The following is a 42728-nucleotide window of genomic DNA, read 5'->3' as shown; positions in this document are numbered from 1 at the left end:
TGGAGATGAGAAAGCAGTAAGAAAATATGTACAAGAACAGGTTAGAGAGATGGATAGGGAGGAAAAAGCAGCAAGGCAATTAGGATTGTTTAGTGGGGAAAGGTTCTAATCTCGGGGGCTTGCCCCCGAGTAGTTAAACCTCACCTTAAGTGGCAAGAAACTAAGTATTACCCTGCAAGAACCTTACAATTTCATTTTTGAACATGCGAACCGTTCATTATGGCTCCCAGGAGTGGGATCGAACCACCGACCAATCGGTTAACAGCCGACCGCTCTACCGCTGAGCTACCTGGGAATATCAGATTACAAACTAATTGAGAATTGAAAATTGAGAATTAAAAATCAAATAAATTTTATCTCTAATTACCTATTATCAATTGTCAATTAACAGAGTTTATAATACCGCATTTATTTTTTGTAAGCTAGAAGTTTTTACTAAGGTGGTATTGGTATCTATTTTCTAGTAGTGTGCTCAGATTTAGGTGGAACAATTGGTAGATTATGACCTGTTCTGGATTGTGCTTCTCTCATCCAAGGTTCTAATTCTTTTTCTAATTTTGTCCTTTGCTGTCTTGATTCATTTCTGCCAGTTGGTCTTAACTGTAAATAGCCCTTTTCGATAGCTTTTGTGTTTGTCATTGTATCTCCTCTTGATATATTATTAGCTAGAATAAGTTTATTCTATCAAAAAGCAATGAAAAAGATATCTAAACTAAAGCCACCTCAAGTAAAAATCGGCACCGACATCTGTCAAATAAATCGTATTAAGTCGACTTATGAAAAACTAGGCAAGAAATTTTTAGAGAAAATTTTAACAAAAAATGAAATCAAGTACGTTACTTCAAATAAAAAAAATTTTATTCACAAACTTGCTGGTAGATTTGCAGCTAAAGAAGCTACATTAAAAGTTTTAGGCACAGGATTAGATGGGGTTTATTTTAAAGAAATTGAAATTTTAAGAGAAAACTCAGGCTCACCAAAAATTGTTTTGCACAAAAGAGCAAAAGAAGTTGCAAGAAAAAAAAGACTTAGTAATTTCGAAGTTTCTATATCACATGAAAAAGATTTTGCAATAGCTATTGTAATTGGTATGAGGGCTCCGGAATATTAGTCTTTAGTCCTGCAAAAGATGCTAAAACTTTTTTTGCTACAACCTCATTAGAACATGGAATCTTTATTTTTTTTTCATTACTTCTTTCTATAACAATAAAAATTGGTAATAACTTTGACTCTTTAAGTTCTAGATCCTGTATAACACTCATTTTCACACCTACCCTGTGCTAATTGCTCTCTTAATTAGAGTACAAATTAGTAAGGTAAAAAACAATTCTTGACAAGCTGGGAACTTTTTGTATCGCATGAAAAATCTAGGGTTTTCTTGTTTACAAAAAAGTTATGCTCATAAAACTAACATCTTCTTGACATGTGGTTGTTATGAAAGGTTACAATATAGCCTAAGAAATGTCAGAAACAATGATACTAGAAGAATTTATTAACTACTATCACAAAAACAAAGATACAAAAAAACAGATAAAAGAATTACTCTTATCCTGGTTAAAAAAAGAACTTAAGTCAATACCAAGTAAAAATTATCAAAAGGTTTTACATAAAGAACTAACTTTAACTTGTGATGAAAGTATTGTTTCTAAAAATAAGCAAGGTGAAAATTTATTAAACTCATTAATTAGAATTACAGGAATTCTTGAAGAAAAAGAATTTGAAAGTTGGGTTAGTACTGTCAAGCCAAAGGACTTTTTACATGCTTAAGTGCTTAGTAACTGGTTTTGCTGGCTTCATAGGTAGTCACTTAACTGAAAGACTTTTAAGTGAAGGATATTTAGTTGCTGGAGTAGATGACTTTAATGATTATTATGATCCAAAAATAAAAGAAAGAAATATAAGCCACTTTAAAAATGCTCTAGGTTTTATTTTTACTAAGGGTGATATAAGAGATAAAAATTTAATAGATGAAATATTTTCAAAACATAAACCTGATATTATAATTCATTTAGCAGCCAGAGCTGGTGTAAGGCCGTCATTAAAACTGCCGCTCTTATATGAAGAAGTAAATGTAGGTGGAACTTTAAACTTACTAGAAGCAGCAAAAAATAATAATTGTAAGAAATTCATTTTTGGATCAAGTAGTTCAGTTTATGGTGAATGTAAAAATATTCCTTTTAACGAAAGTGAATTAGATCTAAAACCAATTTCACCATATGGAGTAAGCAAGTTAACTGCTGAAAGATATTGTTACACTTACAGCTATTTATACAAAATGCAGATTGTTTGTTGTAGATTTTTTACAGTTTATGGTCCAAGACAAAGACCAGATTTAGCTATTTATAAGTTTACAAAATTAATTGATGAAGGAAAACCAATTCCTGTCTTTGGAGACGGCCAGTACAAAAGAGATTTTACATATATTACTGAAATTATAGATGGAATAACTAGTTCAATGAACTACAACAAAACAAGTTTTGAAATTCTTAATTTAGGTGAATCACATACTACATCGGTTATAGAACTGGTTAAACTTTTAGAAGATGCTCTTAGCAAAAAAGCAGTCATAGACTGGCAACCGGCACAGCCTGGTGATGTGCCACTGACTTATGCTGATGTAAGTAAAGCAGAAAAGTTATTAGGTTATAAACCAAGAACAAAACCAGAAGAAGGAATTAAAAAGTTTGTAGAGTGGTATAAGACACTACAAGAAGACAGCATCAATGTATAATATAATTATTTAGATATGGAAAATGATTATATAGATATTGTAAAAAAAATAGTCCTTGAAAATATTCCAAAAGACAAGTTTAATATTTTTCTTTTTGGGAGTAGAGTTAGAGAAAAACACAGGCAAAGAGCAGATATAGACATTGGTGTAAAAGGAAACACAAAACTAGACAAAAAAATAATTTGGGAAATAAAAGATACAATCGAAGAATCAATTGTACCTTACAAAGTTGATATTATTGATTTTGTAGATGTAAATCCTGAGTTTAAGGAAGAAGCTTTAAAGGACATTAAAATATGGAACAAAGTGGAATCTATAGACATAAATTAAGTTTATTTGAAATTGCTGTAAATGGATTTGAAGAAGTACTTAAAATAAATCTTGATCAGTTTTCAAAAGTAGAACTTGATGCAATAAAAAACGGACAGATTCAAAAGTTTGAATACTGTGCAGAATTAATGTGGAAAGTACTGCAATCTTATATTAATGAAAAAATAGGAGAAGACATCAATGGCCCAAAGCCAGCAATAAAAGCTGCTTTGAACAACAATATTATAAATGACAAAATTTATGAGACTTTATTTGAAATGATTGAAGCCAGAAATAAACTTTCGCATATTTACGATCAAAAACAATTTGAAGAAATTTATAGTAAGCTTCCAGATTTCTTAAAGATACTTAAAAATCTTGTGGAAAAATTAAAAAGCTTGTAGAATCTCGTCATTCGTCATTTTCTTTAAAGTCTTTTGCCCAGCCAGATTCAGTACTTGAATCGATAGCTCCACTATGCTGTGCTCTGAGTTCCTGGATCTTAGTTCTAACTTTTGATTCAATTTCTTTCATCATCTTTTGATTAGATGATAAAGCTTCTACTGCTTTTTCACGTCCTTGTCCAAGCTTGTCAGAATTGTATGTAAACCATGTGCCTGATTTTTGAACTACATCAAGATTACATGCTACATCAAGAAGTGAGCTTTCAAAGCTAATTCCTTTTCCGTACAAAAGATCAAACTCAGCTACTCTAAACGGTGGTGCAACTTTATTTTTTACTACTTTGACTTTAATTCTGTTCCCATATTCAACATTATCTTTTTTTAATGTTTCAATCTTTCTAACATCAAGTCGAAGTGAAGCATAGTATTTAAGAGCATTTCCACCAGTGGTAGTTTCAGTTGGGCCATACATAACACCAATTTTTTGACGCATTTGATTTATAAAAATAATTACACTTTTTGTCTTACTTACAATTCCTGTAAGTTTTCTAAGTGCCTGGGACATAAGTCTTGCTTGAAGTCCCATGTGTGAGTCACCCATTTCACCTTCAATTTCTGCTTTTGGTACAAGTGCAGCAACTGAATCTATTACCACTACATCAATAGCACCAGATCTAACTAGTTGTTCAGTAATTTCAAGTGCTTGTTCGCCAGTGTCAGGTTGGCTAATTAAAAGATCATCTGTATTAACCCCAAGTGCTCTTGCATAATCCGGATCAAGGGCATGTTCTGCATCAACAATTGCTGCAATGCCACCAAGTTTTTGTGCTTGAGCACAAATGTGCATGGCAACAGTTGTTTTACCGCTTGACTCTGGTCCAAAAATTTCAATTACTCTTCCACGAGGAACGCCACCTACTCCAAGAGCTAAATCAAGAGAAATAGCACCAGTTGGAATTGCATCAATTACTCCATAACGTGCTTCCCCAAGACGCATTACAGAGCCTTTGCCAAAATCTTTCTCAATTTTCTCAAGAGTTAAACTAAGAGCTTTAAGTTTTTCACTTCTTTCATCAGGTTTTACCTCTGACTTATCACGACCTTTTTCTTTTACTTCTTCTTTTGTTATTGTCTTCACCATGGCATGTCTCCTTTTTATTTTCCTACACCTAAAAGTCAAGAGGGGTATTTTGCGTAGCAGCTAACTCTAATTGTAACTGCTCATCCAGTTCACTTACTGCCTGTAGACCAGCAAGTTCAATTAATGCATTTTTCTCTGCCCTTACTCCTGCATCAAGTCTCCTAATTTCTCTTTCAACTGCTCTTCTCTGAATGCTTGTTAATACTTGTGTTTCTTGTGAATTGGTTTCATGAGCATCTAAGATATCTTTCTTAGCTTCTTCTAGTTCATTAGTTGCTAGTGATCTTTCCACCATCAATCTTTTATAATTGTGATATCTTTGCCTTAACCTTTCAGCCACTTCATCAATCATCATAAATAAAATAATAGTTTCAGTTTGAGAAAGTTGAATTAAGCTTTTATCTTTTTGCATTTTTCCTTCAATAACACTACCTAAAACTCTTCCACCAACTTGGCTCCCATAATATGCACCAGCATTATTAGTTAAAGCCTGCAAGGCATAAAATGGTAAAAATATAGCAGCACCAAGAGTCCGTGATAAAAATGAACTGGCTTGTTGAGGAGAATTTGCAGGGCTTAATTTTTGGATAATAAATTGAATTGTTTTATTTCTTTCAATTGTTGCTTTCCAGAGATTTAAAAGCTGTTCTTGTTCATTTCTTGAAAAGAATTCATCAATTGCTACTTGTTCTTCAGGTGTTAGTTGTATTGATGGTTGAATAAAATTTAATCCTTGTTCTTCTGCTTTTTGAAGTTCTTTGCGTCTTAATTCAAGTTCAGAAAGTGAACTTTTACTAGTTTCTTTTTCAAGTTTAATTAAATTTTCATTACTGCTTAAAGTAGTTTCTTTTAAGTGATGCTCACTAGGAAGATATTTAGAAAATGATACATAGCCTTTAATAGGTTTGTCTAACTTGTCAAAAATTGGAAGTGTTGGTTTTGTTGTTTCAATCAGCTTATTTAATATTTCTTCTTGCTTCTTAGAAAATTTGTGAAAAGCAAAAGATGGTGCTAAGATCAAAGAAAAAAAATTTAGGATAATTGCTAAAGCCAAGCTACTATTTAAAGTACTATTTTTCATATCAGGTGTTTTTACTTATTCAATATTTTTACCTTACAGCATGTTAAAAATATACTAGCAGGTTTAGATTTGTACTAACGTAACCAAAGGTTACATCCATGAAAAAAATTAGGAATTTGCAGCTCTTCTGGTCTAGATTTAAAATATGCTTTAATAGTAGAGATTTAAAATATGAATAAGAATTTACTCATCTCATTAGCACTAATACTACTAATAGCACCTAGATGTTTTGCAAAAACACAACTCCCTGTTTGTACACAGATAGGTGAGATTCATTGCCCAAAAGGTTTCAAGCCTACTTGTCCAAAACAATATAAGCCATCTTGCGTCTTTGTAGGTAATATGCAGTTACCTGCATGTCTTGCTGATAGCTATGATGATACAGCATTTGACTTTCATCTCGACAAAATTTCGTGTCAAAAAGGTAAATAAAAATTTGAATTTGTTTTTTTTAATTTTGTTTTCAACTTTATTTAATTTGTTTTTTTATTGTAGTTATGCTAGAGCTAACCAGGAGCAATTTTATCTATGCCCACTATGTACCCAAGATGGTTTAATTGTATGTCCCGATGGTTTTGAAGCAGCATGTTCAGACAAAAGTGTAAACAATGCAGAACCTAAATGTATACTTTTAGGTCAGAAATATATTGCAGGATGTTGGGAGTTTATTGGAATTAAAAAAGTTGATCTTAATCTATTTCCTGCAAACATGCCACCATCTCTTATGGTTAACATAATTGGGGGTGGGGAAACTTACACTTTAAATAGGGAAACTATTGGGTGTAAGGAAATTGACAATTAAATTCGGTTTTGAGATATTATATTATTTGAATTGGTTTTTTATTCTAATTCTCTGATTTCTGATCCTCTGATTCTCTGAAACGGCGGCATAGCCAAGCGGTAAGGCCGAGGTCTGCAAAACCTCTATGCGGCGGTTCAAATCCGCCTGCCGCCTTTGGGGATCTACAGATCTGGATCTACACCATTATTCTTCTTCTTATTAGAGTCTAGTGATTGAATGGAATTAGCAATGACAGTAAGTCTATAACGTTTGTTATTGTCTTTGTCTTTCCAGCGATCTGGACGTAACTCACCATGGACAACAACCATCCGCCCTTTTACTAAATAATTTTCAGCAAACTCAGCTTGTTTTCCCCATGCAATAATTCCATCAATAAAATCTGCATCTACTCCATCCTCTCCTCCCTTAAATTTCTTTCTTATATTTCTTATCGCAAGACATAAGTTTACCTTTTTATATTTTTTATCTTTTCCTACCTCATCAACTTCTGGATCCCTTGCTAGACGACCAATTAGAGTAACCTGATTCTGTGCTGACATGATTTTCTCCTTTCATATTTTAATGAAATAGAGGCGAGATAATCTCGCCTCTACAAACATTTATTGTTTTTTTGCTTTTTTGCTTTTCTTTGCTTTTGTTGCCTTCTTTTTCTTTGGTTTTTCATTACCATCTTCACTCAAAACGGCAGCTTGTACCTCTTGAATACCTGTGCTTAATGGCTTTGAAGTTTTTTCTTCTAAAGCAAATGCAAGGTTATTTGAAAGTATGCCCATGCAAAGAACTGCAAGAATTGTTAATTTTATGTTTTTCATTTTGTCTCCTTCCCCAACAAATTTTTAGTTGGAAGAAAGAGTATAAAGATTTAGCTTCCTTAATTTCAATATGCGATCTTGTAAATCCTTTATGTTTTTGTAACCAATGGTTACATGAAATGATAAATTTTTTTTAATGTTCGTGAGAATGTAACCTTTGGTTACATTTATGGGTTTGAAAAATCACAAATAACTCGAAAACCTCTTTCAGATTCTGTTGTAGTTGGTGCAGTACTAATGTTTAAATACAAAGGTGATCTAGAATCAACTCCTGTTGTCCATGAACCTCCACGAACAGTTCCATATTGTGCATTTGTTGAGTTTGTAAGAAACTTCCCGTCATTTACTCCTTCATTTAGATCGCTTTGATTACCATTAGCACCTGTGCGTGGAAGTCCTAACCCTCTAAATTCAATTTCATCTGAGCTTGTTGAATTATTTGTATTCCCTGCAATATCAACAAAACTAAAAAATTTATTGTTGGTTGTAAAAGAAAGTGGAATTCCTGCACCTTGATATCCTGAATCTACAATAAATCCACTTGCACTTTTTGTTATAGTGTAATCAATCCACTCTCTAACATTTCCCACTAAGTCATAAACTTGCAAGTCACCATCAAATGCGTTTGTTGAATTTGTAGCACTGTCTGCTGAAGCTCCTATGGCTGAACCATTGGGATTTGTTGTTGCAGTAGAATCTAGCAAATGGCCCCAACTTTTAAATCCAGTTCCTGTTAAACATCTACCGCTAGCACCACCATTTTCTACAGGATCATCAGTACAAATAAAACCAGCATTATTTCTTCCGTCTTTTCCAGTCCTAGTATTTCCTCTCTCATTCCAACCACCATTTGCTGTAGCACCAAAAATACCATTTTCTTTAGCATATCTTCCAAGTAAATAAAGTGAATACCATTCCCTCATCCCAATTAATTTACAACTTCCAAGTCCGGATATTTGTCTTCCTGTAGCACTTGCATTTAGTTTTGCTGTTGCAAGATTTATACTTGTCCATGGAACAACATTTCTTTTACTTATTGGAACAGTGGATGTGCCTTCAGCTGTTGCTGTTGCATCAGCTCTTGCTGCTTCATATTTATCTATCCAAAATCCACCATACACTACACCGTCGTGTATAAAGAAAGGTATTTTTATCATCCTTGTCATATTGCTTGAGCTAGTTGTAAAATCTTGCTCATCTGATAAAGTAGACCAGTTTGCAATTACTTCTTCTATTGTTCTAAGCTCTGGCCCTTGACAATCAAGAGTATTAAATGAGCCATCCATATTTATGTCTTCATTTGAATTGTTGATTCCATTTCCATTTAAGTCCCAGCAGTTAATTCCATTTGTGCCACTTGCACCAGTAGCGCCTGTAGCTCCTGTAGCACCTGTTGCACCAGTAGCGCCTGTAGCTCCTGTAGCACCTGTTGCACCAGTAGCGCCTGTAGCACCTGTAGCACCTGTAGCACCTGTAGCTCCTGTTATACCCGTTACACCTATTGCACCAGTATTTCCTGTTACTCCATTAAAACCTACTGGAATCCCAAAAGTAAGATTACATAAAACAGGATCAAAAAATGAAGTAGCTTGCCTTCCTGGTGGAAGATTATTTGTAAAGATCATTAGATTATCGTTTGGATTTTCACAAATACTCATGCCATCCATGCCAGCTAATCCATCCATTCCATCCATACCATCTATGCCATCCATCCCAGGAGCAATGTCTATTCCTAAACTATCTGTACTTAGATTTGTTGAACTAATTAGTAAACCATTTACTAAAGTTACAGATCTCCCTAGAAGAGGACTTGAAATAGTTACATCTCTAAATCCTGGTGAAGCATTATCTTTTGTAACTATATTTGCTTTTAAAATATCATCACCAAAACTTAAGATATCTTTTATTTCTATATCTACTTTATTACTTTCTATAAATATCTCTGTTAGTGAGTCAAGTCCCTTACCAATAAGTGTAAGAACTGTCGTAGCTCCTGGATTAACAACAGAGGGAGTTACAGCATCTAATCTAAAATCAGGCTTAGTAAAGATTGTAGTAGTAGTAGTTCTGTCATCATCTACAGTGGCTCTTAAAGTATAAGCACCTGGTAGTATGCCTTTAACATACACTTTAAGCACTTTAAAATCAATTGCTTGTATCAGTAAGTTTTGGTTCTGTATTTTTTTTAAGTTAAAAATAACAAATGAATTGATGCGGAAATTCTGTTTTTTTTCTTTTGAAGGCCTAAGCTCACTTGGTTTAAATATTTTTAACCCCTTCTCTATAAGTGTGTTACTATCAATGCCTAAACCAATACTTTCTGCACCTATTACTTCAACTTTCACGGTTTTTGAATTTGGTTCTAAGATTAAATCTATAGCCAGCTTTTGATTTAGTTCTATATTATTTCTGTCATATCTAAATGTTGGAAGCAATATACTAGATAAGTTTTCTTGTGCTTTTAGACTTTTGCTTTTTGCTGCATGAATATATAATGCAAGTGAATTACCCTGACTCATTAAGAACATAATCAGGATAAGAAAACTTAAATATAATTTTTTCATTTTCTTATTCACTGGTAGATTAAACCTACTAAAACTTCTCTCACTATATAATTAAGAGCCGATTAAGAAAGTTTACTTTTGTTTGTGATTTATGTCACCTTGTAATACTTACCCTAAGGAGAGATGTTTCTTCATATTTTTTTCAAAGTATAACAAATGTTATTAGGGTTAAAACAATTATCTTGTTTTCACATATTGTGTATTATTATTCTTTGGGAGCAAAAGGAACTTAGAGGGAAAAAGAAAACGCTTTCTAACATGTTAAAAAAAATAAGTTTATTTGTTTTACTAATTATTCTTAGTGCATATGTTCAAGATTCAATTGCAAAAGAAAAGTTTCCTCATTCAAAAACTTTAGATAAACAAACTCTAAGAGAAATTTACAAAGTTAATAAATATTATTGGGTAATTTATGACAGTATTTGTCCATATTGTAGAGATGCTAAAAAAAATATCAAGCTCTTGGATTGGGAAAGTAAATTTCAATTTTTATCCTATAGAGATGATACTGTTTATAAACTATTTCCCAATTTAACTAAAGAAGCATGTGAAAGGGATGTTCATATGGTAACTCCTACTGGAGAAGTAATTGTTGGCTATCAAGTGTTTAAAACAATTATTGATAACCTGGCAGCAACAAAGGTTTTAAATCCACTGTTACATAATGATTTTGCTGAAAAGAAGTTAAGAGAGATTTATGAAAAGATGGTTAAAAAGAGAACTTGTTACTATAACAAATCAAATTGTAAGTTAAAAAAGAAGTAGGCGTGGTACAATGTTTACATCCACTGTGTAAAAGTAGGATTAGTTTGTGATCTTGAGAAGAGTGTTGGGTTCTGGTCTTTAGTTTGATCTTTTCCTTAATCCTCTTTCGAAAGTTATCACTGTTAGTAAAAGAAAGAGGATTAAAAATGGCAAAGAAAATTTTTGTTGGCAATTTATCGTTTCAGATTACTGATGTTGAATTAGAAGATCTGTTTAAAGAATATGGAGAAGTAGCATCAGCTAAAGTAATAGTTGATAGAAGAACAGGCCGCTCCAGAGGATTTGGTTTTGTTGAAATGAAGGCAGAATCAAATGCTGAGCAGGCTATAGAAGCATTAAATGGTGCTGATGTAAAAGGCAGACCAATTAATGTTAGTTTTGCAAGAGAACAATCTGAGGGAGAACGAGGTGGATACTCAGGTGGTTATCAAAACAGAAGAAGCTATAACAATAACTACTAAACACAGACTAATTTTTTTTAAATATTTTGTTTACATAATCAATTTCTTGCCAAATTGATTTCATAGTAAATTGTCTTTCTAATACAAGTATAATGCTTGCTATTGGCAAAATTATAACACCTACAATACCGCTTGCTAAAGTAAGTAAGCGTAAATCTTTTGAGATGATTTGATCAAGTGACATAAATAACGTTGTAAGAGCAAAACAGCTTAATGAAGAATAAAACATTGTAAGTGCAGTTTCTAAAAGCCTTATTCTTGGCCCAACTTTTTCAAGCTTGATAAATAATTGTTCAAGTTCATCTTTATTTGTTTCTTTCTTTGCCTTTTCACAGTAGGCTCTACAAATGTCTGTAACCTTAATTAATCGTGTACTTGTTGAAGAAATAAGATTCCCACATGCGGAAATTAAAATAGCCATTGTAATTAGTGAAGTAAATGTTGCTGTTTCATTCACAATTAATATATTTTACCAGGGACATGTCGTGGCATGTCTGAGTAGAGACGCCCAATAGGGCATCTCTACTCAGTATTTAATGTATATCCAACACCTCTTATAGTTTGTAGAAGTATGGGCCTTCTTGGGTTAGGTTCAAATTTTTTTCTTAGATATCCAATGTGAATATCTACTGTTCTTGTTTGCCCAAATTGTTGCCAGCCCCAAACATTGTTTAAAAGTTCATTTCTTGAAAAGACTTTATTTGGACATTGAGCCAGTGCATATAAGAGCTGAAATTCTTTATGGGTAAGATCTTTTACTTCACCTCTGTATTTTACTTTTCTTCTTTCAAGATCAATTTCCAAATCCTTTACAATTATTTTCTTGTCAAAATTTTCAAGCTGATTTTGTTTAAGCTGAACTTCAATGCGCGCAAGAAGTTCATTAGGCTGAAAAGGTTTTCTAATATAATCTTGTGCACCGAGTTCTAGTCCAATTACAGCATCAATTTCAGATGATTTTTTAGTTAGAAATATAATTGGATTTTTAAAACCAAAAGCTCTAAGCGATTTACAAACAGAAAAACCATCCATTTCGGGAAGGATAGTCTCTAGTATGACAAGATTTGGTTTTTCTTTTAGGGCTAATTCAAGTCCTTCTTTGCCATTTTTAGCACTCAGTAGTATCAGCCCATTCTTTGATAAGAAGTTCTGTAATTGTACAAAAGTACTATCGTCTTCATCGACGATAAGGATCTTTGTGCTCATTGCTTTACACTGTTTTTAAATTGCCAGTTCTTTTAGCTTGATGATAATTGTACTACATGTAAAATAAAATTCAAGACAGTAATCAAAATAGTAATTATGTTCTTTAAAAACTATTACTAAATCAATCCTAAGTTTTAACTATTCCCCCAATTTCATACATAGATTAAAAATTTCTTTTAAGTATTGTGAAGCAAAGCTATTGCTACAACTTTTTTACAGTCTTGGTAAGACTAATTTGCATTACTTCCTGTTGGTTGGTAGCTTGATACTTTATCCAAGTATCTTACGCAAAGCGATTGATTTTTTATAACCTTATTGGTTAACATTTTAACTATGCTGCGTTTGATGTCATATTTTCTTATTGCACTTTTTCTTGGAGTTAGTTTTTTTGTTTATCAAAACTCCCAAAGAACCTTTGAAGCAAAATTTAAAAACATTGATGGGCTTCCAAAAGGAGCTCCTGTTACTGCTCTTGGTGTAAAAGTAGGAAAAGTAATAAAAACAAAACCAGTTAAAGATGGAATTATTGTAAAAATAAAAATTACAAACAAATCCTTTCCAATACCACAAGCTGGTTCTGAACTTAAAGTTACTTCATTTAGACCAAATAAAGGCAGGATTCTAGAAATAATTCCACCAAGAGAAGACACTTCAAATGATATAAAAGCATTTATAGTCCAAGAACCAATTACAACTGAAAGCTGGATGCAGGCTTCTTTAGATCTTTTACAAAATCTGAAAAATTTCTCAGAAGTGATTATAAAAAAAATTACACCTGAAAATTTTGAACAAGCTAGACTAACTTTAGCTAATTCAAAAGATGCACTTGATGAAATAGCTGTAAGACTTAGTCAGTATGAGCAAAATTTAAGATTAGTAAAAGATAACTTTAATGAACTTTTATTCAAACTTCAAAAGCCAATATCTTCTTTAAGGGAAATAGTAACTGACAAAGATTTTCCTACTACTTTTAAACCTCAATTTAAAATCTTTTCAGAAAATTTAACAGAAATATCAAACAATGTTTTAAAGCCAGAATTTATTACAAATCTGGATGATTTTAAAACTATGATTTTAGATCATTTAAATCAAATCAATGCTTCTCTAACTCAACTTGATAGCATGGTTAAAACTTTAGAATTAAAACAAAAGATTAAAGATTTTAATGATAATCTAACAAGATTAAATACCAGATATGAGGAATTAAATCAAAAAAATGTTCGGAGAGACGCGATTAACCGTGTCTCTCCAGTGTTAAAAGAAATTGTTCACAAAGCAAGAGAAGCAACAACAAAAGTCAGTGAATCAACTAAACAAAACTAATTCTTTTTTTTAGTTCCTTACTTGATAAAGCCACAGGTCTTTGAGAATTTTTTAGCAATTGTTCACGAATAAGATCATAAAACACCCTGCGATCATTTTTACTTACTACTGCCTGTAAGTGAGCTTCACCCAGAACGATAGGATAACCAAAACCTACCTTGCATTGGAGAGCTAAAACGTTGTGCAATAAATTCATGAGCTTATCATCACTAGCTACATAATAAGGAAGTTCTACCCTTGCAATTTCAGTGCCAGTATTCATATAAAAGAATAAAACCTTTAAATCGTTAGGATAGTAATTTAATATTTTGCTATTTGATTTAAAAGCAACAGTCCGATTCCCTAAGTTACTTTGATTTACTGGTAGAAATTTTTCAACAAGTCTCCTATCTAGAACTGGCTTGTAGTCAGGCATTGGATTACACGGTAAATTTTTTGAATTTATATCCGAGCAATGTTTTTTACAGTCAACTAATTCATAAGGACACTTATAAATCTTAAGCATATTAATTAAATCGTTTGATCTTGAATTACTTAAAAAACTAGCAACAGGAATATTTAATGATTTAAGTTCAAACAAAGCATCTGAAAATCTCTTAATAAAACTTTCAATAAAAGCATTACTAAACTTTTCTAAATGCCAATGAATGAATGTTCCATCTAAAAGAGCAATAACTGGGGTGTCATATGACTTATATTTTTTTACTTGTAAAACCAATTCTTCTATTTCTTTTAAAGTACGTTCATATGAAATAAGATCTTCTTCTTGAACATTTTCTGAATTACTAAATGAATTAATTTCATCTAGTGAATTGTAAATTGTTGGTTCTGAGTTTAAAACCACTGCAATATTCTTATTAAAATAAGGGATACTTACTATTCCTATATTTATTAGTGAAGCACTAGTAAACTCATGTGCAGAAGGAACTATTTGTGAGCCATCAGTAGCTACCACTATATGAGATAATGAAAAATTTTTATCGCATTCATATATATGATCTAGCTTCTTAGATCTAGACTCAGGAACAGCGAAGAAAAAAACAGACTTCTTAGAACTTTGTGTTTCAAGAAGCTTGGAAATCAAGTGTTCTCCACTTTCTAAAGCTGACTGAAAAACCTTAAAGGTGGAATCAAGCCTTTGTTGATTTAAATCCCTTGAGTCTTGTCTTTCAATATTTTTAACTTGAGTTATGAGTTTTTTTAAATCTAATGGCATTTCTTTATTATATTCTATAATTAATAAATACTATGATTAACACTTTAGAAGATGCAATTAAAAAACTTAAAGGTGAAATTGAATCAGACTTAGTAAAAGTTATTGACTCAAAAACCCTTGAATCATTCCGAATTAAATATTTAGGAGAGAAGAGCTTTATTACTACTGAAAGAAAAAATCTTAAAAATATTCCACAAGACGAAAGACCAGGCTATGGAAAACTTTTAAATGATTTAACTGAATATATTAAAAACTTATATGACAACAAAAAACAATTTATTGAAGATAAGGAACTTGAGGAAAAACTTTCAAAACATACGTTTGATATAACTTTACCAGGCATCCCTCATGAAGCAGGACATGAACATCCACTAAGTTTAGTTACAGAGGAAATTATAGACATCTTTCATGGAATGGGATTTAGTACAGTTCAGGGACCAGAAGTAGAAACAGATTTTTATAATTTTACTGCTTTAAATACTCCTCCTGATCACCCTGCAAGAGATGAACAAGATACTTTTTACACAAATGTTGCACCACATGTTCTCTTACGTAGTCACACATCTACTGTTCAAATCAGAACAATGGAAAAAATGAAGCCGCCACTCAGAGTTCTAGCTCATGGAAGAGTTTATAGAAATGAAGAAATTAACGCTAGAAAAATGCCATTTTTTCATCAGCTTGAAATATTAGCAGTAGAAAAAGAACTAACTTTTGGAAATATGAAATGGGTTTTAAATGAGTTTACAAATAAATTTTTTGGAAAAGAAATTAAAACAAGATTTAGGCCTGACTTCTTCCCTTTTACAGAGCCAAGTGCTGAGCTTGATGCAGAGTGTCCATTTTGTGATGGAGCTGGGTGTACTACTTGTGGAAATAGAGGCTTCTTAGAATTGCTTGGCTGTGGAATGGTAGATCCAAATGTTTTACTTGCAGTAGATATTAATCCTAATGAGTGGATTGGATTTGCTGCTGGATTAGGATTAGAAAGATTTACAATGCTAAAGTATAAGATTCCAGACATCAGATACTTCTTTACTGGAGATATAAGGTTTTTAAAACAATTTTAATGTATGATTCAAACATAAAACACGAATTAAAAAAATTAAAACCTGAAATTGAATCTTGGTTAAAACAAAATGTTAGCGAAGATAGATTTAGTCACATCGTTCGAGTTGTAAAAACAGCAAAAAGATATGCTAAGAAACTAGAGCTTGATCGTTACAAAGCAGAATTGTCTGCATGGCTTCATGATATAGCAAAAGAATTGCCAGATGAAAAACTTTTAGAAATTGCTAAGCAAAAAAACATTGATTTAGATGAAGTAGATTATAATATGCCTCACATTTTACATGCAAGAGTTGGAGCAGAAATAGCTAAAGAAAAATTTGGGATTAATGATGAAGATGTACTAAGTGGCATTAGATGTCATACTTTGGCTGAGCCAGATATGGGTAAAATAGGCATGCTTATATATCTTGCAGATGCAACTGAGCCAGGTAGAGAAAAAAAATTTGCTGCACCTGTTAGAAAAATATTTAAGGAGAAAGGATTAAAAGCAGCAATACTGCTAGCTATAGATAAAAAAATATTAGATGTCATTGAAAGAAATAAAAAAGTTCATCCACTTACAATAAAAGCAAGAAATTGGTTATTAAACAACATTTTCTAGAGTGTGATCTTCAACTATTGGAACGTATTGTTTAAATTCTTTAGGTAATTTAACAACAAATACAGAACCTTGATTTGGTTTGCTATTTACTGAAATATGCCCGCCTAAAATTGTTACAAGTTTTTTTGATAAAGCTAGTCCAATTCCCAAGCCACCTTGTGACCTGGTAATTGAATCATCTACTTGCCAAAACTTATCAAAAATGTAAGTAATGTTTGACTTAGAAATACCGATACCTTCATCTTGAATCTTAAATTCAATATACTCACCAGAATATTCCTTTGCTGATACAAGAACTTTGCTCTTTTCACTTGAGAATTTAATGGAATTAGAAATAATATTTAATAATATCTTCTCAATGAATTCCCTGCTGGATTCTAATTGTATGTTCTTGTCTTCTAAAATAAACTTTAAATCTATTTTCTTTTTTAATGCAAGAGGGGTAACTGCTTGAGATAAATAATTAAACACATTTTCAACACTAAATATTTCAACACTTATGTGTATTTTCTCTTGTTCAACAGTTGCAAAATCTAACAACTGGTTTATTAAACTTAATAGCTGAGCTCCACCTTCTCTAACCTGTTTTACCATTAATTTCTGAGGGTAGTTTAATTCTCCTTGTAAGCCTTGCATTAAAATATCCGAGTAACCAAGGATAGCTTGTAAAGGTGTCCTTAATTCATGTGAAACTTTTGAAACAAAATTTGATTTTATCTTGTCTAACTCCTGTAACTTTTTGTTTTCTTTAACAAGCTCAATTGATTTTGCTATTGCATTCTTGAGTCTTAGCATTGCTCTTAAACGGGATTTTAATTCATTTGGCTTTATTGGCATAATAATGAATTCATCTACACCTTGTTCTAAAGCTATAACGTTTACTTCTGGTGCATAAGAGCTCATCATAATGATAGGAATAAAAGGGAGCTTTGAATTTGTTCTGATTTTCTGGCAAACTTCAATACCATCAATTCCTGGAAGATTATAATCAAGCAGAATAATATCTGGAACAAATGCTTCCACAATTTTTAATGCACTTATTCCACATGAAGCATGTAGTATCTCATAGTTTTCACCTTCAAGCCAATAACTAATTGCTGCTCTGTTGTTGCTTGAGTCATCTACAACAAGTAATTTTGTTTTTTTTGTAGTTGGCCGAGATTCTTTCATTGTTGCTTCAATCTCCAGAAATCTCAAAATGAAAGCTCTTAAATTATTTAAAATTTTTCTTTTGAGTTGAGTATAAATCTTTAGGATTCCGAAAGCAAGTCCTTTTTAGTTGATTATTAAATTTAAAAAGTTAAGTTTTAAAAATTTTTAGCTCATTAGCACTAAATTGTAAGAATTTTTATATGAGCCTAATACTTTTACTGTATATCAATTAAAGGAATTTAACCCAAAATATTTTTTCTTATATTATTCTTTTTTGTAAGTAAAATTACAATTTATTGTGTCTTCTTTAATTACAAAAGAAACAAACCTTGAAAAGACTTTAAAGCGATTACAAGCTATTGAAGACATATCTGAAGCTTGTTCAAATTTCTTTACACTCGATCTTTCAGCTGTTGCAAAAGGAGTATTAAAGGCATTTTGTGAACTAACAGAAGCAGACTATGGATTATTTTTCTTGTTGAAAAACACAAAGAACAAGCTCTATGTTGAAGCTGCGTATGGGTTGCCTGATAAATATCAGGAAGTAAGGAATAAAGAAAAAATTCTCACCATAGGATTAAATGGTGTAGATGACAACTGGCCTTCTATAAGATCAATGCTTGAAAAACGAATTGTAGTTATAAAAAATCTAGAAAAGGTAAATATGAGCTTTTCAAAATTTTTTACTGAAATCATAAAACCAAATAAAATTATTTCAGCAGCAGCAGTTCCAATTATTGTTAATGATAAATCTGTTGGAGCAATTGCCAAGTATTATGTAAAACCACATAACTTTGATAATGAAGAAATGTCGTTTATGAAAACTACAGCAAATATGATTAGAAATACTATGGAAAGAAATCATCTTTTAGAACTCTCAAGAAGAACTGAAAGAGAACTTACTAATGCTAACGAGATCTTAAGGCAAGTAAACAAAGAGCTTGATTCATTTGTATATATTGCATCCCATGATTTAAGAGAACCATTAAGAACAATTGAAAGTTTTGTAAGCATTCTCCAGGATAAATTAAAAGAAAATCTTAATGAAGAAAAAGAAAATTATTTCTTGCGAATAGTTTGTGCAACACAAAAGATGAGAAGGCTAATAGAAGATCTAACAAATCTTTCCCAGGCATCAAGAAGCAACAAAGAAAATGAAAAAGTAGATTTAAATCTGCTCCTTACTGAAGTACAGTTTGAATTAACTGCATTTATAAAAAATCAAAATGCTAACGTGTTAGTTGTAGACAGGTTGCCACCAGTAATTGGAAACAAGGAAAAAGTTTCTTCAATATTTAAAAATCTAATTACAAACGGAATTAAATTTAACAAATCAAAAGAGCCACATGTAAAAATATCTCTTGCAGAAGACTTAAATTTTGACCCAGAGAAAGTTTGTATTTGCACTGAAGATAATGGTATTGGAATAGAGAGTGAATATCATAAAAAAATATTTGGGTTGTTTCAAAGATTACATACTCAGGAAGAATATGAAGGGACAGGAGCAGGTCTTGCTATAGTTAAAAAGATTTTAGAAAAATATAATTGTGAAATCTGGTTAGAATCACAAGAAAATAAAGGAAGCAGGTTTTACTTTACCTTAAATAGAGCAACATGAGAAAGATATTACTTGTAGAAGACAATAACGATGACATAGTACTAATTAAACTTGCACTGGAAGATTCAAAGATTAATTCAAATTTATTAGTTGCAAATAATGGCAAAGCTGCATTAGACTTATTAAATAATATCGTAGAATCTCAAAGCAAGTTGCCAGATATTATTCTTATTGACATTAATCTCCCTAAAATGAGTGGTCTTGAAGTTTTAAATAAAATAAAATCTAAAACAATTACATCTCACGTTCCTGTTGTAATTTTTACAAGTTCTGATTCCATCTCTGACATGAAGTATTGTTATCAAAATGGAGCAGATTTATTTATTAGGAAGCCAAATAATATAAAAGACCTAAAAGAAATCATGCTGTATATAAAGGAATATTCCTTTAAATCCTGAAAATCAACCTATTACTAGTACAAATGGTGGATATCACATTAAATCTGTTTAATAAATATTTAGTAAGGGTAAGAAAAGTTTAACCACTTTTAATAAAAAGATAACATTGCCGAGTTAGGAATTTAATATGTGGGAAATAAATTAGGGGGGAATTTAATATATGACAGATGGAGCAATATCAAGAGCATTACCAACGATTAGTGCTGAAAATTTAGAAAGACTAAACAAGCTCAAAGCCTCTGTAATTGAAAACGGAAATAATATAGATAGAACAAAAGCTGAGAAAGAACTCCTTAAAACATTAGATACGAATGGTGATGGTAAATTAAATTTGACTGAAAGCAAAGGAGCAATAGATTTATTTATCAGTGAAATAGGAGAGGATAAGAAAGATATTAAAGAGTTTAGGGATAAGCTTTTTGAACTTTTGAAAACTACTTCTAATGAAGGTTTACGAAGAGCCGCAGAAGTTATTGATGATGAAATTAAAAAATCAACAATTGTAAAAGAGCCAATAAAATTTGTTGAAAATAATTTAAAACCTGAACATAAAACAATTTTAAATGCCCAGACGGCTTGGAGAAAAGCACACAGAGGAAGAACCTTTGATTTCAATAATTCAGCTACTATGGATCTTATAAACAGGCATTTGCCTTCTAGTGAGAAGTTGATTGATAATGGAAAAATAAATGAAGGAGCACTTGATAAGCTTGTTCATAACCTCTGGACAAATGACAATCAAAAATTTCTCAGTGCATTTGAAATCTATGCAGTACAACACTGGGCTGATAAAAATATCCAAGATGGAAATCTTAAAAAAGAGTTTATGAATAAGTTCTATGAAAAGGCTATTAATAAAGGAGTGGAGCTTGGATTTAGTGCAAAGATGATGATGCATCAGTTACTTGCAATTAGAACTTCAACAGACTGGCATACGGATAGTAACAATGAACAATTAACAAATTTCAAGAATAACATTGACCGCTTTGGAATAAGCTTCGCTAAATATTTACTAAAGAATGGTACAGCAGGCGAGGATTATATAAAGCTGGCTAGTGGAAAGATAATTTTAGGTAATTTTGATGACGATGACTTCGGTGCAGCGTTACTCCTTTATGATCCACAAGAGTCTGAAGGGAGGAAAATAGCACATGGTAATGACTATCAGTACAGATATATAGAACATAAAACAGCTCCTGATGTAAAAAAGCTAAGGATTAATTTTGCAAGGGAAGGAGAAACACCTAGAGCAGGGAATATTCCTGGTCGTCAATTACCTGCATTTGGTGGGCAGCACTAATGTTTATGCTTTCTATACAATGGCCAATGGGACCGCAACAAAGCAGGTGGTTTGATCCACATAGTATGGAATATACAGAGCAAATCTCATACTTGCAGGAGACTTTAAAACAACAGGCACAACTAGCAGTAGTTAACCAGCTTATCTCTCAAGGAGTAACAGGTCGTGGCATTAAACTTAATGCAAGTAATCCCCATGGTGTACCAGGAAGAGTATTTTTTGTTTCAGGAGACAAAGATAATTACAGACTTTCATATAATTCGGGTACCGTTTTCTCAAAAGAATTTGGTGGTCCAAGATTAGCACCACAAGGATACTTTAGTAGGGGAAGATTTGTACCGGTAGGAATTCTAGCTTATGATCCAAGCTTATCATTGCCAAAAGGTACAACAGATGAGAATGTTTCAAAGACTCTAACTCAGGCTGCAACTGAACTTGACCTAGAAGCAGCTAACGATGAAATTGCTCAAAGGCTTAAAGATGGAAAAATAAAACCTGGTGATACTTTTACAAGAAAAGGTTACACAGGAACTTACACTGCAAGAAGAGATGGTGGCATTACTTTTGAACCGGAAGGAAATGGTCATATTTCTGGAGCGAGGCTAATAAAACAAGCTTACTATATAAAAGACCATATGTGGCATGAGTGGACACCTGAAGCAAAAGAAGATACAATACCTAAAGCAACGATAACAATTCCTACTCAAAGTCAATCTCCAAAACTAATAAAGGAGCATATTACACAACAGCAGAGTAAACCATCTCGTTTACAAACTGATCAGCTTTACACACTACCGGAAATACAATACAAACCACAGAATCAAGATTAGAGGATTATTTCTTTTTAACTAAAGTCAGATTAACTTACTACAAAAACAAACCTACCAAATTTCTCGTTTGGCACATAATAAGTAAACAGCATCTCACATAAGATTTAAGATCACGTTAAAGTTATCAAATCCTTAAGATTAAATAAATTTTATCTTGTCACTATGTAAATTTCTTTTTCTAGAATTACTTGTATGCTTGTAGGTTTTTTAAGTAAGGAGAATTTAAAAATGTCAAACCCATGGGAAATAAATTATTATAGAAATATACCACCGTTTCCACCTTCCTTTGCTGATAGAAGAAGTCGTGGAACTTTTACGAGTAGAGGTGCTGCATATAACCACAGATTTTATTCACAACAATTAGATGATCAATTTGGAAGACTGATGAATATTGCAGATTTTCAAAGCTCTATTGCTCAAAACATGGCAAGAAACCACTATGAAAGAATGGTTAATCAATCTAATTTTGTAAGTAGTTTATACATTCAACCTATTCCTATGCAAAATGTTATTGGTTCAGATGAGTGGTTTGCTAGTAGACCACCTATAGCATATAGACAGTCTTATACACCCAGAGTTGAAATGGAACAAGGACAAGATATAGATATGCCAAGAATGTCAAACCCACGAAGACCTAGAAACATTGCCTGGGGTTAAAGGAGAAAAGAATGCCAGAGCAAATATCCCCAACAAGGAGTTATAATCCACAACTTCCAGTTAGACGATTTACTTCACAAACTTCTGGGCATGCTTTGCCACCACCTAGAATTAATTGTCTTTCTGGATATGTTCAAATTGGCAAAGAAGAAGATAGATTATTTTTTAAAGAAAGTAGTGTAGAAGCTTTTCACTCAAGTTCTCCTGGTTCAATTTTTAGTGCACAAAATATTAATGGCGACTCTGTAGTGTTCACTGCCATTGCTTTTTATGAAGGAGGTGAAAAAGTTGGTGCAGAACTTTTTTATAATCCTAAAGGCTATGGCTGGATAAGAAATAATAGGTGGAGTTCGGTTGATTCAGATGATGATACTTTATACAGAGCATATTACCAAGGGAGGAATCCAAATTCAATTCTTGATATGGCTGGTTTACGTAAGTTAGGATTCAATGGCAGAGGGAGATTTATTAATCATGAAACAATTGACTTAGCAGGAAAGACAAATGAATTTTTAGTAATTGATTTTCCGTTTTGGGATGAAGAAACACAAGGAAAAAAACCAAAGCCTATTACTTTACAGCTAAACCTGGATGGTGCTGGGCAATGTAAAAAGAATCCTTTTATAAATTTAAATGAAGCACTGCTTGAAAGATATGGTGTACAGTGTAGCTTTTATCAAGGTTTAAGAATGAATAGAGGGTTTACTCAGATTTACTCTAGATCAGGAATTGAAGATGATTTGAGAATTTATCCAAAGCCTGTTGTACAAATAAATTATTTTGATCCTATTAGATAGATTCTTAAACAAAGGTTTACATTAAAAAAATTTAAGCTAATACATATCAAATCTACTTATCTTTAAACTTTATATTCACTAGGGAAAGGAAATTTAAAATGTCATATACAACAACTTTTCACATTCATACTCCTATTAATGCACCTTCTCGTTTAGAATCTCTGCCACAACCAAGGGTATATAAAGATCATTCAAGTCAACCTACATTAAGTGGAGATCAATTTGTAGCAGCCCAACCAGAACCTTCTCATCATGGAGCTCCAGCCACAGCTCCACCTTTAAGGTCTGGCACTCTTATTACAGGCAGACAAGTAAAACCACCTACTGGAGGAACTGTAGTAGGCCATACATCAGATGGGCGACCAATTATACAAGTAAGGAGTAGTTATGGATACAGAGGGGATGCTGACGTTGTTGAAAGAGCATATGTAGATCTTTCTTCTTCACGCTTAAATTATTTTACACTAAAAATTAATCCGGAAGGATTTTTTGAAACTGAAGACAAAATTAAGAAAGTAAAAGATGAGATTTCAAATCTTGGGCTAAGACTTGCTACAAGATCTTTTTTAGTACCCATGAAAGAAAAAGAAATACCAAAATTACAACAAGAAGTAGATGCTTGGCAGAAAACTTTTGATGAGGAAAAAGAAAAATTTGAGGCACTAGATAAAAAAACAAAGACTTCTGAACAAGAGTTAGCAAATAAAACAAATGATCATAACAAAGCAAAAGATAAAGTTAAAGATGCAGAGTTAACTGTAATTCAAAAAGAAGCTGAAGTAGAAGCATACACAGAAGCCTTAGATAAGGCTATAAAAGATAAGTTAGATAGTGGTACCCTTCCAGCTCTAGTTCAAAATTCTCTCCAGCAAGCAGTAAATAAGTATCAAGCAGCCAAAGGCCAGTTAGAAACTAAAACTACTGAAAGAGATAATGCTAAGTCAGAGCGAGCAGATATAGAAGGAAAATTTAGAGACAAAGCAAAAGAACTGAAGGATGATCCAACTAATAATGTCTTAAAAGGAGAATTAGCTACTCTTGCAACTCAAAAAATAAATGCAATAGAAAAGTTACGAAGAGCTGAACAAGAAGTAATTATAAAACAAGCAGCTTTTAATACAGCTAGAGCTAGTAGAGAGATTGAATATAGAGATGTAATTAATGGTAATCCAGCTAGAGGCATTGCAGCACCCGATCCAGAACTTCAAAAGAAATTAGCTGATTTAAATAATTCAAAGCAAGAATTAAATGATGCTAAAGCTAATCTTGTAAGTGCAAGGGTAGACTTAACAAAAAAAGAAAATGATTTGACAGCTACAGATAAAGTACATAAGAAAAATGAGAAAAGTAAGAATGATGCATCGGAGGCAGAAAATACAGCAGAAAAATTGCTTAAAGAAGCTAAGAAAAAACTAGCTGATGCTGAAAAAGAAATAAATGATCTTAAAGATGAAGGAGCAATAAAAAAAGAAATTGCAACTAAAAAAGGTGAATTAGCTAACTTAGGAAAGAAGCTTGCCCAGTTAAAACTAGATTCAAAAGAAATAGAGCTAAATATTGCAAGTGGAATTCTAACTTATACAGAACATGGCAGGGATTTTCATCCATTTATGCAACAAAAAATGATAGGATACTTAGAAGAAGCTGGCATTGTTCTTGAAATAGTATCCCCTGAAAGGACCCGTAATGGCGAGCCTTCAGGTATGAGAGCACTTAAACTAGGTGGTAACTCTATGACTATAAGAGGAGTTAATATTTTTTCACATGCTGACACTGATAAGGACATTGAAATTCTTACAAGAGGACGTGTGACCAGAACTCGAACTGGTAGAGATGGAAGCATAAATCCTGACTCTGAAGGCAGAATAAAATTAGAAATCAGACTCCCCACTCCTTAATTTTAAATATTATCTTTAATATATTTATCCAAATAACCTTTTAAGGAACATATCATGTTGCAGCTCTTCTTCTTATCGAGGGATTAAAACCATGATGGAAGGAACAAAACACATGATACTAGACTGGACTTCAGCTTTACAAACAGCTCTTACAACTCTTTTGCAAAAGATTTCTTTTGTGCTGCCAAATCTTCTTGGAGCATTGATTATTTTAATTTTAGGTTCTTTAGTAGCAATGCTTTTAAGTGGACTGGTTGGTACAGGGATTAAAAAACTTAAATTAGATATAGCACTTGAAAAAACACTTTTATATCCTGTCTCTGAAAATCTTGGAATAAAATTAAATACATCCAGGCTTTTTAGTGAGCTAGTAAAATGGTTTGTTTTAATTATTGTTTTTATTGCTGCTGCTGATATTGCAAATCTTACCCAAGTAACTGACTTTTTTAATGAAGTTTTACTTTATCTGCCAAATGTTTTTGTAGCAGTAATTATATTGCTTGTAGCTTCACTCTTAGCTAACTTTGTTGCAAACCTTATTACTACTTCATTTAAAGATGAACTTGGTTATTTATCTGGCATTGCAAAAGTTGCAATATTTACTTTTGCAATCTTAGCTGCCCTAAACCAGCTTCAAATCTCAAGACCTCTTGTTGAAATTCTTTTTACTGGCATTGTTGCAACTGGTGTACTTGCATTTGGACTAGGCGGAAAAGATGTAGCTGGTGATATAGTTAAAAAGATTTACGACGATTTTCAAACCAGAAAACGCAGATAATTTCATAAATACGAGATTAATTTTTTATAAAGAATAATTTAGATTTTATTCTGGATCTATATAATTGAAGATCCTGCAAAGATGCTATTTTTAAAAAGGGATTTAAGAAATGAAAACACAACAGGTACAACCTAAGCTAACAGGAATAGTAATTCCTAGAGAACAAGAAGCTTCACTGGGCATTTATGATGCAGTTTATAAGAAAATCGGTGGACAGACAAGATTACCTTCATTGAAAATTTTTGTAACCGATAGTGGATATAAATTAACAGGTAGTTCGCCAACCTATTATTTGAAACAACTTGCTCAAGTAGCTTTATGTAATTTATTTCCTGCTGAATTTATTAGAAATGATATTAAAGTAGTTTAAAGTTTATTTGAATTTTGGACCTAAGGAGACTTGAACTCCTGACCCCTTGCATGCCATGCAAGTGCTCTACCAACTGAGCTATAGGCCCGTAATTCCTTTGCACCATTAAAAATTAAATTGTTTTCTGTAACTTGACCTACTAAATGTTCCCTAAGCCAAGCTCCTTCCTTTCCAAAAATATATTTTTGAACAAATGGAATCAATGCTTTTATAACATTAAATCCAGGATCTAAAGTATGCCCTAAACCTTCTAAGGTAAGCAAGGCACGAATAATTAAAGCAAGTTCAACAGGAATTCTAAAAGGATATTTATAAATAATATGTGCAAGATCTTCTATTATTTGTTTAAATGTTGTACTAATATCACCCGTATGACCAAAACGTATATCGTAGACTGGCTGTAATACTCTTGCTAATTCATTTAGATCACATGAATCTTTTTCTAATAAACCTAATGAGACAAAATTATTTACTACTTCTTTGTAGTTCCTGTTTATTAAATTTAAAATTGTATTTGTAAGTTTGATTTGTGTGTCACGTGAAACATGTCCCACCATACCAAAATCAAAAAATGCTAGTCTCCCGTCTTTCATAACTCTTAAATTCCCTGGATGTGGATCTGCATGAAAAAACCCATCTGTTAAAAGTTGTTTTAAATAAACATTACAACCTTCTCTTGTAATTTCTTTTAAATTTATTCCACCTGACACCATCTCTTCTTTTTCATTTACTTTCCAACCATGAACATGCTCTAAGGTAATAACTCTTCTAGTTGTGTATTGCCAGTAAACTCTTGGTACATAAATCTGATGGAATCCTTTAAAGTTTTTCCTGAAGTGATCACAATTTTTCCCCTCTTGTATATAATCAATCTCTTCATTGATAACTCTTAAAAACTCATCTAACAAACCTACGTAATCATTTCCCCTCGCAATAGACAAATATTTCATAATTTCTTTAGCACAAGCTTTTAATACAAAAACATCCTTTTCAATTTCATTTTTTAAGTTTGGTCTTTGAACCTTGATAATTACTTCTTTGTTTGTATCTAAAAGAGTCCCTCTGTAAACCTGTCCTAAACTCGCACTTGCAAGAGGGTAAGAATCAATTTCAGAAAAAATACTTGTAAGTGGCCTTTTTAATTCGGCTCTAATAATGTCAAATGCCAAATCATTATCAAATGGTGGTACCTCATCTTGTAACTTTGCAAGTTCTTTCATATAGACTAGTGGAATGAAATCAGCTCTTGTTGCTAAAATCTGCCCTAGCTTTATGAAAGTAGTTCCATGTATAAGTATTTGTCCTAAAAGCCACTTTGCTCTCTTTGAATCTCTTTCTTCTTTAGAAACTAAAAGTAAGGGATCAATTTTTGTACAAATATAAAATAAAAAACCATCGTTTCTAAAATCTTTATGATCCAGCCAGATATAAAAGCTAATTTGTAGAGCAAACTTTAAAAATGAAGTTAATCTTCCAATCCCGCTAAGTCCATACTCTGAAAAAACCTCACGATAAATAACAAAAATACTTTTTAAGATTTTTAAAGACACTTTAAACCAACCCATATCCTGCTTTAGGATGATTATACTTTATGGATTCATATGGACACCCAATCTTACATGCACCACATTCTATACAGTTTTCATAGCTAATAATTAACCTATCATCAATTCTTGACCAAGCAAAAACATTTGCCGGGCAAAATTGTGTACATTCTTTATTTTTGCAAATTAAACAAATGTCATGGTTAACCTTAATATGAGATTCTATATCTGGTTGTAACCTTGTTATATACAACTTTTCTTCAATTGTTGTAATCTTACTTCTCATTTCTTGTTAAGCAACACCATCAAAAACTGAATGACCCAAATAATCCAAAGTATCTAAATGCTTAATGGAAAAACAATCTCGTTCATACAAAGAAGAATAATTCTTCCATGCAATATTTTGATTTCTAAAATTTAAGTACAGTGTATTTTGTTCCAACAATTCCTTGTAATGAGAAAGTGGTTTTTTTGAATAATCATTAAATGACTTTGCTCTTATAACTGTTTGAGCTGCATACTTTCCAGAAAGTACTGCTAAGGTTGAGAAATTAAGATTAAAAGGATTTACAAATAAACCAGCACCACCAATAAGTAAACAACCATCGACATAAAAAGTTGGCATTGGTATTTTACTGTTTATATGTTTAAAGCAAGGCAAAATATAAGATGAGTAATTATTCACAATTCCTTTTGAAATATAAGGTTTTATTGCAGAGTGTTGTTTTAGTCTTTCCATGTATTCATTTATATTAATTTTATTTGTAATTAAATCAGAAAGTAATACACCAATGCCTAATGAGATTGAATCTTTGTTTGTATGTAAATAACCTAGTCCATGAATTTTATTTCCTTCATTTCCAAATGAGTAATCTGTAAACAATCTTATAGCTATGCCTTTATCTTCATCTAAGCTAAACATTTCCTGAATTAATTCTTTTGACAGGTAGATATTTTCTTCAACAAATACAAGAGTTTGCCTGGGTGTTAATTCTCCCTTACGAAGACCAAATGTTTTAGTTAAAACAGAATTTATACCTTCAGCAACTATAACTACATTTGCATAAATCTCTTCATTGTCATCTGTTCTAACTCCAAGCACTTTCCCATTTTCTACTATTAATTCTTTAATCAGAGTTTTGTATTTTATAAATGCTCCTTCTTTTTTAGCTTTATTTGCCATCCAGCCAGTAAATGGTCCTCGTAAAATATTAAAAGCTAGCAATGTACCTGAATTTAGTTTGTGATTACTTCTTAAATTAATTGATGCTAAGGACTCATCTACCATTAAGTAAGCTCTGTAATCACTTACAAATCTTTCTATAGGAGCTATTCCATCTTGACTTTCCCAAAACTTTCCAAAAATATCCTCTAAAGGTTTTGAGTATATTACACTACTGTAAAAATTTCTTGAGCTTGAATTTATCTCTTTTTCAAATACAATTGTTGTTATACCTGCATCAGCCAAAACTTTGGCTGCTACAAGCCCGCTTGGACCAGCACCAACTATAATTACTTCAATGCTTTTCTTTGATGAATTCATACTTTTAATAATAACACCTAGTAAAATAAAGCGATATGACAAGCAAAAATAAAATTTTATCAAATGAACAAGTTTCAAGAATAATTGTAAGTATCTTTATTTTTTCAATAGCACTTTTTTGTTTGTATTTTGGAAGTTGGGTCTTAAGTTTAGTCTTGTTATTTGTTTTTTGGCAAGTTAATACAGAGTTTATAAATATAGTTCGGACAAAAGGTATTAATCCATCGAACAAATGGATTAGATTTGTTAGTATCTTATTTTTTATAATTGCCTCACTGCCAATATTTGGACTACCGAAAAATTTACCCATTAAATTATTTACTTTTATATTTATCTTTGGTGTAATTGGTTGTTTTTTTAGATTAATTTTCCGAGGGAATAAAAAAGAACCTATTGCAACGATATCTGATGTTGGAGCTTCTGTTTTAGGTTTTGTTTACACTGGTTTGTTACCAAGTTTTGTAATCCTTTTAAGAGACTTAGGATTTATATATGTAATTATTCCAATACTTTGTACTGCTGCTTGTGATATTGGTGCATACTATGGAGGAAAACTTTTTGGCAAGACTGTATTAAAACCAGAAATTAGTGCTAAAAAGACTTTTGAGGGTGCAATTAGTGGTTTTTCAGCAAGTATGATCATTGCACTTATATTAGTTTATTTTACAAGAAGCGAATTTAATTATAATCTTCTTCATGGAGTTATGATTGGTTTATTCTCAGGTGTGTTCAGTCAGTTTGGTGATTTGTTTGAATCACTTTTAAAAAGGGATGCAGGCTTAAAAGATTCAGGAAAGGTTTTACTTTCTCATGGTGGAATTTTAGATAGAATCGATAGTTATATTTTTGTCATCTGGGCAATTTATTTTTATGTAAGCTGGTTTATATAATTATCTGTGTTCCAGCGGTATAACTTCTCTTTGTGGAGGACCATTGTAAATTGCCCTTGGCCTAATTAATCTATTGTCTGATAATTGTTCAATCACATGTGCTGACCAACCAGCAAGCCGGCTTAAAACAAAAATCGGTGTGTAAAGAGGGATTGGTATGCCAAGTGAATAGTATGCAAGCGAAGAATAAAAATCAACATTTGGGAAAAGACCTTTCTTTTCTCTCATTACTCTTTCAATAGTTTGAGCAACGTCAAAATATTTTGTGTTTCCTGTTCTAGCTACAAGTTCCCGAACATATCTTTTCATAACATGTGCTCTGCCATCTGATTTTTTATAAACTCTGTGCCCAAAGCCCATAATTTTTTCTTTTTTATTTAACATATCTACTATATACTTTTCAGCATCTTGTGGGTTTGAAATTCTTAATATTAATTCCATTGCTGCTTCATTGGCACCTCCATGAAGTGGTCCTTTTAAAGCACAAATACCTGAGGTAATTGCTGAATAAATATCTGAGAGGGTGGATGCAGTTACTCTTGCACAAAAAGTAGATGCATTATACTCATGTTCAGCATAAAGTATAAAACTTGAGTTCATAACTTTTTCTTCAAGTTGGTCAGGAATTTTACCAGTTACAAGCTGTAAAAATCTTCCAGCAAATGAAATTTCCTTTGAGATTTTTGGCAGAGGTTGATTTTTTGTTAAATAGTACCAGGTCATTAGTACAGTTGGCAATTTTGCAATTAATGAGTATGCAATTTGTTTGGTTTCTTCAATTGAATATTTTCTATCAGGCTCTAGAGCACCAATGAAAGAAACAGATGTCCTTAAAACATCCATGTAATTTGAGTTTTGGGGAATTTGTTTTAATACTTTAATTAGAGGCTTAGGAATTTTTCTGTCTTTAATAAAATATTTAGTAATTCTTTTTAGTTCTCTTCTCTTTGGAAGTCTTCCATCAATTAGTAAATGTGCAACTTCTTCATAACTTGCTTTAAGAGAAAGCTCAATAGCGCTGTAACCCCTGTAAAGTAAATTTTCATTTTCTGGGTTTATTGTACAAATTGATGTACTTCCAGCAACTACATCTTCCAGTCCTTTAGTAAATTGTTCTGTCAGTACTGTTGGCATTTGAACCTATAATAAAGCATTTATCATTTTTTATCAATCTTTATTGCACCCTGGGTCTTTCTCTTTTTCGTAATAGTTCAACAACCTATATAACTCTTCGCGAGACTGCAAGCTATTTAAAATTGACTTTTGAGTGCCTTCCTTCTTTATAATTTGATATACTTCCTCAATTGCTCTCATCATTCTTCTAAATGCTGTCAGAGGGAAAATAATCATTCTTATTCCAAGAGCTTCAAACTCAAATACAGATATATAAGGAGTTCTCCCAAACTCAGTCATATTAGCTAATACAGGAATCTTTAAGCTGTCTACAAACTTCTTGTATTCATCCTTACTTTCTAGTGCTTCAGCAAATATTGCATCTGCACCTGCTTCTTGATATTTCTTTGCACGTTCAAGGGCGTCATCCAGACCAATTACATTTCTAGAATCCACCCTTGCAATTATAAAAAAATCAGGATTAGTCCTTGCCTGACAAGCACTTTTTATTTTTAAAACCATCTCACTAGCTGGTATAACTTCTTTACCAGGCCTATGACCACAACGTTTTGGAAAAACCTGATCTTCTAAATGTATACCTGCTGCACCTACAGATTCTAATTTTCTAACCGTTTGTTCTACATCATTAAACCCTGTGTCTGCATCTACCAGTAGAGGCGTTGCGCGCAACGCCTCTACATTTACAATCCTTCTTGTCTCTTCACACACATCATTTAATGTTGTAATTCCTAAATCCGGCAGGCCAAAACATCCTGTTGCAATTCCTGAACCAGACAAATACAAGGCTTGAAACCCAACATTTTTTGCAACCAGTGCAGATGCTGCATTAAAAACACCTGGCAAAACCAAGATCTTATTTTCTTTTAAAAGTTGGTGAAATGGTTTCATAGTATATCTATTAAACTATTTTGCTTATCTAATTCCATTACCTTTTCTATTTGGTTTTCAATCTCTTCTTTTTGCAAATGAGGTGCTGCAAGATTTCTCCACTTATTAAATATATCTTCATCTCTCATTGGATTCTTTGGATGTCCAAAAGGATGAAGTACTTCTTTTACAAATTTTCTCCCAATATATGAATTTATTTCAAGTCTGTTTCCAAAACTTTTTGGGTAATCATCTGAGTATTTTAAATCTTCAACCACTTTAATTTTTTTCATAAACTTTAAAAGACCAGAATCACGAAAATTTTTCCCGTGAAAGCTCTTAGCTGTAACATTGCCATCCCTAAGTGCAATAGCAGTACAATATGGCAAGCTATGGTCTGCAGTTTCCTTAGAGGTTGGCTTCCATTTTTCTGCTTCAGAACCAATAATTTCATAAGCTGCTTTGTGAGTAAAAATCGTCATGCCTTGAATTTGCTCTAATTTTAATCCTTCTTTGTGTAACTCAATCCCTGCTTCAACTGCGCTTTGAGCATGGTATTCAACAGGATAAGGTTTTATATATGTCTCTAAAATTTTCCTTGGTGGCATGCCAATATTTGGAAGTGTTAGATTTATTGGACCTGAAATTAAAGCTTCGAAGCCTTTTAGTCCTTCAAAAATTGGTGATGGTCCCGTCATTCCTTCCTTAGCAAGTCTAGCTGCAAAAAGCCCTCCACGTGCAGCATTTGCAAATGCACATGCTTTCCACATAGACATTTCACCTACACGTGTCTGGCGAGTAGCAATATTACATACACCAGCAATGCCAAGTGCATTTTCTAATTGTTCTTGATTTAAGTCCATTAAAATAGCAGTCCCACAAGCACAAGAAAATGCCCCATATGTTACATGATCTATCCCTTTAGCTCGAAGCGAAGCTCCATCACATAACCTGCACTGAATTTCATATGCAACTGCAATAGCTAAAATTAAATCAAGTCCAGTTTTTCCATAAGCTTGAGCAGTTGCGATTAATGGTGCAATATTATCAGATGGATGTGCTGGCTCAAGTGATAAATAAGTATCATTAAAATCTAGATAACGAACAAGTGATCCATTGGCAAAAGCTGCTTCTTCATAAAAAACTTTTTTTTTCTTTCCAAATAAAAGTGCATTATATTTCCCTTTTACTTTTGAACATGTTTTTAAAAGAATCCTATAAACCTTTGAATCATAAGCACCAACTGCACAAGCCAAGCTATCTAATACCCTTCTTTTTACTTCATGAATAACTTCTTTTTCCAGAGATTCTTTTTTTACTGATAAAACATAATTTGCAATTTGATTTGATTTAGTAATTTGCTTTGTTAGGGTTTCTGACATTAATTTTGGTTTTACCTACCGCCTTCCTTGCTCATTCTTCGCTCGTCAGGCTTTGCAAAGTGCTGTCGGTATGCTGTACCTAACGTGCTTCAGATTTTACCAAATAAATTGGATAAAATCTTACTGTGTAAATAGATTGCTCTAAAATGTTACTCTAGATAGGCAGTAACTTAATTTTGATTTTGTCTAAAGGTGTGTATAATAGTAAGTATAAATGAGGTAAGTAGGTATGGCAAACAATGAAAGAATAAACTTTACATTATCAAATAAAGCTCTTAAGGCATTGAAAAAAATACCGGCTGGCCAAAGAAGCAAATACATAGATGAGTTAATAATTAAAGATATCAAAAGTAATGACTTGGCAGAATTTATAGAGAAGTATAAAAAAAGAAATAAGCCTATTTGGACAGATGAAAATCATCCCGATCTTATGACAGAAGAAGATATTGCAAACTATAGACCATTAAAGTGGAAAAAAATAGAAGAGTGGTAAATTGAATTATTTACTCGATACAAACTTTTTAATTGGATTCCTGCGAAAAAAAATAGTTTTTATTGAAAAACTAGATGAATTGCGTAAGCTTGGGAAACTTTATATTTCAGCTATAACGGTTACTGAAATTTATGCTGGGTGCAGAGAGAAAGAATTCAAGGAAACTGAGGAACTAATAAATAGATTACAGGTTATTCCTTTAAGTAGATATACAGCAAAAGAGGCAGGAAAATTAATTTATAAGTTTGCAAGATTTGGGAAAACTATACAAACTAATGATGTGATAATTGGTGTCACAGCAAAAATCTATCATCTTGTTTTAGTTACTAAAAACACAAAAGACTTTCAAATGCTCTACCCAAGCCAAATTGAAGAGTTTCCAAAATGACCTCACAACTTCACGACCTCGAAACCTTGTAACCTCATAACCTCTACATGCCTCTTAACATCAGCTCTTACTCTCTTAAAGTCTCCATTAAAAATTGCATCAGCATTAAATATTCCACTTCCTAGACAAACTCCATAAGTACCATATCTTGTTAAAACCTCTTTCATGTTTTTATCATTCACTCCACCGACTGCATAGGTTCTTATTTGATAACTAAATAACTCATCTGCAAATTCTTTCAGCCTTTCAAAACCTAGCCTACCATCAGGAAGTTTTATCACAACCTCACCACCTGGCTTTTTACTTTTTGCTTTTAAATAAAATTTATAAAACTGTGTTGGACTTTTAACTACAGTACTGATTGCTGAAAGCTGATTGCTGAAAGCTAAAATCTCCCAAATTTTTTTATTTAGTTCTTCAAATTCATCCCTAAACGGTTCTTTAATGGCTTTAAATAGTTCTTCATGAGTTTTTACATTTGCTGGAAAAAATTTTATGTCAGCAACTCTAAAATCAATTGTTTTTTTTAAATCAGATTCAGTAAAAACACCAGGAAGAATCGGGATGTTGTATTGATTTGCTATTTCAATTGTATCTTCAAAAAACCCAGGGCTTACAAGAAACTTTGCACCATGATTAATTGCTTCACAAGCTTTTTCTTTATTTTTTATTGAACCTGCACCAATGTTTAAGTTCTTTTTTACACACACGTCTAATATTTCTTGCCAGAAATCTGAGTTAGATGTAATTTCAACTGCTTCTAGTCCTGCATCAAATGCAGTTTGTATGGCAGTTATTGCATTAATTGCAGGTGTAGCTGGTTTTGTACGAAGGATACCAACAAGGCGAAAGTTTAAATAGTTTGGTTTTTTTTTAATCAATGAGATAATACTAACATGTCTGAATTAATTAATAAAACACTTGGTCAGTTACTGGATAGTACTGCCTTGAAACACCCTGATAAAGATGCAATTGTTTTTACTGATCTTAACTACAGACTAACTTATAAAGAATTTAAAAGTGTAACAGATGAAATTGCTAAAGGACTTTTATCACTTCATATAAAAAAAGGAGAACACATTGGTATATTTGCAGTAAATTGCCCTGAGTGGGTAGTTTTACAATTTGCATGCGCAAAAGCTGGAGCAGTTCTTGTAAACATTAACCCTGCATTAAAAAGTCATGAGCTTGAATATATTTTAAAACAAGGAGATATTACAACTTTGTTCATAACTGAATATTTTAAAGGTCAAAGCATGATTGAAGTTTTAAAAAATGTAGAAGCGTCACATCCAACATCTCTACGAAAGGTAATTACCATACGTGCAAAAAATCATCCAGAATACATAAGATGGGAAGATTTAACACAACTTTCAAAAAGCATTTCTTGTGAAGATTTAATTGAATGTGAAAGCAACTTAAGCCCAAGTGACATAGTAAATATTCAATATACTTCAGGAACTACTGGCTTTCCAAAAGGAGCTCAGTTAACTCACTATGGAATACTAAACAATGCTTACTTTTGTGGTGTTAACATGAATCTTTTAGAAAAAGATTCTATTTGTATACCTGTACCACTTTATCATTGTTTTGGATGTGTGCTTGGAACATTAGTAGCTGTAAACTTTGGAATAAAAATGGTTTTTCCATCAGAAGTATTTGATCCTAAGAAAGCACTTGAAGCAGTTCAAAAAGAAAAATGCACCGCACTTTATGGCGTGCCAACAATGTTTATATCTGAATTAGCCCTAGAAAATTTTAATCAATATGATCTCTCTTCACTTAGAACAGGGGTTATTGCAGGTGCACCATGCCCAATGGAATTAATGAAACAATTAATTGAAAAAATGAACTTAAGTGAAATTACTATTGGCTATGGTTTTACAGAAGCATCACCATTAATTACACAAACAAGATTTAATGATCCACTTGAGGTTAAAGTTGGAACAGTAGGAAGAGCTCATCAAAATGTAAAAGTAAAAATTGTTAATAGTGAACTTTGTGTTTATGGATACAATGCAATGAAAGGCTATTACAATATGCCAGATAAAACAAAAGAAGTAATAGATCAGGAAGGCTGGATGCATACCGGGGATCTTGCAACAGTAGATGAAAACGGGGTTTATAAAATTGTTGGCAGAATAAAGGATTTAATAATTCGTGGCGGTGAAAATATTTATCCAGCTGAAATAGAAGAGTTTTTAATGACTAATCCAAAAGTAGAAATGGTTCAAATAGTTGGAGTACCAGATGAAAAGTTTGGAGAACAAGTTGCAGCAGCCGTCAAACTAAAACCACAAGAAATATGGACAGAACAAGAAGTAAAAGACTGGTGTAAAGGAAAAATCGCAAACTATAAAATTCCTTACTATGTAAAATTTGTAAATGAATTTCCAATGACTGCAAATGGAAAAATACAAAAATATAAATTAAGAGAAATGTTACAATCTGTTTTATACTAAACACTTCATTTCAGTAATTAAGTCACCAATAGTCCACCCGTTATTTCTTCCTCTGGTGGGTAGGTTTTCTAAAATTTCTTGCAAAACCCTGTTAGATTCATCAGTCATTTTTAAGGAGTCATAAGCTAATGCCAATGCTAAATAGCAAGAAACATCTCTTTCATCCACTGGTTTCATTTTTTCTAAATTAACAGCATGCTCAGCTAGTTCAAGAGCTTCTTCAAAAAAACCTCTTTTAATGTGTACTAAAGCTAATTGTTTCCATGCCACTGAGTAATTTTCATGATGCTGTAAAAATTCTTCTGCAGTCTGCAATTCATTATCACGATCTTGAGCTGGAGCTTTCACTTTAATACTTACAACAACTGGCTTTTGCTGCTCTTTATGAAACCCTCTGATTTCTTTCTGATTAAGCTTTTGAGTAGGTTCTGTAAATAAACTCCGGCCTAATGGTGTCAATGCAATTAAAACTATCATAGTAAAAACATTTTACACTAACATGTTTTTAATTTCATCATCTGTAACAGGATTAAAATTTTCATAATGTAATCCTACGGCTATAAATTCTCTGGGTATTTTTAATGTTTCAATCTTATTAACCTGACTTTTTAACTCGTCATAAGCATCAAGGCTAATTACAGGAACAGCTAAAGTTAAAGAGGCAGGATTTTGTTTTTTTATTGATTTAATTGCAGCAAGAGCAGTCATCCCCGTTGCTGTACCATCATCAACCAAAATAACATTCTGTCCTTCACAGGAGCAGGTTTGAAACCTGTCCCTACGGTAAATTCTTTCTCTCTCCTTACAATCTTCAACCAAAGAGGGTATTTCTTGTAAAGGGCTTTCATGAAACATTTCTGCATGAGGAGAAATGACATAATCTCCATGAGATGTTACTGCTCCAACAGCTAGTTCAGGATTATTTAGAGCACCAATTTTCTTAGAAACTATAATATCTAATTCCCCATTAAGTAAATCTGCAATTGGTTTTGCTACTACTACACCACCTCGCGGCAATCCAATAACAATCGGGTTTGAGAGTTTATAGAAGATTAACTTCTCTGCAAGTTGTCTGCCCGCATTTGCTCTATCTTTAAAAATTAAGTCTGTATTTAAGTACTTTATCACTAGGATACTATTATATTATGCTTGGCTATGAAATTTTAGATCATCCTGCTGATATTGGGATAAAGGTTTATGGAAAAACAATTGAAGAACTTTTTATAAATGCAGCATTAGGAACCACATCTTTAATAACTGATCTTGACTCAATTTCAACAAAATTAAAAAAAGAAATTATTGTTAAAGAAAAAAGTATAGAAGAACTTTTTATAAATTGGCTGGATGAAGTTATTTATTTATTTGATACAGAAGGGTTTCTTGCAAAAAATATTGTTGTAGAAACGTTTCATGGAGCGTTTCTACATGCAAACATTGAAGGTGAAATATTTAATAAAGATAAACACGAGATAAAATTATATTTGAAGGCTGTTACGTATCATCAGTTAGAAGTTAAACAATTAGAAAATAAAGACTGGGAGGCAAGAGTTTATTTTGATGTTTAAAGATATATTACAAGAGATAGGATCAAACCGATATCTAATTCCAAAATCATTTGATCCAAGAATGAAAGTTGATGTTTTGGTTTACAGCTCTACTCAAATGCTTGATCAAATAACAAAAGACCTCTCATTAAAACAAGCAATTAATGTTGCAACATTACCTGGAATAGTTGGAAAAGCACTTGTTATGCCTGATTGCCATCAGGGATATGGTTTCCCTATTGGTGGAGTTGCTGCTATGGATTTAAAAAAAGGAGTTGTTTCTCCTGGTGGAGTTGGCTTTGATATAAATTGTGGGGTAAGGTTATTAACAACACCATTGACATTAAATGATGTTGTAGAGACAACTGGACGGTTGTCTCTACTGGTAAATGAATTATTTAATGCTATCCCGGCAGGAACAGGTTCTAAGGGAAACATAAAAATTACAACTAATGACATGGATGAAATTCTTTTAAGTGGTGCAAAGTGGACATTAAAAAAAGGTTTTGCAACTAAAGAAGATTTAAAAAATACTGAAGCATATGGTTGCTTAAATGGAGCAGATCCATCAAGAGTTAGTAACAAAGCAAAGAAGAGAGGATTTGATCAGCTTGGAACGCTTGGATCTGGAAACCACTTTTTAGAAGTACAATACGTTGAAAAAATTCACAATGAAGAAATTGCAAGTCTTCTTGGAATTTCAAAAGATCAAATTGTAATTTTAATCCACTGTGGCTCCCGTGGGCTTGGACATCAGGTTTGTACTGATTATGTACATATTATGCAAGAAGCTATGAAAAAATATGGAATTGAAATTCTAGACAGAGAACTTGCTTGTACTTTTATAGAGTCGCCTGAAGGGAAAAATTATCTTGCTGCAATGAATGCAGCAGCAAATTTTGCTTGGGCAAACAGACAATGTATCGCACATGCTGTAAGAAAAGTGCTTAAAAAATTATTTGGGGATATTAAAATTGAACAACTTTATGATGTAGCACATAACATAGCTAAGGAAGAAATGCATAAAATAAATGGAATTGAACAAAAAGTATTAGTTCATAGAAAAGGAGCAACAAGAGCATTTGCACCAGGGAATGAAGAACTTGATGAAAAATTCCAAAAAACCGGCCAACCTGTTTTAATACCTGGAGACATGGGAAGATATTCATACCTACTTACAGGTCAGGAAGGAGCTATGGATGAGAGCTTCGGCAGTGTTTGTCATGGAGCTGGACGAATGCTTAGCAGAACACAAGCAAAAAAAATATCAAGTGCAGAAGAAATTAAAGAAAACTTAAAGTCAAAAGGAATAATTGTAAAATCAACTACAAAAACCGGACTTACAGAAGAAATTTCTGATGCTTATAAAGATGTGAAAGATGTTGTGGGTGTTGTAGAAGGTGCAGGACTTGCAAAAATTGTAGCCAAGCTTCATCCAATAGGAGTTGTAAAAGGATAATTTAAAGTTTTAAATCAACAGTTATTGGATCATGATCAGAAATCCTGCCATTGTAAAATAAGTTTGCAAGTTTTAATGTTTGGCCATTAAAAGGCTTGAACCTGTTTCCTTTTGGTTTTACAAAAAACCAGTCAAGTTTATAATATCCAATTACTCTTGGCTCTTCATATTTAAAGGTACTTTCAAAACCTTTTAATTGTCTTTCATTAGAACTTGCTAAAAAGCCTCTCTTATTATTTGAACTTCTATTTCCACTTACATCAATTCTTTCACCATCTGCAAAACGAAATCCTTTTATAAAATTAAAAAGTTTTCTTTCCTGGTTTGGAAAAAGTATTGGAATACTCGGGACTGCTGGATCTTTATATTGAAATAACTTGCTTACTCCAGCTGAAATAAAGCTTCCTAGAAGTGGCGCTCCAGGAATTGCAGCAAATGCAATTTGACGTGCAATAAAATGTGGATCTCTAACCCTTTTAATTATTTCTTTTTTAACAGAAGTTGGTGCTGCATCTGTTGTTGAAGTATTAAAATCCCCAGCAATAACTATTGGTCTTGTTAAAGATCTTAAATTCCCAAACAGATACTCAATTTGTTTTAATCTACAATCAGGATAACATCTGTCTTCCAAATGTGTTGAAACTACAGTAACAATCTCTCTATTAGGAAGTTCAATGTCAGAAACTAATGCACATCTACCGCCACGTCTAACTTCACTAAGTAGTATATTTTCTTCAAAGACTGTTTTTGCACTAAATCTTCTAACATGTTCAAGTGGAGATTTTCTAGTAATTTCAGCTTCATACCACTTGTAACATTCTGGAAGTCTTATTATTCTAGCTGATTTTATAGGGTACCTGGAAAGTATTGCATTCCCGTGCAAACCTAGATAACGACTTGAATCTACAGTTACCATACTTATTATAGGTCCAAGTTCAATAAACTCAGTAACAAAAGCATAATTGTAATCCAATGAATCAGCTAGTTCAGCTATTACATTTTTATAATTAGTTCTTGGAATTCCAATGTCAACTTCATTTAATGAAACAATGTCACTCTTTGCAAGTGCTCTTGCTTCATTGTTTGTTGGATTTAACAAAACATTTTTTATTGCATTTAAATTATTTCCTCTTTCAATATTCCAACTTGCAATTCTTAAATAAGGAGACTGGAAAGGAAATTTTACATGGCGATTAACTACATGCGGTGTATTTAATTGTTTGTTTAACTTATTATAAAGGTTACCTTCAAATTGTTTTCCACTGGCAAGTTTTACTACGTCACTATAAGTCAAGAAGCTAATTAGCTTCTTTTCTATTCTTAGCTCTAGAATCTTATCTTTAAAGAATAAGAAAACAAATCCAACTATAATGATAATTAATAAAACAAATGTTAGAGTTGTATTGTTTTTTTTCACTTCAAATTATAATCTTTCAAATAGAATTATATTATGTTTTTAAAAACCATAGTTTTAATTCTTCTCATCTTAATTTTTACCACTAATGCATATGCAGAAACTTTTCAACTAGATAAAGACAGAAGTAAAATAATATATTCTTTAAGCAAATTTGGAATTCCTTTTAAAATAAAAGCCTTAAAAGCTGAAGGACAAATTTATTTAGATAAAGATCTTAGCAGTCTAAATAACTACACATTGCTCCGTGGTGTTGATTTAAAAACAAACTTTACTTCAAGGAATGCTTTGTTTAGAAAAGCTATTGATTATGATAGATATCCTTATTTTTTGTTCTCTAGTGACCTAACTCAGCCAATTATACTTAGTAATTCTGAATTTGTTCAGTTACCTGGTTATGTGACCTTCCATGGAACTACAGAAAAAGTTTTAGTTGAACTTAAACACAAATCAGACAATCATTCTGTTTCATTAGTTGGATATTTAAATGTAAGAATGACAGATTTTGGAATTGAACCACCTAAGATTTTCTTTATTTCAATAGATGACTTAATTAGAACTAAAATTGAACTATATTTAGATGTAAGTTGTAAGCTTTGAATACCAAAAGCAAACCTCATTCACAATTTTTTTTATAAGTTCTTCTTTTGAAAAGTTTTTAAAGTTATCTTTCATTATTTCTTCTAAAGATATTGGTTCGACAACTTTCCTGTCCAACTCTCTTTGAATCTTATGAGTATTAATTCCTATACCAGTTATTAATGAAGAAATTCCTTTCTCATGTAATTTGCTTTCTACAAGTATTCCACCTAATTTCTTACCATTAAAATAAATATCATTTATTGGTTTAATTTGAGTTTGGATGCTGCAAACATCTTTAATAGCTTCTACACAAGCTATTCCTGCTGCTTGTGTATATAAAGTTGTTCGTTTTAAAAAATTTTTATCTTTTGGTAAATGAATAATTGATAAGTAAATCCCTGCGCTGTAAGGAGATTCCCATTTTCTACCTCTAGTTCCTCTTCCTTTGGTTTGTTCATTTGCAACTATAAAAGCAATATCATTAATCTTTCCAGCTTGTATTAAACGCTTAGCCTCATCTATTGTTGAATCTATGGTGTCATAGTAAAAGGCTTGTAGCATTGTTACATTCATATGTGATTATTGTAACCTCCTGCCATGGGGTGTGTTAATTTTTCCGGGTAATAGGCCACAAAAACAAAGGTAATACAGTCTCCCTTTTTCAGGGGGAGATAAAAATGCAAGATAAAATACTGGAAACATATACAAAATATTTAGAGAAATCAAAGAAAAAACAAACTT

General features: G+C 32.3%; 49 protein-coding genes, 3 tRNA genes and 1 pseudogene. 29 read left to right on the top strand and 24 right to left on the bottom strand.

From position 1 onward, the window contains the following. Positions 1-220 precede the first annotated feature (220 nt). Positions 221-295, bottom strand: a tRNA-Asn gene (locus tag HYY52_07235). 158 nt (positions 296-453) lie between these two features. Further along, positions 454-639, bottom strand: a complete 186-nt coding sequence (locus HYY52_07230) for a hypothetical protein (protein ID MBI2996477.1) — start codon at positions 637-639, stop codon at positions 454-456. A 55-nt stretch (positions 640-694) separates the two neighbouring features. On the opposite strand from HYY52_07230, the gene acpS reads away from it, so the two are divergent. Beyond that, the gene (gene acpS, locus HYY52_07225) at positions 695-1111 is read left to right on the top strand and encodes a holo-ACP synthase (protein ID MBI2996476.1); all 417 of its coding nucleotides are present in this window, start codon (positions 695-697) and stop codon (positions 1109-1111) included. On the opposite strand, the gene HYY52_07220 is transcribed toward acpS, so the two are convergent. Then, positions 1077-1262: a hypothetical protein gene (locus HYY52_07220; GenBank protein MBI2996475.1), complete on the bottom strand. Its 186-nt coding sequence runs from the start codon at positions 1260-1262 to the stop codon at positions 1077-1079. The genes acpS and HYY52_07220 overlap by 35 nt on opposite strands. 199 nt (positions 1263-1461) lie before the next feature. On the opposite strand from HYY52_07220, the gene HYY52_07215 reads away from it, so the two are divergent. Genes HYY52_07215 through HYY52_07200 form a run of 4 tightly spaced genes read left to right on the top strand, consistent with a single transcriptional unit; the run spans position 1462 to position 3444 of the window. Then, the gene (locus tag HYY52_07215; protein ID MBI2996474.1) at positions 1462-1767 is read left to right on the top strand and encodes a hypothetical protein; all 306 of its coding nucleotides are present in this window, start codon (positions 1462-1464) and stop codon (positions 1765-1767) included. After that, positions 1760-2731 carry a GDP-mannose 4,6-dehydratase gene (locus tag HYY52_07210; protein MBI2996473.1) on the top strand — a complete coding sequence of 324 codons (972 nt, stop codon included), beginning with the start codon at positions 1760-1762 and terminating at the stop codon, positions 2729-2731. Before HYY52_07215 ends, HYY52_07210 begins: the two co-directional genes overlap by 8 nt. Positions 2732-2746: 15 nt before the next feature. Beyond that, complete coding sequence (locus HYY52_07205) at positions 2747-3061, top strand: nucleotidyltransferase domain-containing protein (GenBank protein MBI2996472.1); 315 nt, start codon at positions 2747-2749, stop codon at positions 3059-3061. Beyond that, positions 3028-3444 (top strand): nucleotidyltransferase substrate binding protein, encoded by a 417-nt coding sequence (locus tag HYY52_07200; protein MBI2996471.1) that lies wholly within the window; start codon positions 3028-3030, stop codon positions 3442-3444. The genes HYY52_07205 and HYY52_07200 overlap by 34 nt, the downstream gene beginning before the upstream one ends. A 7-nt stretch (positions 3445-3451) precedes the next feature. Here HYY52_07200 and recA read toward each other — a convergent pair whose 3' ends face one another. Both recA and HYY52_07190 read right to left on the bottom strand, forming a co-directional pair. After that, positions 3452-4585: a recombinase RecA gene (gene recA, locus HYY52_07195; GenBank protein ID MBI2996470.1), complete on the bottom strand. Its 1134-nt coding sequence runs from the start codon at positions 4583-4585 to the stop codon at positions 3452-3454. 28 nt (positions 4586-4613) lie between these two features. Then, positions 4614-5666, bottom strand: coding sequence for a hypothetical protein (locus HYY52_07190; GenBank protein ID MBI2996469.1), 1053 nt, complete (start codon positions 5664-5666; stop codon positions 4614-4616). A 171-nt stretch (positions 5667-5837) separates the two neighbouring features. Here HYY52_07190 and HYY52_07185 point away from each other — a divergent pair, with 171 nt between their 5' ends. From HYY52_07185 to HYY52_07175, 3 genes are all read left to right on the top strand, one after another. Next, positions 5838-6098 carry a hypothetical protein gene (locus tag HYY52_07185; protein ID MBI2996468.1) on the top strand — a complete coding sequence of 87 codons (261 nt, stop codon included), beginning with the start codon at positions 5838-5840 and terminating at the stop codon, positions 6096-6098. 4 nt (positions 6099-6102) lie between these two features. Then, positions 6103-6468 carry a hypothetical protein gene (locus HYY52_07180; GenBank protein ID MBI2996467.1) on the top strand — a complete coding sequence of 122 codons (366 nt, stop codon included), beginning with the start codon at positions 6103-6105 and terminating at the stop codon, positions 6466-6468. Between the two features lie 81 nt (positions 6469-6549). Next, positions 6550-6621: transfer RNA gene (locus tag HYY52_07175), tRNA-Cys, on the top strand. An 8-nt stretch (positions 6622-6629) separates the two neighbouring features. Here HYY52_07175 and HYY52_07170 read toward each other — a convergent pair. The 3 genes from HYY52_07170 to HYY52_07160 all read right to left on the bottom strand — a co-directional run bounded on the left by HYY52_07170 (position 6630) and on the right by HYY52_07160 (position 8992). Continuing rightward, complete coding sequence (locus tag HYY52_07170; GenBank protein ID MBI2996466.1) at positions 6630-7007, bottom strand: single-stranded DNA-binding protein; 378 nt, start codon at positions 7005-7007, stop codon at positions 6630-6632. Between the two features lie 60 nt (positions 7008-7067). Further along, positions 7068-7280, bottom strand: coding sequence for a hypothetical protein (locus HYY52_07165; GenBank protein ID MBI2996465.1), 213 nt, complete (start codon positions 7278-7280; stop codon positions 7068-7070). Between the two features lie 167 nt (positions 7281-7447). Next, entirely contained in the window at positions 7448-8992 is a 1545-nt protein-coding gene (locus HYY52_07160; GenBank protein MBI2996464.1) for a hypothetical protein, read from the bottom strand. A gap of 1110 nt (positions 8993-10102) precedes the next feature. Here HYY52_07160 and HYY52_07155 point away from each other — a divergent pair. Together HYY52_07155 and HYY52_07150 are read left to right on the top strand one after the other, a co-directional pair. After that, complete coding sequence (locus tag HYY52_07155) at positions 10103-10609, top strand: DUF393 domain-containing protein (protein ID MBI2996463.1); 507 nt, start codon at positions 10103-10105, stop codon at positions 10607-10609. A gap of 146 nt (positions 10610-10755) precedes the next feature. Beyond that, positions 10756-11070 carry an RNA-binding protein gene (locus HYY52_07150; GenBank protein MBI2996462.1) on the top strand — a complete coding sequence of 105 codons (315 nt, stop codon included), beginning with the start codon at positions 10756-10758 and terminating at the stop codon, positions 11068-11070. Positions 11071-11077: 7 nt separating this feature from the next. Here the strand turns inward: HYY52_07150 and HYY52_07145 are convergent, their stop codons facing one another. Continuing rightward, on the bottom strand, positions 11078-11527 hold the full coding sequence (locus tag HYY52_07145) for a DUF2721 domain-containing protein (protein ID MBI2996461.1): 450 nt from the start codon (positions 11525-11527) through the stop codon (positions 11078-11080). 65 nt (positions 11528-11592) lie between these two features. Next, complete coding sequence (locus HYY52_07140; protein ID MBI2996460.1) at positions 11593-12276, bottom strand: response regulator transcription factor; 684 nt, start codon at positions 12274-12276, stop codon at positions 11593-11595. A 345-nt stretch (positions 12277-12621) separates the two neighbouring features. Between HYY52_07140 and HYY52_07135 the strand changes: the two genes are divergently transcribed. Beyond that, positions 12622-13599: an MCE family protein gene (locus HYY52_07135; GenBank protein MBI2996459.1), complete on the top strand. Its 978-nt coding sequence runs from the start codon at positions 12622-12624 to the stop codon at positions 13597-13599. Here the strand turns inward: HYY52_07135 and HYY52_07130 are convergent. After that, complete coding sequence (locus HYY52_07130) at positions 13586-14815, bottom strand: DNA double-strand break repair nuclease NurA (protein ID MBI2996458.1); 1230 nt, start codon at positions 14813-14815, stop codon at positions 13586-13588. The genes HYY52_07135 and HYY52_07130 overlap by 14 nt on opposite strands. Positions 14816-14847: 32 nt before the next feature. Here HYY52_07130 and pheS point away from each other — a divergent pair, with 32 nt between their 5' ends. Next, complete coding sequence (gene pheS / locus HYY52_07125) at positions 14848-15885, top strand: phenylalanine--tRNA ligase subunit alpha (protein MBI2996457.1); 1038 nt, start codon at positions 14848-14850, stop codon at positions 15883-15885. Then, entirely contained in the window at positions 15885-16487 is a 603-nt protein-coding gene (gene yqeK, locus HYY52_07120; protein MBI2996456.1) for a bis(5'-nucleosyl)-tetraphosphatase (symmetrical) YqeK, read from the top strand. Before pheS ends, yqeK begins: the two co-directional genes overlap by 1 nt. Here yqeK and HYY52_07115 read toward each other — a convergent pair. Further along, positions 16470-17657 carry a response regulator gene (locus tag HYY52_07115; GenBank protein MBI2996455.1) on the bottom strand — a complete coding sequence of 396 codons (1188 nt, stop codon included), beginning with the start codon at positions 17655-17657 and terminating at the stop codon, positions 16470-16472. The genes yqeK and HYY52_07115 overlap by 18 nt on opposite strands. A 280-nt stretch (positions 17658-17937) precedes the next feature. Between HYY52_07115 and HYY52_07110 the strand changes: the two genes are divergently transcribed. From HYY52_07110 to HYY52_07070, 9 genes are all read left to right on the top strand, one after another. After that, positions 17938-19257 (top strand): GAF domain-containing protein, encoded by a 1320-nt coding sequence (locus HYY52_07110; protein MBI2996454.1) that lies wholly within the window; start codon positions 17938-17940, stop codon positions 19255-19257. After that, positions 19254-19655 (top strand): response regulator, encoded by a 402-nt coding sequence (locus tag HYY52_07105; GenBank protein MBI2996453.1) that lies wholly within the window; start codon positions 19254-19256, stop codon positions 19653-19655. The genes HYY52_07110 and HYY52_07105 overlap by 4 nt, the downstream gene beginning before the upstream one ends. A 160-nt stretch (positions 19656-19815) precedes the next feature. Next, positions 19816-20955, top strand: coding sequence for a hypothetical protein (locus HYY52_07100; protein ID MBI2996452.1), 1140 nt, complete (start codon positions 19816-19818; stop codon positions 20953-20955). Between the two features lie 26 nt (positions 20956-20981). Then, positions 20982-21785 carry a hypothetical protein gene (locus HYY52_07095; GenBank protein MBI2996451.1) on the top strand — a complete coding sequence of 268 codons (804 nt, stop codon included), beginning with the start codon at positions 20982-20984 and terminating at the stop codon, positions 21783-21785. 228 nt (positions 21786-22013) lie between these two features. Further along, on the top strand, positions 22014-22442 hold the full coding sequence (locus tag HYY52_07090) for a hypothetical protein (protein MBI2996450.1): 429 nt from the start codon (positions 22014-22016) through the stop codon (positions 22440-22442). An 11-nt stretch (positions 22443-22453) separates the two neighbouring features. Next, positions 22454-23239 (top strand): hypothetical protein, encoded by a 786-nt coding sequence (locus tag HYY52_07085; GenBank protein ID MBI2996449.1) that lies wholly within the window; start codon positions 22454-22456, stop codon positions 23237-23239. A gap of 98 nt (positions 23240-23337) precedes the next feature. Further along, positions 23338-25137, top strand: coding sequence for a hypothetical protein (locus tag HYY52_07080; GenBank protein MBI2996448.1), 1800 nt, complete (start codon positions 23338-23340; stop codon positions 25135-25137). Positions 25138-25228: 91 nt separating this feature from the next. Then, positions 25229-25915 carry a hypothetical protein gene (locus HYY52_07075; protein ID MBI2996447.1) on the top strand — a complete coding sequence of 229 codons (687 nt, stop codon included), beginning with the start codon at positions 25229-25231 and terminating at the stop codon, positions 25913-25915. A gap of 109 nt (positions 25916-26024) precedes the next feature. Further along, complete coding sequence (locus HYY52_07070) at positions 26025-26285, top strand: hypothetical protein (GenBank protein ID MBI2996446.1); 261 nt, start codon at positions 26025-26027, stop codon at positions 26283-26285. A gap of 15 nt (positions 26286-26300) precedes the next feature. Here HYY52_07070 and HYY52_07065 read toward each other — a convergent pair. The 4 genes and pseudogenes from HYY52_07065 to HYY52_07050 all read right to left on the bottom strand — a co-directional run bounded on the left by HYY52_07065 (position 26301) and on the right by HYY52_07050 (position 29372). Then, positions 26301-26373 (bottom strand) — tRNA-Ala (locus tag HYY52_07065). Positions 26374-27070: 697 nt separating this feature from the next. Next, positions 27071-27850 (bottom strand): annotated as a pseudogene (locus HYY52_07060) (AarF/ABC1/UbiB kinase family protein). Further along, on the bottom strand, positions 27837-28115 hold the full coding sequence (locus HYY52_07055; protein ID MBI2996445.1) for a 4Fe-4S dicluster domain-containing protein: 279 nt from the start codon (positions 28113-28115) through the stop codon (positions 27837-27839). Before HYY52_07055 ends, HYY52_07060 begins: the two are co-directional and overlap by 14 nt. 6 nt (positions 28116-28121) lie before the next feature. Further along, positions 28122-29372 carry an FAD-dependent monooxygenase gene (locus HYY52_07050; protein MBI2996444.1) on the bottom strand — a complete coding sequence of 417 codons (1251 nt, stop codon included), beginning with the start codon at positions 29370-29372 and terminating at the stop codon, positions 28122-28124. Between the two features lie 35 nt (positions 29373-29407). On the opposite strand from HYY52_07050, the gene HYY52_07045 reads away from it, so the two are divergent. Next, positions 29408-30262 carry a phosphatidate cytidylyltransferase gene (locus tag HYY52_07045; GenBank protein ID MBI2996443.1) on the top strand — a complete coding sequence of 285 codons (855 nt, stop codon included), beginning with the start codon at positions 29408-29410 and terminating at the stop codon, positions 30260-30262. Here the strand turns inward: HYY52_07045 and HYY52_07040 are convergent, their stop codons facing one another. Genes HYY52_07040 through HYY52_07030 form a run of 3 tightly spaced genes read right to left on the bottom strand, consistent with a single transcriptional unit; the run spans position 30263 to position 33645 of the window. Then, a complete protein-coding gene (locus HYY52_07040; protein ID MBI2996442.1) occupies positions 30263-31396 on the bottom strand; it encodes a 2-methylcitrate synthase in 1134 nt (377 codons plus the stop codon). Positions 31397-31429: 33 nt separating this feature from the next. After that, a complete protein-coding gene (gene prpB / locus HYY52_07035) occupies positions 31430-32284 on the bottom strand; it encodes a methylisocitrate lyase (protein MBI2996441.1) in 855 nt (284 codons plus the stop codon). After that, positions 32281-33645, bottom strand: coding sequence for an MmgE/PrpD family protein (locus HYY52_07030; GenBank protein MBI2996440.1), 1365 nt, complete (start codon positions 33643-33645; stop codon positions 32281-32283). The genes prpB and HYY52_07030 overlap by 4 nt, the downstream gene beginning before the upstream one ends. Before the next feature lie 229 nt (positions 33646-33874). Here HYY52_07030 and HYY52_07025 point away from each other — a divergent pair, with 229 nt between their 5' ends. Together HYY52_07025 and HYY52_07020 are read left to right on the top strand one after the other, a co-directional pair. Next, positions 33875-34138: a hypothetical protein gene (locus tag HYY52_07025; protein MBI2996439.1), complete on the top strand. Its 264-nt coding sequence runs from the start codon at positions 33875-33877 to the stop codon at positions 34136-34138. 1 nt (position 34139) lies between these two features. Continuing rightward, entirely contained in the window at positions 34140-34526 is a 387-nt protein-coding gene (locus HYY52_07020) for a type II toxin-antitoxin system VapC family toxin (GenBank protein MBI2996438.1), read from the top strand. A gap of 2 nt (positions 34527-34528) precedes the next feature. On the opposite strand, the gene HYY52_07015 is transcribed toward HYY52_07020, so the two are convergent. After that, positions 34529-35407: a hypothetical protein gene (locus tag HYY52_07015; GenBank protein MBI2996437.1), complete on the bottom strand. Its 879-nt coding sequence runs from the start codon at positions 35405-35407 to the stop codon at positions 34529-34531. A 15-nt stretch (positions 35408-35422) separates the two neighbouring features. Between HYY52_07015 and HYY52_07010 the strand changes: the two genes are divergently transcribed. Continuing rightward, a complete protein-coding gene (locus HYY52_07010; GenBank protein MBI2996436.1) occupies positions 35423-36988 on the top strand; it encodes an AMP-binding protein in 1566 nt (521 codons plus the stop codon). Here the strand turns inward: HYY52_07010 and HYY52_07005 are convergent. Then, positions 36980-37465: a tetratricopeptide repeat protein gene (locus tag HYY52_07005; GenBank protein ID MBI2996435.1), complete on the bottom strand. Its 486-nt coding sequence runs from the start codon at positions 37463-37465 to the stop codon at positions 36980-36982. The genes HYY52_07010 and HYY52_07005 overlap by 9 nt on opposite strands. Positions 37466-37477: 12 nt before the next feature. Continuing rightward, positions 37478-38116: a phosphoribosyl transferase gene (locus HYY52_07000; GenBank protein MBI2996434.1), complete on the bottom strand. Its 639-nt coding sequence runs from the start codon at positions 38114-38116 to the stop codon at positions 37478-37480. 17 nt (positions 38117-38133) lie between these two features. Here HYY52_07000 and HYY52_06995 point away from each other — a divergent pair, with 17 nt between their 5' ends. Beyond that, positions 38134-38553 carry an archease gene (locus HYY52_06995; GenBank protein MBI2996433.1) on the top strand — a complete coding sequence of 140 codons (420 nt, stop codon included), beginning with the start codon at positions 38134-38136 and terminating at the stop codon, positions 38551-38553. After that, positions 38546-39991, top strand: coding sequence for an RtcB family protein (locus tag HYY52_06990; protein MBI2996432.1), 1446 nt, complete (start codon positions 38546-38548; stop codon positions 39989-39991). Before HYY52_06995 ends, HYY52_06990 begins: the two co-directional genes overlap by 8 nt. A gap of 1 nt (position 39992) precedes the next feature. Here HYY52_06990 and HYY52_06985 read toward each other — a convergent pair whose 3' ends face one another. Further along, positions 39993-41408 carry an endonuclease/exonuclease/phosphatase family protein gene (locus HYY52_06985; protein MBI2996431.1) on the bottom strand — a complete coding sequence of 472 codons (1416 nt, stop codon included), beginning with the start codon at positions 41406-41408 and terminating at the stop codon, positions 39993-39995. A 33-nt stretch (positions 41409-41441) separates the two neighbouring features. On the opposite strand from HYY52_06985, the gene HYY52_06980 reads away from it, so the two are divergent. Beyond that, positions 41442-42005, top strand: coding sequence for a YceI family protein (locus tag HYY52_06980; protein MBI2996430.1), 564 nt, complete (start codon positions 41442-41444; stop codon positions 42003-42005). On the opposite strand, the gene HYY52_06975 is transcribed toward HYY52_06980, so the two are convergent. Further along, positions 41982-42560, bottom strand: a complete 579-nt coding sequence (locus HYY52_06975; GenBank protein ID MBI2996429.1) for a biotin--[acetyl-CoA-carboxylase] ligase — start codon at positions 42558-42560, stop codon at positions 41982-41984. The two genes, HYY52_06980 and HYY52_06975, sit on opposite strands and share 24 nt — an antisense overlap. Positions 42561-42728: the final 168 nt, after the last annotated feature.

Source organism: Candidatus Melainabacteria bacterium (assembly GCA_016193285.1).
Taxonomy (GTDB): domain Bacteria; phylum Cyanobacteriota; class Vampirovibrionia; order 2-02-FULL-35-15; family 2-02-FULL-35-15; genus JACPSL01.
Note: the sequence above shows the minus strand (reverse complement) of the source record. Positions and strands in the feature narration are given on the sequence as shown.

Excerpts from the sequence above, each read along its gene's own strand:
- HYY52_07080 (MBI2996448.1), top strand. The coding sequence starts at position 23,338 with ATGTCATATACAACAACTTTTCACATTCATACTCCTATTAATGCACCT.
- HYY52_07150 (MBI2996462.1), top strand. The coding sequence starts at position 10,756 with ATGGCAAAGAAAATTTTTGTTGGCAATTTATCGTTTCAGATTACTGAT.
- HYY52_07010 (MBI2996436.1), top strand. The coding sequence starts at position 35,423 with ATGTCTGAATTAATTAATAAAACACTTGGTCAGTTACTGGATAGTACT.
- HYY52_07100 (MBI2996452.1), top strand. The coding sequence starts at position 19,816 with ATGACAGATGGAGCAATATCAAGAGCATTACCAACGATTAGTGCTGAA.
- HYY52_07165 (MBI2996465.1), bottom strand. The coding sequence starts at position 7,280 with ATGAAAAACATAAAATTAACAATTCTTGCAGTTCTTTGCATGGGCATA.
- HYY52_07130 (MBI2996458.1), bottom strand. The coding sequence starts at position 14,815 with ATGCCATTAGATTTAAAAAAACTCATAACTCAAGTTAAAAATATTGAA.
- pheS (MBI2996457.1), top strand. The coding sequence starts at position 14,848 with ATGATTAACACTTTAGAAGATGCAATTAAAAAACTTAAAGGTGAAATT.
- recA (MBI2996470.1), bottom strand. The coding sequence starts at position 4,585 with ATGGTGAAGACAATAACAAAAGAAGAAGTAAAAGAAAAAGGTCGTGAT.
- HYY52_07155 (MBI2996463.1), top strand. The coding sequence starts at position 10,103 with ATGTTAAAAAAAATAAGTTTATTTGTTTTACTAATTATTCTTAGTGCA.
- yqeK (MBI2996456.1), top strand. The coding sequence starts at position 15,885 with ATGTATGATTCAAACATAAAACACGAATTAAAAAAATTAAAACCTGAA.
- HYY52_07185 (MBI2996468.1), top strand. The coding sequence starts at position 5,838 with ATGAATAAGAATTTACTCATCTCATTAGCACTAATACTACTAATAGCA.
- HYY52_07205 (MBI2996472.1), top strand. The coding sequence starts at position 2,747 with ATGGAAAATGATTATATAGATATTGTAAAAAAAATAGTCCTTGAAAAT.
- HYY52_07070 (MBI2996446.1), top strand. The coding sequence starts at position 26,025 with ATGAAAACACAACAGGTACAACCTAAGCTAACAGGAATAGTAATTCCT.
- HYY52_07085 (MBI2996449.1), top strand. The coding sequence starts at position 22,454 with ATGCCAGAGCAAATATCCCCAACAAGGAGTTATAATCCACAACTTCCA.
- HYY52_07040 (MBI2996442.1), bottom strand. The coding sequence starts at position 31,396 with ATGCCAACAGTACTGACAGAACAATTTACTAAAGGACTGGAAGATGTA.
- HYY52_07090 (MBI2996450.1), top strand. The coding sequence starts at position 22,014 with ATGTCAAACCCATGGGAAATAAATTATTATAGAAATATACCACCGTTT.
- HYY52_07140 (MBI2996460.1), bottom strand. The coding sequence starts at position 12,276 with ATGAGCACAAAGATCCTTATCGTCGATGAAGACGATAGTACTTTTGTA.
- HYY52_07230 (MBI2996477.1), bottom strand. The coding sequence starts at position 639 with ATGACAAACACAAAAGCTATCGAAAAGGGCTATTTACAGTTAAGACCA.
- HYY52_06995 (MBI2996433.1), top strand. The coding sequence starts at position 38,134 with ATGCTTGGCTATGAAATTTTAGATCATCCTGCTGATATTGGGATAAAG.
- HYY52_07190 (MBI2996469.1), bottom strand. The coding sequence starts at position 5,666 with ATGAAAAATAGTACTTTAAATAGTAGCTTGGCTTTAGCAATTATCCTA.
- prpB (MBI2996441.1), bottom strand. The coding sequence starts at position 32,284 with ATGAAACCATTTCACCAACTTTTAAAAGAAAATAAGATCTTGGTTTTG.
- HYY52_07215 (MBI2996474.1), top strand. The coding sequence starts at position 1,462 with ATGTCAGAAACAATGATACTAGAAGAATTTATTAACTACTATCACAAA.
- HYY52_06990 (MBI2996432.1), top strand. The coding sequence starts at position 38,546 with ATGTTTAAAGATATATTACAAGAGATAGGATCAAACCGATATCTAATT.
- HYY52_07045 (MBI2996443.1), top strand. The coding sequence starts at position 29,408 with ATGACAAGCAAAAATAAAATTTTATCAAATGAACAAGTTTCAAGAATA.
- HYY52_07075 (MBI2996447.1), top strand. The coding sequence starts at position 25,229 with ATGATGGAAGGAACAAAACACATGATACTAGACTGGACTTCAGCTTTA.
- HYY52_07055 (MBI2996445.1), bottom strand. The coding sequence starts at position 28,115 with ATGAGAAGTAAGATTACAACAATTGAAGAAAAGTTGTATATAACAAGG.
- HYY52_07050 (MBI2996444.1), bottom strand. The coding sequence starts at position 29,372 with ATGAATTCATCAAAGAAAAGCATTGAAGTAATTATAGTTGGTGCTGGT.
- HYY52_07200 (MBI2996471.1), top strand. The coding sequence starts at position 3,028 with ATGGAACAAAGTGGAATCTATAGACATAAATTAAGTTTATTTGAAATT.
- HYY52_07210 (MBI2996473.1), top strand. The coding sequence starts at position 1,760 with ATGCTTAAGTGCTTAGTAACTGGTTTTGCTGGCTTCATAGGTAGTCAC.
- HYY52_07095 (MBI2996451.1), top strand. The coding sequence starts at position 20,982 with ATGGGACCGCAACAAAGCAGGTGGTTTGATCCACATAGTATGGAATAT.
- HYY52_07105 (MBI2996453.1), top strand. The coding sequence starts at position 19,254 with ATGAGAAAGATATTACTTGTAGAAGACAATAACGATGACATAGTACTA.
- HYY52_07115 (MBI2996455.1), bottom strand. The coding sequence starts at position 17,657 with ATGAAAGAATCTCGGCCAACTACAAAAAAAACAAAATTACTTGTTGTA.
- HYY52_06980 (MBI2996430.1), top strand. The coding sequence starts at position 41,442 with ATGTTTTTAAAAACCATAGTTTTAATTCTTCTCATCTTAATTTTTACC.
- HYY52_07135 (MBI2996459.1), top strand. The coding sequence starts at position 12,622 with ATGTCATATTTTCTTATTGCACTTTTTCTTGGAGTTAGTTTTTTTGTT.
- HYY52_06975 (MBI2996429.1), bottom strand. The coding sequence starts at position 42,560 with ATGAATGTAACAATGCTACAAGCCTTTTACTATGACACCATAGATTCA.
- HYY52_07170 (MBI2996466.1), bottom strand. The coding sequence starts at position 7,007 with ATGTCAGCACAGAATCAGGTTACTCTAATTGGTCGTCTAGCAAGGGAT.
- acpS (MBI2996476.1), top strand. The coding sequence starts at position 695 with ATGAAAAAGATATCTAAACTAAAGCCACCTCAAGTAAAAATCGGCACC.
- HYY52_07025 (MBI2996439.1), top strand. The coding sequence starts at position 33,875 with ATGGCAAACAATGAAAGAATAAACTTTACATTATCAAATAAAGCTCTT.
- HYY52_07030 (MBI2996440.1), bottom strand. The coding sequence starts at position 33,645 with ATGTCAGAAACCCTAACAAAGCAAATTACTAAATCAAATCAAATTGCA.
- HYY52_07005 (MBI2996435.1), bottom strand. The coding sequence starts at position 37,465 with ATGATAGTTTTAATTGCATTGACACCATTAGGCCGGAGTTTATTTACA.
- HYY52_07160 (MBI2996464.1), bottom strand. The coding sequence starts at position 8,992 with ATGGATGGCATAGATGGTATGGATGGAATGGATGGATTAGCTGGCATG.
- HYY52_07220 (MBI2996475.1), bottom strand. The coding sequence starts at position 1,262 with ATGAGTGTTATACAGGATCTAGAACTTAAAGAGTCAAAGTTATTACCA.